The following is a 46361-nucleotide window of genomic DNA, read 5'->3' as shown; positions in this document are numbered from 1 at the left end:
CCGCGACCAGCTCGGCCCGGGACAGATCCCCCGCCTCCCCGGCGCCCGCCCATGCCGTGTCGAGGTGACTCATCGCCTCGTGCAACCCGGTCAAAATGGACATGCTTCATTCTAACCGAGTAACACGCTACCTTCGAAGCTATCTCCGCATCACATCCCAGAATTCCGCAGAAACCCGCGACAGCGCACCCGCGACCACTCCTCCACAGACACCACTCGCCTCGAAACTATCCACTAGTCCCTTCAACGCCCGGCGAGCAACTCCCCGAGCCGCGCGGCTTCACCCTCGGGCATCGCATACCCGTGCTCGGGCGCGGGATACACACCCGCGCGCACCTCCGCCGCATATGCCTCCACCCCGCCGATCGAGGCCGCGCGCAGGTCGGCGTACCGCTTGACGAACTTGGCCGCCGCACCGTCGTACAAACCGAGCAGGTCGTGGAACACGAGCACCTGCCCGTCGGCATCCGCTCCGGCCCCGATGCCGATCACGGGGATGTCGAGCAGCGGCACGAGCGCGGCGCTCACCTCGGACGGCACCGCCTCGATCACGAGCATCGAGCATCCGGCAGTCTGCAGGGCGAGGGCGTCGTCGATCACGGCGAGCGCAGCCTCGGCGGTGCGACCCTGGGCGCGGTAGCCGCCGAGGGCCGTGGCCGTCTGCGGGGTGAGTCCGACGTGACCGACCACGGGGATGCCGGCCTGCACGAGCGCCCGCGCGCGGTCGACGGTCGTGCCGCCGCGCTCGATCTTCACCAGGTCGCAGCCGGCCTCCTTGACGAAGCGCTGCGCGGTCGCGATGGCGAGTTCGTCCGATGCCTCGTACGACCCGAACGGCAGGTCGCCGACCAGCAGCGGAACGGTCAGCCCGCGGCGCACCGCCTTGGTGAGCATCAGCATCTCGTCGACCGTGACCGGCACGGTGCTGTCGTAGCCGAGCACGGTCATCGCCGCGGAATCCCCGACGAGCACGACGTCGACGCCGGCGGCTTCGACGATCTGCGCGCTCGGGTGGTCGTAGGCGGTGACCATCACGATCGGCTCGGAGGCATCCTTCTTCGCAGCCAGAGCGGCGAGCGTGACCCGCTTTCGCGGGGCGGCGTGCGCGCTCATGCGCGGGCCTCCGTCAGTAGACGGTCGACGGCGTCGTCGACCTGGATGATCGCGTTGTCCCGGTCGACGTGCACCACCACCGGCTCGTACTCCTCGAGGTCTTCGCGCGAATAGTCGGCGTAGGAGATGACGATGATCGTGTCGCCGGTGTGCACGAGGCGGGCAGCGGCACCGTTGACCTGGATGACGCCGGATCCGCGTTCCCCCACCAGCGTGTACGTCTCGAAGCGGGCGCCGTTGTCGACGTCGACGACGTGCACCTGCTCATGCGGCAGGATGTCGGCAGCCTCGAGCAGGAGGGGGTCGATCGTGATCGAGCCCACGTAGTGCAGATCACTGGCGGTGATGGTCGCGCGGTGGATCTTCGACTTCAGCATCGTGCGTCGCATCAGGCGTCGCCCTTCGGTTCGGTGGGCTTGGGGTCGGCGGCATCCGGATCGACAGCATCCGGATCGACAGCATCCCCATCGGTGGCGGATAGCAGGTCGGCAGCGACTGGGTTGGTGGTCGCGGAATCGGCGGCATCCGGGTCGACAGCTTCCGGATGTGCAGCATCCGAACCAGCAGCATCCGGATCGAAAGCGGACAGCACATGGTTGTCGATCAGCCCGGCGGCTCCGACGCGTGCGGCGACCGCGAGCAGCGCATCCCGCTCGACGCGGGTCACCGGCTCCAGGGTCTCGGCATCGCGAAGCTCCAGATACTCGGGCGAGATCCCGGCCGCATCGAGCACCCGATGTGCCGCCGACAGGATGCCGTCGGCCCCGCGCTCCCCTGCCGCGAACACCGAAGCCGCCGCATCCAGCGCCCGGTTCAGTGCGGTCGCCCGCCGACGGGAAGCATCGTCGAGGTAGACGTTGCGCGAGCTCATGGCGAGCCCGTCGGCCTCGCGCACGATCGGGCATGCGACGATCCGCACGTCGAGGTCGAGGTCGCGCACGACGCGGCGGACGACCAGCACCTGCTGCGCATCCTTCTGCCCGAAGTACGCCGCATCCGGCCGGACGATCCCGAACAGCTTCGTGACGACCGTGGCGACGCCGTCGAAGTGGTGCGCTCCGCGGCTCGCGCCGTCGAGCACATCCGTGAGCCCCGCGACGTGGATGTTCGTCGCGAACCCGTCAGGGTAGATCTCGGATGCCGCCGGTGCGAAGAGGATGTCGACGCCCTCGGCTTCGGCGAGCGCCGCGTCGCGGGCCTCATCGCGCGGGTAGCTACTGAGGTCTTCGTTCGCGCCGAACTGGGTCGGGTTGACGAAGAGCGAGACGACGACGAGGTCGGATGCCGCACGCGCGGCCCGCATGAGCGAGAGGTGCCCGTCGTGGAAGGCGCCCATCGTCGGGACGAGGCCGACCGTGCGGTGGGCGAGCCGAGCTTCGCGGACGGCCGCGCGCACCTCGGGGATCGTGCGGAGGATTCTCATGCGGAAGGCTCCTTCGGGGCGCCGGTCGTCTCGCCGGTCGGCTCGCGGGTCATCTCGCCGGCCGTCTCATTGGTCGTGTCGCTGGCTACCTCGCCGGCCGCTTCACCGGTCACTTGTCGGGAGAATGTACGGATGTCGGGCGGAACGGCCGCGTTTCCTCCTGCATCCGTACTTTCTCCCGACATCCGTACCGGTTCTTCAGCGCGGGAGACGATCGTCCGTGTGGCGGCGGCGAGGGCGTCGAACAGTTCCTGCAGGGCGAGTTCTTCGGCGGCAGACCTCTGGCGGGCAACCGTCTCCCCGTCGCCGCGGGCGATCGGTCCGGTGAGGGCGTCCTGCGCGCCGAGGCCCTTCCAGTTCTCGACCGTCTGCCCGACGAGCGGGGCGAGGAGTTCGCGAGCATCGTCGCTCGGGATGCCGGCGGCCGCGGCGAGCTGCTCCGCCGCATCGAGCACCGTCAGCACGAAGTTCGAGGCGAAGGATGCCGCCGCGTGATAGCTCGCGCGGTCAGCGACCGTGAACGGACGAGCCCCCAGAGCCCGGGCCAGCTGTTCGGCGACCGCGCGGGCGTCGTCGGTGCGGCCGGCCACCGCGGCACCGATGCCGTGGAACACGTCGGGCGTCTCCGCACCCGTGAAGGTCTGCAGCGGGTGGAGGCTGAAGTCGACGTCGTCGATCGGCGTGGCACCCGAGACGTGTCCGACAAGCCGCACATGCGGCCGAGCGACGAACGCGACCGCCGGGATCGCGGCGTCAGGGACGCAGAGCAGCGCGACGTCGGCGTTCGGCATCGACTGGTCACGGCGGAGCGGTCCGAGGACGTCGAATCCGGCCCCGCGCAGCGAGCGGGCGAGTACGCGTCCGAGACGACCGGCGCCGACGATGGCGATGGTCGTTCCTGGCGCAAGGGTGGTGGGGGTCTGCATGTCGATTCCCCGGCCGAGTGGGGGCGGTCCGGATGCCAGAAGTATCCGCCCATCGCGGCATTCGCTCCAAATCTGGGAGCAATGTGACAAGTGACTTACCTCCGTCATGTGCCATTACGGTTAATTTAATCACCAACGAGATGACATATCGCTCTCCCCGCAAAACCGACAGGCCCGTGGAGCACAGGAAGACGCACTCCGCGGGCCCGCGCATCCGGGACCTCAGTCGCGACGCCAGACCGCGACGATCCCCGCCCCGACGACCGCCAGTCCTGCTGCCCCGAGGAAGAGCCAGGAGAATCCGCCGGTGAGCGCCTCCGCAGACGACGAACCCTCTGCCGACAGCGCGGCGGTGCGCAGGCCGGCGACCGTGCCGAGCACGGCCAGCCCGATCGCGCCACCGATCTGCTGGCTGGTGTTGACGAGTCCGCCGGCGAGCCCGGCCTCTCCACCTTCGACGCCATCGACCGCCAGCTGAGTGGTCGCGACGACTGCGCCACCGAGTCCGACCCCGATCAGGAGGGTCGGGCCGAGCAGGTGTGTGACGAACACGGCATCCGCCGGGGATGCGGCGAGCCAGACGAGGCCAGCGGCCAGAACGAGCAACGCGCCGATCAGCACCGGCCGCGTGCCGACGCGGGCGATCAGGGCGGGCACGCCACCGGCGACGATCACGAGCACACCGGCGAGGGGCAGCTGGGTCAGGCCCGCAGTGAGGGCGTCGTAGCCGAGCACGGCCTGCATGTAGACCGAGAGGGCGAAGAAGAGCGCGACCATGGTGGCCCCGCCGAGCAGCATGACGATGTTGCCGAGCGCGAGATTGCGGTTGCGTAACACGCGGAGCGGGACGAGGGGCTCGGCGGCACGGCGCTCGATCGCCACGAAGACCACGCCGAGCACCAGGGCGAGGGCGAGCAGACCCAGCGGGAGCGGGTGCACGAAGCCGACCCGCTCGACTGCGCTGAGGGCGCCGACCAGCGCGACGAGTGCAGCGGTGACGGTCACAGCCCCGGCGGCATCCAGACGTCCGGGAGTGCGGATGCCGTCGCGGTTGATAAGCAGCGGGATCGCGATGAGCACGAGCGCTCCGACGGGCACGTTCACGAAGAACACCGATTGCCAGCCGAGTGTCGCCGTGAGCACCCCGCCCAGCAGCACCCCCGCGGCCGATCCGATGCCGGCGACGGCTCCCCACACGCCCAGCGCCTTGGTGCGCTCGGTGTCGTTCGGGAACAGCTGGGTCAGCAGCGCGAGGGCGGCGGGGGCGAGGAGTGCAGCCGAGACGCCCTGCAGGGCGCGGGCGGCGAGAAGCATCTCGCTCGAGACGGACAGGCCGGCGAGGGCGGACGCCGCGACGAATCCGGCCGTTCCGATCAGGAACACCCGGCGGTGCCCGTAGCGGTCGGCAAGGCGTCCGCCGAGGAGGAGCAGTCCGCCGAACGCGAGCACGTAGGCGGTGATGACCCAGGCGAGGGCGGCGGTGTCCATGCCGAGCTGGCGGCCGAGGACGGGGAGGGCGATGTTCACGATCGAGGCGTCGAGCACCACGAGGAACTGCGCGAGCGCGAGGACGCTGAGGGCGAGCCAGCGGCGCGTACTGCGCGGCGCGGCGGCAGTCGGGAGGGAGGTGAGAGTGGTCATGACGTGCTCCGTTTCTGATTTCTTGTCTGTGATGGCTCAGAGTCGATCTGATGAGTGATTACTCACTCACTCTTGCGGGCATGCAGAAAGGACGACGCCCCGGGCGGGTGCATCAGTCGGGGTGCGTGATCCCCCTGGTCAACAGAGCGACCCAGTCTCCCGGGCGCCCGTCGAGCTGCGTCGTGACGATCAGGTGGCAGAGCTGCCCGTAGGCGATGAAGCGCTGCACGTCGTCGTCGCTCGCCCGCGAACGCATCTTCGCGAAGGTGGTCACGCGCTCCAGCCCTTTGCGCAACGCCTCCCCGATCGCGGGGATCTCGGCGACCGACTGCGCGTGCACCTGCAGCATCAGCAGTTTCCGGTCGGCGATGAGGTGCGCGTAGGCGTCGCCCATCGCGTCGAGCACGCTTTCGGGCGAGGTGTCGGCCGCGGCATCCGCACCCTCTTCGAGGGCGGAGACGATCGCGTCGAAGCAGGCCTCGAGCGCCACGACGAACAGCGCCTCCTTGCCGGAGTACAGCTTGAAGACGTAGGCCGGGGAGATCTTGGCCTCGCGGGCCACGTCGGCGACGGTCGTGCCGTGGTAGCCACTGCGCGCGAACGCCGCCAACGCCGCCGCGGCCACGAGGGGCCGGCGGGCATCGGCCGTCGAGAGGATGGAACTGCGCGTCGTGAACATATGAGTGACTGTACACTCACTCGTCTTCGAGGCGCAAGATGCGGCGCACACCTGTCGGACCGATTCACACCTGTCGGACCAATGCACAGCGTGTCACCCGACATCCGTACATCCTCCCGACATCCGCACCGCACCCCCCACACCGTCGTCACGGCACGACGATGACCTTGCCGGCGATCGGCCCGGCAGCCGCCTCGGCGTGCAGGGCCGGGAGCTCAGCCAGCGGGATGCGCCGCGTGACCTCGAGGTGCAGATCACCCGAGTCGACGAGTCCGACGAGCTCCGCCAGCCGTGCGGCGTCGCTGCGGACGAACACGACCACCGAGCGCACGTCGCGGTCGGCGTCGTCGGGCGCCGGCATCCAGGCGGTCGTGCTCACGACGATGCCTCCGTCGCGGACCAGCGCGACCAGGGCGGCGAACTCGTCCGGCTCGATCGGGGCCAGGTTGAGGAGCATGTCGACCGGCTCGGAGACCGCCTCGAGCACGGGCGTGACCGTGTGGTCGATGATCTCGTGCGCACCGGCGGCGCGCACAGCATCCGCACTCCGCGGGCTCGCGGTCGCGATGACATGCGCCCCCGCCCTGGCCGCGAGCGCGATCGCATACTTCCCCACGACTCCTCCGGCGCCGACGATGAGCACGCGCTGGCCCGCCTGCAGGTCGCCGTCGTCGAAGAGCGCCTGCCGCGCGGTAAGCACGACCGAGGGGAATGCCGCGGCGCCGGCGAGCGGAACACTCGTCGGCGCCGACACCAGGGCATCCGCCGGCGCGACCACGTACTCTGCAGCGCCGCCGTCTTCACCCATCGGCAGGAAGCCGATCACGGGGTCGCCGATCGCGAAGCCCGTGACACCCTCGCCGACGGCATCCACCGTGCCCGAGACGTCGTAGCCGGGAATGTGCGGCAGCGTCAGCGGGATCGGCAGGAAGCCCGCCCGCATGCCGTTGTCCGCCGCGCTGAACGCCGAGGCTGCGACCCGCAGCCGCACCTGACCCGCGCCGGGATTCGGCTGCTCGATCTCGCCGTACTGCAGGACTTCAGGTCCGCCCACTTCGTGGAACCGTACTGCCTTCATGATTCTCTCCTTCGTCAGATGCTTCGAATTCGAAGCAATAACGCGACAGTAGCACTGCTTCGAATTCGAAGCAACACGTATACTGGACGGATGAGCCCCACTCCTCCCCGGCTGTCGCCGAAAGAGCTCTCGGCATACTTCGCGTTCACCGAGGTGAGCAGCCTGCTGCGGCACTCGGTCGAGAAGCAGCTGAAGGATGCCGGGCAGCTCAGCTATGTGCAGTTCCAGCTGCTCGCGCGGCTCGGCGACGCTCCGGGCGGGAGTCAGCGCATGACCGACCTCGCCGACGGAGTGGTCTACAGCCGCAGCGGGCTGACCTATCAGGCGCAGCTGCTGGAGCAGCGGGGCCTCGTCACCCGCACTCCGTCACCGGAGGACGAGCGGAGCACGAACGTCACGATCACCGAGGAGGGACGCGGCGTGCTCGCGGCGGTCTTCCCGGGGCACATCGAGACGGTCAAGAGCCTGTTGTTCGATTCGCTCACCGCCGACGATGTCGACGGACTCGAGCGCGTGCTCACGCAGGTCAGTGCGCATCTGCGGGCGAACCCGCCGCGGTCAGCGGGGAGCCGGAAGAAGAGCTGAGTCGCCGGATCGCATCCGTCAGCGGAGCACGGAGTCCAACAGCCCGGGGAAGAGCGCGTCGAGGTCGTCGCGCCGCAGCGTCAGCATCCGTCGGCGCCCGTTCGGCTCGTTGCGGATGACGCCGGACTCGCGCAGGACCTTCATGAAGTGCGACTTGGTCGACTTCGGCAGGTTCGGGTCGGTGGCGTGGCAGGACGCCATGTCGAGGGGGCCGTCGGCGAGCTGGCGCGTGATGGCGAGGCGCTCGGGGTCGCTGAGCGCGAAGAGCACGTCGGTGAGTCGGATCTCGGAGCGCTCCGGGTGCGGAAGATCGCCAGGCATGGTTCGAGAATAGTTGAACAATCGATGGATGGCGAGTACGCTCCGATAGTTCGATGATTCTCGAACCTTATGAGGAGTCGCCATGACCAGCACCGCGCCGATCATCCGCCCGTCGATCGCGGGCAGCGCCTCGTCGGGCGCCGTCCCCCGCACGCGGTTCGGGTTCGTGCTCGCGATCGTGGCGCAGATCCTGATGATGGTCGGAGCGAGTGCGCCGTCGCCCTTCTATCCGGTGCTCGCGCACGACATCGGGTTCCCGGCGGTCGTGATCAGCGCGGTGTTCGCCGTCTACGCGGTGGCACTGCTACTCACCCTCCTCACCGCCGGGTCGCTCTCGGACCACGTCGGCCGTCGTCCGGTCGTGATCGCGGGGTTCCTGCTGCTGGCGGGGAGCATGTTCCTGTTCTGGCACGCGGATGCCGTCGCGATGCTGTTCCTCGCGCGCATCCTGCAGGGGGTCGCGAGCGGTCTGCTGATCTCGGCGCTGTCGGCGACGGTGCTCGACTTCGCGCCGGGCGGGCGCGCGGGGGTTGCGGCGCTGTGGAACGCACTGAGCCCGGGGATCGGACTCGCGCTCGGGGCGCTCGTGTCGGCCGTGGTGCTCGATGTCAGCGGCGAGGCGCTGCTCGACGTGTTCGCACCGCTGAGCTCGGCGTACATCCTGCTCGCGGCGCTGTTCTTCCTCGTGCCCGAGACCGCGCCGCGCAAGCCGGGGGTGTGGGCGTCGCTGAGCTTCCGGCTGTCGATCCCGCCGGCGATCCGCGCGGACTTCTGGCGCGGGGCCCCGGCCGTGATCGCCGGGTGGGCGACGGGTGGACTCTTCCTGTCGCTGGGCGCGAACATCGTGCGCGGGGAGCTCGGCGGCGAGGCGCATGTGTGGCAGGGGCTCGGAGTCGTGCTGCTCGCCGGGGTCGGCGCCGTGACGGCGTTCGTGCTGCGGAAGATCGCCGCGCGGTCGATGGTGCTGTTCGGCACGTCGGCGCTCGCGGTCGGAACTCTGCTGTCGTTGATCGCGCTGGGCGTCGGGTCGCTGCCGTTCTACCTCGTCGCCGCCGCTGTCACCGGAATGGGCTTCGGCACCGCGTTCTCGGGAGTGGTCGCCTCGCTCGCCCCGCGGATCCCGGCGACGCAGCGCGCCGACACCTTCGCCGTGATCTACTTGCTGGCGTACCTGGCGTTCGGGGTACCGGCCGTGATCGCCGGAGCACTGGTCGGGGTGGTCGGGCTCGAGGCCGTGTGCGTCGGATACGGGGTCGTGGTGATCGCGCTGGCGGGGGTTGCGTTCGGGCTGCGGGTGCGGGCGGGGCGGTAGAGGAGAGAGCGATCAACCTGGGTTGATCGGCTGCCGCTGCACCTGCAAGTGGGTCGTCAGGACCCCGTCATCGGCTCGGTCACGACGTCGATGACCCCGAGCGGGAAGGGACTGAAGTAAGACCACGAGCCGGACGAGAAGTGCTCGAGCGGGGTCAGCTGGAACCACACGTGCGACACGACGAGTGCGATGGCGACGAGCAGGCCGGCTCCTTGGATGGCGCGCTCCAGGGTGCGCAGCGCCGCGCGCTCATCGGATGCCTTGGCGACGCGGCCGATCGCGATCAGGACGATCAGCGCGATGCCGACGTAGACGAACACGCTGGGGCGGAGCGTCAGTGAGACGCAGAGCGGAGCCTGGTCGACCGACCGGCCGTCGGCGTCGATGAATCCGCCGTTGGCGTCGACGCCGCCCGGGCAGAGGCCCTTGCTGCCGGTCATGAAGGTGGCGTAGACGAGTCCCGCGACGATCGTCCAGATGAGCGTTCGGCGGATGCCCGCGATCACCGCGGCGAAGGGGAGCCCGGAGACGGCGGTGTCGGCAGACGGGGCCTGTGCGGGAGGCGGGGTGAGTGACACGGAGTACTCCTTCGAGGTCGGTCCTCTTCATCATGTCGGAGGAACCGGCGGGGAGGAAGGGCGGAGGAGCCGAGCGCGCTGAGCGGTCCTCAGGTGAAGGTGAGGGTGAGGCTCGGCACGAATGACGCGCTGGGCGTCAGCGAAGCGACGAGCACCTCCGTTGTGGGCGGCGTGCGCGTGAAGTAGCCGAGGAACGGGGTGGTCAGCGATCCCTGCGCGGGAATGGTCGCCGTGCACACGACGGTGGTCGACGTGAGCGAGACCGCCCAGGAGCCGAACCCGTATCCGTAGAGTTCCGCCGACCCTTGCGCCCTCGGGGCGACGAAGACGACGTCGATGGGGTCGTCGCTGGAGTTCGTCGCGGTGAAGTAGGTCTCCGCCTGTCGGGACGTGACCATCTGGGCCGTCCACGTCCACGACAGGGCCTGCGTGCTCGCTGCGGCCAGCGGAGTCGCGGCGGTGACGGCGATGACGGGCGCGGCCCATACGGCCGCTCGCAGCACGGTGCGTCGATCCGGTGCGTTCGTCTCTTCCACGGATCTCCCTTTGCCGCGTCGCCGAGCCCCGCGCCCGATCGATTCTGAGACTAGTGGAGGTGACGCGCCGCTCCATGACGGATCTACGCTGGAACGTCTGCCTCATTTCGAGGCGCCTTCCCCTGGAGCATCCATGTCTGCAACGACGATCGACGATCGTGCCCGGTACCGGGCGAACCCCTCGGTGCTTCAAGCGCTGAAGAATCCGCGGATGCTGACCCGCGAGGTGCTGGCCGGACTCGTCGTCGGGCTCGCGCTGATCCCCGAGGCGATCGCGTTCTCGGTGATCGCCGGAGTCGACCCCAAGGTGGGGCTGTTCTCGTCGTTCATCATGGCGGTGTCGATCGCGTTCCTCGGCGGGCGTCCGGCGATGGTCACAGCGGCGACCGGAGCCGTGGCGCTCGTGATCGCTCCCGTAGCCCCGGCGTATGGGCTCGACTACTTCATCGCGACGGTCATCCTCGCCGGCATATTCCAGGTGATCCTCGGGGTGATCGGCGTCGCGAAGCTGATGCGCTTCATCCCCCGCAGCGTGATGGTCGGGTTCGTGAACGCGCTGGCGATCTTCGTGTTCAGCTCGCAGTTCCCGCAGCTGATCGACGTGCCATGGCTGGTGTATCCGCTGGTCGCTCTCGGGATCGTCGTGATGATCCTGATGCCGAAGATCACCAAGATCGTGCCGGCGCCGCTCGTGTCGGTCGTCATCGTGACGGGTGTCGTGCTCGCGTTCGGCATCACCGTGCCCACCGTCGGCGACCAGGGTGAGCTGCCGAAGAGTCTGCCGGAGCTGTTCATCCCGAACGTTCCGCTCACGTGGGAGACGTTCACGATCATCGCGCCGTTCGCGCTCGGGGTTGCGCTGGTCGGGCTGATGGAGTCGCTGCTCACCGCGAAGCTCGTCGACGAGATCACCGACACCCACTCGCGCAAGAGTCGTGAGGCGTGGGGGCAGGGCGTCTCGAACGTCCTGTCGGGGATCTTCGGCGGCATGGGCGGCTGCGCCGTGATCGGTCAGACCATGATCAACGTGAAGGCCTCGGGCGCGCGGACCCGCATCTCGACGTTCTGCGCCGGGATCTTCCTGTTCTTGTTGGTGGTCGTGTTCGGCGACTTCGTCGGGACGATCCCGATGGCGGCGCTCGTGGCCGTGATGATCATGGTCGCGATCGGGGCGTTCGACTGGCACAGCGTGCGCCCGTCGACGTTGAAGCGGATGCCGAAGAGCGAGACCTTCGTGATGGTGGCGACGGTTGTTCTTGTCTTGCTGACGCACAACCTGGCGGTCGGGGTGGTCGGTGGGGTGCTGGTCGCGTCGGTGCTGTTCGTGCGGCGGGTGGCGCACTTCGTGTCGGTGACGCGCGTTCTCGGAGAGGCGGGTGACGTGGTGACGTACGTCGTGGAGGGGGAGCTGTTTTTCGCGTCGAGCAACGACCTGACGACGTTGTTCTCGTACTCATCGGATCCTGAGCGCGTTGTGGTGGATCTGTCGGGGTCGCATGTGTGGGATGCGTCGACCGTCGCCGCGTTGGATGCGATCGAGACGAAGTATCAGGCGTTGGGGAAGACCGTGGAGATCGTCGGGATGAATGAGAGTAGTTCGCGGATGCGCGGGCGGTTGACGGGTGGGTTCGAGTAGGCGGGCAAGACAGGTCTCCGCCCGGGCGCTCAGGGCGGGAAGGGCCTCACGGAGGTTGTTCCAAGAGGCCAATCAGGACCGCGGATAGACCCGAGTCAGGCTAAGAACCTTGCTTTAGACCGGCGTTTCCATATGCGATCTCATCCCACTCGAGTGGACGCCAGGTTGGGACGACAACCATGCCTTCGTAGCACAAGGTCGCACGCCGGCATGCGTTGCCATCGACACATACAGCCAATCGTCTGCAATGTACTTCTCGCCCGGGAGAGAAATCAGATCAGCGCGGATGCTGTCGTCTACATATCGAATGGGGGCCGATTCGTCAGAAAAGCGGGCGATGGCTTCACGCCAGCTGGCGGCGCCGAAGGCGTCTGCGGTAGTGCGCCGCTCACTTGAATGCCCCAGTCTTCGCCGGAAACCACGAAGGTACGCCTCGGCCATCGGAATCCTGGGGATTGATGATCCAGCAGCCCGGCTCAGCATAAGGGATGCGAACTCCTGGCCGTGCGCGAGATACTCAATCGTGTCGGCGACAGACGCTTGCAGTGCGGGAGCCGCCGGAAGTGAAGGATACCGTTGCATTGCGGGAGCAACAGCGAGCGGTCAGCTCGCAGACGCATTCATCGCCACAAGTCAGAGCGCCGCCCGGTTTCGTGGTTCGATGAGAGCCCCGCATACTTGTCGCGTCCGCACAGCGGCTGACCTCCGTTGGGCGCCGCGTTGGTCGAGTTGAGGCACTCAGCTCCGCCGCGTCTGCGTGATAGGCCATCATCTTTTATTAGGCCTATACGTGGGTCGCCGGCGAAGGGCATCGGGCATGGAAGACGTAAACTCCTCGGAGATTGAGCTGATCACCGATGGTGACGGACTGGCGCTGATCGGACCGTCTTCCGCGGTGAGACAGTTCTTGACTTCCAACCGCCTCGAGTCGCGAGATCTCGAACTACAGCGGCTCCGCAAGGCATTCGGTGGCGGGTCAGCTGCACTCAAAGCGGGTGCGGAAATGACGGAGAACTCCGGCCGGTGGATGAAGCTGACTGAGGAGTCGTGGGCCGCTGCCCAGAAGCTTCCGAAGGTAACCAACTCCTCAAGCGAGAACCTGCACGCGACGCTTCGGGCGCCGAACGGTCAGTTCGCCAAGAGTTTGCAGTTCCTCAAGACGCCGGGGGCGATGCTCACAAACCCCGCCATGCTCGCTGGAGTCGCAGGGATCATGGCTCAGGTTGCGATGCAACAGACCATGGACGAGATCATCGACTACCTCGCCGTCATCGACGAGAAGGTCGATGACGTGCTCCGAGCGCAGAAGGATGCTGTGCTCGCCGACATGATCGGCGTAGACATGATGCTCGAAGAGGCTCTAACCATCCGCAAGGAAGTCGGCGTCGTCTCAGATGTGACTTGGTCGAAGGTACAAGGATCGTCGATGACAATTGCACGCACGCAGGCGTACGCCTTGCGCCAGATCGACGCACTTGCCGAGAAGCTCGAGAGCAAGGCAGTGAACGAGCTCGCTGACCTGTCGAAGAAGGTCGATCGTCAAGTGCAGGATTGGCTCGCTGTGCTCGCACACTGCTTCTACCTGCAGGAGGCGACGGGGGTCATCGAACTCGACCGCGTCCTCCAGGCATCCCCGGAAGAACTCGACCGCCACCGAATCGCGCTCCGCACAGCTCGCACGAACCGCGCCGAACTAATCACGCGAACCACGCGACGGCTCCTCGACCGGATGGACGCAGCGGCGGCTCTTGCGAACTCGAAGGTGCTCCTCAATCCGATCGAGTCGCCGGCCATCGTCCGTGCAAGAAACACGGTCAGCGATTCAGTGAGAACGTTTCATGGACGCCTCGGCATCGAAACATCCGGGGAAGCACTGGAGTCCCGTCGTTGGACTGCGGCAGTCTCCGACACTCGCGACGACTTGATCAAAGTCGGCGGTAACGGTGTTGACACCGCGCGCCGCATCGGCGCGGACGGCGTCGAGGCCGCTGCACGTATCGGTGCCGAAGGCGTGGACAAGGCGAAGGAAATCACCGGATCGTTAGCCCACTTCGCCGGACGCGCCTTCCGACGCCGTGCACCGAAGGGCGAGGCTGACGAGTGAGCAGCAGCGCCGAGATCGACGACGGCAGTAGTGTCGCGAGGACCTACCTCGCACTCTTCGCCATGCCGAAACCGGTCCGCATCACAGGCCGCAGTTCGAGTATCACCAACTCGTTCGTGAATGGAGTCATCCCGGTCGTCGTTCCGAGTGAGTCAGAGGTGCGGGAGGCGCTTCACACCCTTCGCATGCTTGAACAGATCTCGTGCGCATACTGCGGAGACTCGAGCACCGAATGGGACCACCTTCGGCCCCTCGTCGAGGGTCAGCGCCCTACCGGGTATATCTCCGAGATTCGTAATCTCGTACCCGCCTGCGGCAAGTGCAATCAGAGCAAGGGCAACAAGCACTGGCTAGCTTGGATGCGCAGCACAGCGCGCTTGTCGCCCACGAGTCGCCGCATCGCCGACATCGAAGAGCGGATCGCCCGACTCCAGGAGTACGAGAGCGACGGCGTGCCGACGAAGATCGACTTCGAGACGGTCGCCGGCGGCGACCTCTGGGAACGCCACTGGTCGCATCACAAGCGACTGCTGGAGCTCATGCGCGAAGCCGAAGCGCATGCGGAGCAAATCCGGATCCGCGTTCGCGAGGCCTACGCGAAACAAAGGAATATGACCGGCTAAGCGACTGCGACCGGCTCCCCCGCTACGCTGTCAATTCGCGCGAGCGCGGTGTTACTCAGGAAGACTACTAGTCGCGCCCGAACGTGGACTACCGAGGGAATCCCTTCGCTCAGCGATTGCCGCGGCTATCGCCACCGCGACGCTCGTGGCCGGCTCATGCTCCCAGAACCTCAGAACCTGCCACCCGGCAGCTCGCAGTAAGACATCGGTCTCGCGGTCGCGTTCGACGTTGCGACGGAGTTTTGGCTCCCAATAGTCTCGGTTGCGCTTCGGCGGCACCGAATGCATCGGACAAGAGTGCCAGAAGCACCCATCAACGAAAACCGCGATACGGAGGCGTGTGAAGACCACGTCCGCCCTGCGCCGCCCACCGAGCGGTGGGAAGTCCACTCGATAACGATGCCCTTGGGAATGAAGGAGACGACGTACTGCTAGTTCGGGCTGAGTGTCCCGCCGACGATTCGCTTGCATGGTCCTTCGCGCGCTCTCGCTGGAGGCCCAGGACATAGCTACAGGTTAGGTGACGTTTGTAAGCATGCAACAGGGCGGAAGCGTGCCCGTCCGTTCTCCTCGCCCCTCATGCGATCGGCACGGGCAAGAGAGCGGAACAAGTTCGATAGAGTCGCGCGGGAAGGCAAACACGAGGAGGACTCGCCGTGGCGAGAATAGATCACTGGTTCGTCACTCGCCCCCACCGAAAGCTGATTCGGGTACCTAAGTCCATCGCCGCGTTCTCCAGCGTGGCCGCGGGTAAGCGCTGGAATGGCGACCGGGATCTTCAGATCGCGTACGAAGATCGGCTAGAGACGATTGGCTTGAAAACTGCTGGTGAGCATACCGAGCGGGCACGAGGACGCGGCGGTAGCGGTGGACGCACCCACGCGCAGATGCTCTACGCCCTCGGATTGTTCTTCGTGCACCGAGACTCTGCGACGGCAGACGAAGAAGTGCATCTGACGCTCGCAGGCAAGGCTCTGGTGAAGCAGGAGGATGCCCTCCCAGTCCTACGCAAGCAAGTCCTAGCATTCCAATACCCCTCGGCTTACAGCATCGCGCCAAGCGTCGATGTTGACCGCCGCTTCCGGTTGAGGCCGTTCGTCCTCTTGCTTCGCATTCTCGTGAATCCCCGCCTAGGCGGCTACATCACCGACGTAGAGATGGCTGCTTGCGTTCTCGGCTACGCTTCCCGTCACACCGCCGCTGAAGCCACTGCGATCATTGATCGCGTTCTCGACTTCCGCGCTCGCGGGGTGGCCTCTTTGGACGAAGACTTCGCAGAGCGCTTCGGCTCTGGCGGCAAGACTGCCGAAAGACTCATCACCACCACACTCAAGGACGTGGCTAACACGTTCGCCCAGTGGTTGCGGTACACGGGCTACGCCACGGCAGGAAGCGGTGCGGACTACGGTCGGACTGACGTGCGGACCGTGACAGCCGTAAACCCAACGCTTGTTCAAGAGATCAACGACGTCATCGCTGAGTTCTCGGCAAAACCCTTGGTGACGATGAACGAGGCTACTGATTCGACCTACGAATCGACGCGTGCGGCGGAGGCGTTTCAGCGAACCTATGGCGTGAAGCCGGGTGGGGAGAAGGATCAACGAAGGATCGGGTCCATCCGTGCGGCCAGCACTCAGGATCGAACCTCCGGGCTGATCTCAGCAGCCTTGTCGCATCTATATGCGACGGAGATCGTGACGGCTCCGAGCGAAGAGGTCGTTCGAGCGGTTGTAAACCATACCGGGCTCGACACCTCATCCGTTCGAGCGGGCGTGGCCCGGCTGATCCCCAGTCCTCGACAGGGACTTAGTCAATTCCTCGACCGCTACCATCAGATGGCGTTCTCGGGGGTCGATGAGGCTATTGCTTTCGAAAAGGCGACGGCGGAGGTGATGCGTGAAGTCTTCAAACTCGACGCCTCCCATGTGGGCCAGCAGGGACGTGTTCCTGATGTTGTGGTCCAGACCTCGAGCTGGATCGGCCTCATTGATACGAAGGCATACGCAGCGTACCGTCTCGAGTCGGACCATCAGTTGCGTATGCGGACTAGCTATATCCCCGCCTACCAGGACCGAGGTGTACCTCTCGCGTTCTTCCTCTACATCGCGGGCGGGTTCGCCCCCAGCTTCACGCCGAACCTCCGCAGGATCGTTGAAGATAAGGGCGTACCGGGCGCAGGCATCGCGATCCAGCCCTGGCTGGACCTCATCGCGGTCTATCCCAATAGCGACTTGACACACGACGACCTGTTGCGCCTGTGGAGCCTCAATCGCGAGATCACGACAGCAGATGTGGCAGAACTTGTAGGCGACATCCCGTAGGGACTTCGTTCGGGCTTGCGATACCAAACGACCCCGAGGCGGCCGCCCATCGATCGGCGCCCCAAGCCACGATCAGCCCCCGACGCCGCCCTGCGCTCGTCGAGATGAGAGAATCGACGACGAGTGTTGCCTCCGCCGGCGCTGCGAGCTGCGAATGTAGGAGCTATGGCGTAGGCTGCTGCTGAGGCACGACAGGACGAGCACACGATTGCCCGCCCTGAGCCCCGGAACACAGCCAAGTTCGAGCACAGGAGTGCCACACATGTCCGACTCACCCCAAGTCCACTTCCGCATCGGAGAACTTTTCTGCGGCGCAGGAGGGATCGCGGCCGGCATCGACATCGCCGCGACGGGCCTCCGGAGTCAAGGGCTCGAGGTATCGGTCGACCACGCGTGGGCGAATGACTTCGACAAGCACGCCGCCGAGACTTACCGGCGAAACTTCCCATCCGCTCGTGTTATTCATAAGGATGTGCGCGACCTCGATGTGCGCGAAGAGCTGGACCCGATAGACGGCTTCGCATTTGGATTTCCATGTAATGACTTCTCGCTCGTCGGCGAGCAGAAAGGTTTGAACGGAGACTGGGGAGGGCTCTACGAATACGGAGCCCACGTCATCGACGAGTTCAGCCCGTCTTGGTTTGTCGCGGAAAACGTCGGTGGTCTTCGTAGCTCGAATGATGGACAGGCGTTTCAGATCATCATGAGCCGGTTGCAAGATGCAGGGGATCCGAAGTACGGGGGGTACACTTTGTACCCCCATCTTTACAAGTTCGAGGAATACGGACTACCCCAGAGACGCCACCGAATCCTCATAGTTGGAATTCGCAACGATCTGCCTGTGGAATTCCGGGTGCCCTCACCCGAGCCTTACAAGCACATCGACAACTCTGTCGCATCGGCGCTCTCTGGAATACCCGACGATGCCACTCACCATGAGATGCCCGTGCACAGCCCGGACGTGGTAGAAAGACTAAAGCTCATCAAGCCCGGGCAGAACGCGTGGACGGCAGACTTGCCTCCACGCTTGCAGATCAATGCGCAGGGCGCGAAGATTAGCGCCATCTACCGTCGCCTCGAGGGCGAGAAGCCGTCGATGACGATCACCGCGGCTGGAGGCGGAGGGAGCATGGGATTCCACCACGTCGAACCGCGCGCGCTTACGAACCGCGAGCGAGCGCGCATTCAGACGTTCCCCGACGACTTTAACTTCAGCGGCGGCCGTTCAGCGGTTCGCAAGCAGATCGGCATGGCGGTGCCGCCCGCCGGCGCCGCCGTTGTCTTCAGCGCCCTCTTCAAGAGTTTCTCAGGAATGCGGTACGCCAGCGTGGAGCCGAATCTCCTGGGTAGAATCCCTGCTCGCGCAGCACGGCCGGCCTAACTGCAGTGAGCCGGATCATTGTTGACGGGGAGATTCCTTTGCTTTTTGAGCTGGATTTGCTAATTTCCCCGCTCGCACCCACGAAGGTCTCCCACCTCTCACGCTAATGCCCTGTTGGCTTCGGCCGGCAGATTGATCATGATTTTTCGTATCCAGTCGAGGCGTGCGGTCCGTTCATGTCGCCGCGGAGACAGATCACCCGTACGACGGCATGGCGGTGGCGGTCATCATTCCCGATTGGAAGGGGCATTCGGGCTCATTGATCAATCCAGCGTCGCCCGGACATACCCGCGGCCGACGGTGGCGTGCGTGGAGGCCCGGGTGCGGATCATGCGGCATCTGACACCACGGCCCAGCGTCCACCGCCCGCAAGCTCAGCATGCATTTCCCGACCGTGGGACTTGTTCCGAGGCGCCGTCAGTCGTCATTGCAACGCGAGCTCGACCTGGTGACCGGAATGGTGATTCGCGCGTCCCGGGGTCGGCTCGAGTGCCGAGCTCGCAACAACCTTGCCCACATGGCTCGACGAATACATCCTAAACTGAGCCCGACTCGGCACCGGAGGCAACACCCAATCGACCAAAGCAACAACGGTCGAGCTCGCCTAGCCGGATTGAACGTCACTACATCGGAGCGAGCCCGTAGAACGCGGTTCCCTGTGCTTCGACCGCCGGCGAGTACTCCATCACGTATGAGTCGTCGTCCAACAAGGAAAACTTGACGAACCTTGAACCGAAGGCTCGAAGGTGGCCGAGCGTAACGACGGAGCCGTCCGCCACTCCGAGACGACGCCGAAAGTAAAGCCCCAGGAGGTCGTTCGTGGGCACAGAGTGGAGAGCCTTGTCGTTCTGTTCCACGACGGTCATGTCCATCGAGGCACCGTCATCGGTAAATACACGGAACTGCACTCGATTGCCGCTCGTTCCGCGCGGAAAGAAATCAGGGGAAGCACGCCACGCAGCCTGAGGAATGGCTATCGCTGCCTCGTTCTTGTTGCGCATGTTGCGTCCGACGCCCCAATTCAGACCCCATACCATGTGCGGTTCACCCCGCACCGTTCCCGTTTCCGACCGGCTACTCAGAGCCACCAGAGGCAGGATGATGCTCGGTGCATTAGTTTGAGCCATGCCTCTTTCTACTACGCGGGACGTCTCGTGTTCAACTTCACTCCCGTTCAGCCAGCGGTTGCGCCGCCGTACCGGAGACACGCGCCTAGATCACATCATCAAAGCCGAGATCTACGACGCCCACATCGAACGGCACTCCACCGTCATCGGCGTGGTCGACGACCGCCGCAGCGTGGTCGAGATGTGGCGGTCGCGCGGGCTGACCTGCGTCCACGTCGCCGAGGGCGACTTTTAGCCCACACGACCCGCCCTTTTGACCTTGTCCCGACGTCAATGTCTACAGTCGATCGACATGACCATCTCCCTGATCGACAGCGCGTCCGCGATGACGCACATCCTGAATGCAACCCCCGAGGCGCGCCCCGACCTGGCGCGAGATGTGGGCTCCGATGGCCAGGATGTACCCCTTCATCCCCGGGGGGCTCCACAGGGCCACCACCACCAGTTCGCCAGTCGAAACCCGGTCATGCCGTTTTCCGGCCGAGCCCTTTCCCCAGATCGGCCGAACGTCAGGTTCAAGAGATGGCCCGAATCCGTCAGTTCATCGAAGGCGACCGTGAAGTCAAAGCGCCGCAATCAGAAGTGGATGCGTACGTACAGCGAGTCCAGGACACTGGCCGGGCGCTCCTCGTCTATTTGTACAATTACAAGCAAGGCGGCCCCGATCTGGGGGACAGCCCGACGCAGAGCATGCACTTCGACATCGCTGCCGCGCGAGCATTCAGGAGCATATTGGAGGCAGCCTTCGGCCCGCTCTAGCCCCACAGCTACAGGCCCGACGCGTCCCCAAACCTCTCCCCCGAACTAACCTGCTGCGCCACCCGCCGCAGCGCCAACAACAACGGCTCCACCAGCACCGACCCCAGCACCACGTACCGCACCGCGGCTTCCGCAGACTCCCCCGGCACCCCCGCGATCTCCGCATCCGCAATCCGCCGCATGCTCGCGAGGTACTCCTTCATCGCCGCATCCGGAACGGTGAACCCGACACGCTCCAGCCCCTGCAACGCCCGCGCGACCGCGTGCAGCACGGCCTCGTCGCACATCCCCGGCTTCCACCCGAGCCCCGCGACCAGCTGCTCGGCCTCTGTCAGATCCAAAGAATCGTCCACCGGCGGAGTGATCGCCGCATGCGCCATCCCGAGCAGGTTGTGCGCGTTCTCCGGCGGCTCATCGAGCGCGGCCAGCACCCGCCGCGTCTCCGCGATGCTCACCCCCGCGTCGAGCAGCGCCCGGATCACCCGCAGCCTCTCCACGTGCTTCTCGCCATACGCGGCCTGAGTCGGCGCACTGCGCTCACCCTCGGGCAGCAGCCCCTCGCGCAGGTAGTACTTGATCGTCGGCACGGTCACGCCGGTCTGGGCTGACAGTTCGGAAATTCTCATGACCACCTCTTGACTTCGATAGTAGCGCTATCCATTATGGATAGTGAAACTATCCAACCAAGGAGTCATCATGTCGAAAGTCATCACGGGCCGCATGACCCACCGCCACGAGGGCGAGCTCGTCGTTTTCCACATCGGGATGCAGATCAACCGCTGGTGGCGCCCCGACCTGTGGATGCCGGCCTTCTTCGCCATGCCGGGGATGCTGCGCGAACTCAGCACCGACCCCGACTCGGGCATGCTCGGCTACCACCTGCTCTTCGGATCAGGCGGACCCTACGTCGTGCAGTACTGGTCATCCGTCGACAAGCTCTACGCCTACGCGTCCAGCCCGAACCAGCAGCACCGCCCCGCCTGGACCGCCTTCAACCGCTCAGCCCGCAAGGCACCGGGAGCGGTGGGCGTCTGGCACGAGACCTTCCGCGTCGACACCGCCGAGAGCGTGTACGTCTCGACGAAGCCGATGGGTCTGCCGAAGGCGACGGAGCTCGTCGAGGTGGGGAGGCGTCAGGACCGGGCGCAGGCGCGGTTCGCGGAGGGGCGGACGGCCAGATCGCAAAGATGATCAGCCGTGAGAGGTGTGCGCCGAACCCAAGGACTGTGGCTCAGGCCGGAGATACTCGCTGACGCGAGTGAGAGCGCCGCGGGCGGCTTCCTCTAGATGAGGCTTCACCGTGCGTCCCCGCGCATCTAGCAAACCGTCTTTGCCCTTAAACACGTTCGATGGCTTGTCCCGTATATCGCTCGCGGGTTGTTCCACGATGAGGTACTCCTCGAACGAAGCCGTCAACCGAGCGGCTACCTCAGGTACGTCGTTGTCCAGAACAGCGGCAACGCGTGAGAACCCGAGTTCCCGGAGCAGTGTCAGAACGCGCTCCACGTTGTTCGCCCCTCCTGATCCCCACCCGAAGATTGTGCCGTTGAACGCCACCCCCAGCTTCTCGAATACCCTCGGCAGAAGCGCGGCATCCTCTTGACCTTCAACGACAATTACCCCGTCGTCAAGAAACAGGGCAGCGTTCGCGTCCAGACCGAGCGCATGCGGGTTCGTCCATCCACCACGCGCCTTGGATATTTCTGCGATCGCCTCGCGACTAGCCTGAGCGATCCTGGATTCGCGGTCGCGCCGATACACCCGCGCGACTTCGCCCCCGGCAGCTATGTCATCCCATGAAATCAGCGCTGGCGCATGGGTAAAGATGACGATCTGACGGTCCGCCGCCAATCGCGAGATCACTCTTCCAAGTCGCCGCACAAGTTGCGGGTGGAGCGAGAGTTCTGGCTCATCAATGGTGAGCAGGGTGCTGGGTTCGGAGTCATAGAGAGCGTTGATGATGAACATCAAGCTGATGATGCCGTCTCCGAGGCCGTCGCTCGTGTGACTACCTCCGCCGTTGATGACCTTCAGGTAGTACGACTGCCCGTATTGACCGTCGGAGAGTTCGATGCTCCATTCGAGCTCCGACCCAATCACCTCAGCCATTAGCTGATCGAAACGCGCCTTTTTCACGTCATCGTTGTGGAGATCAAAGAGGCGGCCCGTGAATTGCATGAACTGGTCCGCTTGCCGAGCGCGCGAAAACTCAGCTTGCGAGATCATCCAGTCGCGTTCGACTGTTCCTCCCTTGCTGAAACTCGGCTGGAACTGACGGCGCGCCGGAACTGAAACTAACTCGAACGCAGGGGCCTCGGCAGAACCAGACGCTTCCCACGACCCGTGGGTCTCACTGGTCTCTGAGTGCTTGCTCTCGAGGAGGTACGAAGAACCGTCCTCTCGGTCAAGACGAATTCGGACGCCGCCTTCGGTCTGTTGATTGCGTCGACCTTCAGAGAAGGAGACATCCGACCGCATTTTTCGCGCCAGGGAGTCGAACGCCTCCCAAACGGTCGATTTTCCGGCGTTGTTCTCACCCACGACGATCGTGAGCCCGCTACCCACAGATCCGTTGGGTTGCGCAAGCCTGAGTTTCGCATCGCTCCTGAACCCGCGTAGCCCACGGAATTCAAGTTGACTAACGCGTACGAGAGACAGTTGTTCCCCGTTCACTGGCTTACCCCTTCGCTCGCTGTTTCGGCGCCGCTTGTCCGAACGGGACATCGGCCTCACCCTGGTGAACCCGTGTGTATAGGCTCTCGGGATGGTCGCGTCGGACCTCGCCGGGTCGTCGAAGAGCCTCTCGATCTCGTCGGCATCGACTGCGATCGGCGCCCGCCCTTCGGCCCTGTCCAAGGCGGTCCAGAGGACACCGATGCTACCGATCGCGTCCGCTCGAGTCGCAGCACCCCAAAACGCGATGATCAAGATGTCGTCGTCAGCCTCAAGCGGCCTGTCGATTCCTTCTTGGAGCAAGTAGAGACTCTGCTTGGAGCCGCTGGCTACGTTGAGCAGGATGTCGATCGAGGATCCGCCTACAAGTGTGCGAGAGCGATGGGTTATTGGGTCACCCCAACGTGCCCCCCAGGGCTTGCCTAGGCCAGCGATCTCCACGGAGACGTCTCGAACCTCGAGACCGCGGTCCGCGCAAATACTGAGCACCTGAGACGGTCGCATATGTTGACTGACACGGACCCCCAACTTTGCGGATTTCGGCCCTCGTGCGAACGCTCGCGCTCGAAATAACGCGCCCATCCGTCCCCCATTCAGTGGGCAACACATGGCCCTTCGTCAGCACCCCTCACGCTAGATCGAACGTAGCGCACGCGGTCCTGCCGAAGAGAGAAATGCCTCGAACCACTTGCGCCGATCTTGTGGCGCAACTCCCAGCGAACGCAGATTGACCGAATTGTGGGCTAGCCAACATCCGCCTCCTCGATCGAAGTCCGCCTTGCACCCGCTCTCGTACGAAACCCGCCAGCGGCGTCGAGAGTGAGTCCGATTACGCGTCCAGCCCGAACCAGGAGCACCGCCCCGCGTGGACCGCCTTCAACCGCGCAGCCCGCAAGGCACCGGGAGCGGTGGGCGTCTGGCACGAGACCTTCCGCGTCGACACCGCCGAGAGCGTGTACGTCTCGACGAAGCCGATGGGACTGCCGAAGGCGACGGAGCTCGTCGAGGTCGGGAGGCGTCAGGACCGGGCGCAGGCACGGTTCGCGGAGGGGCGGACGGAGGCCGCGCAGTAGGGACGAGCCGCTGCGTCGCAGGGTGTGGCACGCAAGACACGGGGTTGTCTGGCTGAGAATGTAGCTCGCCGCGCTGACTCGATAGCGCCCTCCTGGGTTACGGTCCCCTTTACGCGCTAACTTGACTAGGTCCCTATTCAAGTTTGGGTGGTCCCACATGCCCTTCCCTCTCGATGACCTCCTCGTTGTCGGCATAGCGTCGAGCGCGCTGTTCGACCTCGAGGAATCAGACGCGGTCTTCCGGCAACATGGCGAAGAGTCTTATCGCCAGTATCAGCAGGAGAGACTCGATGACGAGTTTTCACCTGGCGTTGCGTTCCCCTTCATCCGTCGACTGCTTTCACTCAACGAATTGAGCGAAGACGGCAGACAGCTAGTTGAAGTCATCGTCCTGTCTCGAAACGATCCTGATACCGGCCTGCGGGTGATGAGGTCGATCGCATCGCATGGTTTGAACATCACGCGAGCCGTGTTCATGCAAGGTCGGTCACCCTACGTGTATATGGGTGCGCTGAACATGTCGCTCTTGCTCTCCGCAAGCGCGGAGGATGTTCGCACCGCGCTGGACGCGGGATACGCAGCCGGGCAGGTGCTTGGATCCCCTGCAGCCGACCCGGACGGTGTCGATCTTCGCGTAGCTTTCGACTTCGATGGAGTTCTGGCCGACGATTCTTCTGAGCAAGTAATGCAGTCGGAGGATCTCGCCGCATTCCATGCGAATGAGGTCGAGAACGTAGATGTACCGATGCCAGAGGGGCGTCTTCTCCCGTTCCTACGGGGCATCAATCGAATCCAGGAGATTGAAGAACGTCTTCTGGCGAACGACCCGGACTATAACCGGCGCGTACATGTCGCGATCGTGACAGCTCGCAACGCGCCGTCCCACGAACGGGTAGTGAAGACGCTCAAGTCTTGGGATGTCCGCGTTAACGACGCGTTCTTCCTAGGCGGCATCGAGAAGGCTCGTGTACTACGGGTACTGCGCCCGCACATTTTCTTTGACGACCAACTCGGTCATCTTGCATCAGCGGCGGACGAGGTCCCGAGCGTTCACGTGCCATTCGGCATCGTGAACATTCCTGCGGAAGAGTCAACCCGCGGTGACGGCCTAGTCAACGTGTAGTTGCTGAGTCGCAAGGCAATCAAGTCGTCTCGGGCCGTGACGAGACCGCCCGCCGCACCACCGAAGCCTAGCCGACCTTCAACGAGATCCCGTTCGACCGACTGCTCCTCCGACGCACCGGCGACCAGCGCGCAGACAACATCGTCAAGGCCGAGATCTACGACTCCAACATCGAGCCGTACTTCACGGTCATCGGCGTGGTCGATGACCGTCGCAGCGTGGTCGAGATGTGGCGGTCGCGCGGATTGATCTGCTTCCAGGTCGCCGAGGGGGACTTCTAGTCATCTGAGCGTCAGCCAGTTGCGACCGAGTCGGCGTTGGTCCTCCCGCGTCCCCCTAACGGAGGACAGACAGGCGCCTTTGACCAGAGTAACGTTTTACACGTTAGAGCGGGGTTGATCAGCGAAGGAGCAATGATGAAAATCGCCGAAACCAACAGTCGATCGTTGACGAGCGAGGGAAGGGAACGCCGCCTGACACATATCTTGCTGGCGGCAGTTGCCTGCCTTGTCGCAGTGGCAATCGCGTTGACGGTCGCCATGAGCGGCCGCACAGGGCCAGGGGCCGCAGCGGCACCGTCTCCGACAAGGGCCACAAGTCAACCTCAAACAGCATCGTTCGAGTCGCCTATCGCGTCGTCCACCGAAAACGTGGGAGACAAGCTCGTCGAGTACGCACAAAACACGGAGCCGGCGTCGCCGTCGACGACCAAGCGTCTTCTGAAGGATGCTGGAATCAACGCCCGCACGGTTACGCAGAGCGGGCTGGAGCTCGATACGTCCCAGGCTTTCACGAGGGAGACGGAGAACGGGTCACGCATTCTCCGCGTCCCGTATGTCGCCACACTGAACCTGCTCGACATCTCGGGGTACACGGTCATGTTCAATCCCGATGGGAGCATCGCCTCACGAGCGGAGGTCGTCTATCAGGCGCAGACGGAGCACTCGGGAAGGGTGGCCCTATGGCAGGACGACCAATTGAAGCTCGACCAGCTCGTGTCGGATGGCGCTGAGCCCGCGGCGGCTGGGACTGCGCAGTCGGCCTTCAACTGGGACACCTTGAACAAGTGCCTAACGAGCGCAGGCATTGCGCAGTGGGCACTCGTCGCCATCGGAGTAGCGTGTGGCGTCATCTGCGGTGCGACGCTCGGTATCGGATGCGCGGCTTGCGTCGCCGCTGCTGGCGGCATCATCGGATCCACTGCTGGGGAATGTGTAGCGAAGGCGATGGTCTCGTGACGACTGAACGTGTCCACGGCACTTCACGTGAGCGTGCCGCCGTCGCGGCAATGGTCCTTATCGGCGTTGCTCTTCCGGTGGTCGCGAAACTGGACCTGTTCCAGAACGCCGTGTGGACCTTCTGGCTCGCAGGCTTCGCCCTCATCATCGGCGCGTTGGTTCTGACCATTTGCGTCGCCCGGAGGGAGCGACGCTCCCGCGATTCCTGAGCTCGGCCGCCGACCGCCTCGCTACTCAGTCGGTAGCGGGGCGGTTCGCCGTTCGCCTCTGCCCGCACGTATCGCCACGGACTCTACGCTGTGCAGTACGGCCCTTAGTCGACAGGCTCTACGCGTATGCATCCAGCCCGACGCAGGAGTACCGCCCCGCCTGGACCACCTTCAACCGCACAGCGCGCAAGGCTCCGGGTGGGTCGGCATCTAGCACGAGACCTTCCGCGTCGACACCGCTGAGAGCGGGTACGTGTCGACGAAGCCGACGGGGGCTGCCGAAGGCGACCGAACTCATCCCCCTCCAAGAGCCGCGCCTGCGCCCGGTCCTGACGGCGTCCGACCTCGTACAGAGGTGGGGCAAGCCGACCTAGACCAATAGCATCGAAGGCGCGCCGACCGAACAACTAGGTCAACTAGTCTTCTCCCCGGGGTGGACAGCTAACTGATCCAGCAGGTGCCCCATCTTTGCTCGCTTGGTACTGAGGTAGGGCAACGAATCTGGCGTAGGTGGAATCTGCAGGGGGACTCTCTCAACCTTGAGCCCCTTGGCAATCAGGCCATCGATCTTTCTTGGGTTGTTTGTGAGAAGACGCAGCCCCTTCACCCCGCGATCAAGCAGCACTTGAGCGACCCTCGCGTACTCACGCGGATCCGTCTCCACGCCCAAGCGCTCATAGGCGTCGTGTGTATCGAGTTGCTCCGTGTCCCCGAGAGCGAGCCCGCGAATCTTGGTCAGCAGGCCTGCACCGCGACCGTCACAGATCATATAGATCAGCAGGCCGCCATCAGCAAAAATCCGCTCAAGGCTCTCGTGCAGCTGCTCATGGCAATCGCAATCGGTGCTTCGGAAGATCTCAGCCGTGTAGCAAGCACTTTGGACCCGCACCAGAGGATCGGCAGCACCGCCTGAGGGCACTTCGAAGCAAAGAAGGTTATCTTCCTCGTGCTCTCCGAAGGAGTACACATGTAATCGCGCGTCTCCGTAATGACTCTTGAACGCGCAAGACGCATGCTCAAAACTCTCGGACGCCGACATCTACTTCACAGTCCCTGCGGAAGAAATCTCGCTGCGCTTCGGTATGAGCCCTTCCCATTCTGCTTGAAGGTCGATTTCCAAGTTCGCGATCCTCTCCCCTAGCCGTCGGTCCCTATTGATTCCTGCATACGGCTTCACTCGGAAGCGGTAGTTCTTCGCTTCCGCAGCAAAAAGTCGATGATAGCGGCGATACAGCACCCAACGTTCGTGAGGACGCTCCAGGTTATTGATCGCGACTAGCAGAGCGGACGCGGCTGCAAGGGCGGCTGGAACAACCTTCCCCCAGAAGGCATCCTCTCCCGACGCGATAATCACGACTGGAATCGCAGCCGTGGATATGGTCATCGACCAGACCAAGAACCTAGCGCGGAACTTGTTCTTGTCCGCCTTCTCCTTTACGGATGCGATGATCGTCTCGCACTCTTGAACCGGCGTACGCGCCGGTTTTGATTCCTCTGTGGTCACGATCTAGATCTTGGCATCCGATGACGTTGCGGCCGAACATCGGCGCGTTGCGAAAGTCATCACGGTCGCGGACGCTAACCCGCAGCAATCCCCCGCAGCAACCGCACCACCGTCTCCTCCACCCGCTCCGCACTCAACGGCTGCCCGATCAGCGCGGAGTACGACGCCATCGCGATGAACTGATCCGCGATCGCGGCAGCATCCACATCCGCCCGCACGTCCCCGTCGGCACGCCCGCGCGACACCCGCTCGGCCACCCACTCGCGGATCGGTGCCGCCAGCCGCTCGTTCAACACCAACCCGAGCTCGGGATCGGCCGCCGTCACCTCGATGAGCGCCCGCGCCAGCGCCACGCCCTCGGGCCGAGCCAACCCGGCGGACATCGCCGACAACCACGCCCGTAGATCCGCCCCGAGGTCGGCGGTCATCGGTACCGCGACATCCGCCCCGGGCAACCCGCCCTCGAGCAGCGCCTCACCGAGGATCGCGGCCTTCGACGGCCACCACCGATAGATCGTCTGCTTCGAGACCTCCGCCGACTCGGCGAGACCCTCGATCGTCACGGCCTCGTACCCGTCTGCGGCGAGCGCGCGCCGCATCGCCTCCAGCACGGATTGGCGGGCTTTTTCACTACGAGGACGGGGCACCTTTCGAGCGTACTCAGGCGTACACTGGAATATAAGTAGACGCACCGTTGCGAAACTCGAACAAGGAGAAAGAGCATGGCCCTCACCGCACACTCCACCATCGGCGACTGGATGAACGACCCGACCGGCGGGCCCCTCATCCGCGCACTCTTCGAGCAAACCGGTGCCGACCCCGAACTCCTTACCCCCGTGCTGGGCCTGCCCCTGCAGCAGCTCGTCGCGATGAGCCAGGGCCAGCTCCCCCAGTCGGTCGTCGACGACCTCGTGCGCGCGGCCAACGGCGGCGAGATCCCCGAAGACGACGCCTCCGAGGGCTGGACGGAGAAGGTCACCGCCGGCCGCTTCGCCGGCAAGACCGTCATCGTCACGGGCGCCGCCTCGGGCATCGGCAAGGCCACCGCCTCGCGCATCGCCCGCGAAGGCGGACGCGTGATCGCCAGCGACATCGCCGCCGAGAAGCTCGACGCCCTCAAGGCCGAGCTCCCGGATGCCGACATCGTCACGGTCGCCGGCGACCTCACCAAGCAGGACGCGATCGACGCCGTCGTCGCCGCCGCGGGCGACCGCATCGACGGCCTCGCCAATGTCGCCGGCATCAACGACGACTTCTCCCCCGCCGGCGAGACCCCGGACGCCGTCTGGGACCGCGTCATCGCGATCAACCTCACCGCTCCGTTCAAGCTCATGCGCGCGGTCATCCCCGTGATGGAAGCAGCCGGTCGCGGCGCGATCCTCAACGTCTCAAGCGAGGCCGGTCTGCGCGGCAACGCCTCGGGCAACGCCTACACGGCCAGCAAGCACGGCATCATCGGCGTCACGAAGTCCGCAGCCTTCATGTACGGGCCGAAGGGCATCCGCGTGAACTCCGTCGCCCCGGGCGGCGTCGCCACCGGCATCCCGATGCCCCCGAACATGTCGGAGTACGGCTCCGGCCGCCTCGCCCCGTTCCAGCAGGCGATCCCGACCGTCGCCACGGCCGAGCACCTGGCGGCATCCATCACGTTCCTGCTGTCGGACGACGCCGTGAACATCAACGGCGCCATCCTCGCCTCCGACGGCGGATGGTCGGTGCAGTAACCCGCACCCGCGAAACCAACGCCCCCGCCGACCCGAACGGCGGGGGCGTTTCGCGTTCCTGGGCCAGAGCTCAGCGCCTGGCCGTGAGGACCACGCAGGCCGCTTCGGGAGAGCGGCCCGGACTCCAGCCGTCGCGAAACGCTCGACTGGATTACCAGCCGAGCGTTTCGCGAGGTTAGCCACTCGAGTGCAGATGTCGCCGGAGAAGAGACATCATGTCCGCGGAGAGTGGCTAGGCGACGTGGAACGTCGCTCCTGCGACCACGTTGGAGACTTCGACGCGACTGTCCCGATGGCAATCCAGATGACGACCGCCACGAACGCCATGATGCCGACATAGGCCGGAATCAATTCGAAGATGATTAGCGGCGTCAAAGCGATCGCTACGAGGGAAATCGCAAGCGAAATCCATCGGTAAGTTGTTCGCGTCAATCGGTTGAACATGAAATCTCCCTCGATCGAACCGTCCTCAGTCTATTCAGCGGCAATGACTCGTACCGCGGGGCTCGACGAAGGGGTTGTTCCCGATCGGCGTGAAGAACCAGCCAAGGCAATTACCCGCGGCGTACGCCCCCTGCGCAATCGCAGCAGAGATTCCGAACCCCACCGCGCACAAGCCACCGATGATGATGTTGATTGCTGCGCATCCAGCCGCGATAGCGGTGGCGCCCGTAGGTCCACGTCCCCCCACCCCGCCCTACACTCGACCGCATGCTGAAGCTCGCATCGATCGTGATCCGCGTGAACGATCTCCCCGCGCAGGCCCGCTTCTGGAAAGCGGCCCTCGACTACGTCGAACGCGACCCGGCGGAAGACGACTGGGTCGTACTGAAACCCCGCGACGCCGACGCCCCCTGCATCTCCCTCGACGCCCACCACTCCGAACGCGTGCTGCCGCCGCGCATCCACCTCGACATCTACGCCGAAGACCAGGCCACCGAAGTACGCCGACTGGCCGAGCTGGGCGCCCGCGAGGTGCACTGGGACGGACGCCCCGCCGACGCGGACTACGTGATCATGGAAGACCCCGAGGGCAACCGGTTCTGCATCGTCGACCGCCCCGACTGGTCGGGATGGGAACGCGCGGGCGACTGACGACGGTTCAGACCGCAGCGTCGGGCGCGCCGTGGTCCACGACCGCCGGCGTCCGATCCCGCTCGACCACCATCCGCACCACCGTGCCGACGACGCCGATCACGAGCGCGACGACCACCGGGAGCCACACCTCGGCGAGCACCATCGGGAACACCTGCACCGCCGCCTGCGCCATCTCAGGCAGGTTGCCGTCGAGCACCCGCATGCCGAGCCCGTACTGGATCGCCGTGAACAGCGCGGGCAGGATCCACAGCGCGAGCAACCCTGCGACCCAGACCACGATCCGCCACGCCGGCCGCACCCCGCACCACACCAGCGCCGCACCCACGACGACCGCGGGCAGCCAGCGCAGCAGGTCCGGGAGGAACAGCGGCGGGGACACCTCGCCCGTGACGGCCACGAAAAACCGGCTGATCCAGTTGCCGAACGGCACCGCCGCGAGCACGACACCGAGCGCGACCACGCCGACCGAACGCCGCGACGTCATCCAGAACCCCAGCTGCGAGAGGAGAATCGCCGCGACCACACCGCCGAGGAGCCCGGCGAAGTAGAGCATCGCCCGACTGTCGCCGCCGCGACCGAGCCCGAGCCCTCCTGCCAGCACAGCGAAGCTCTGCATCACCGCGATCACGTGCACGAGCAGCACCCCGAGGGCCGCGGGCCACACGGCGACCGCGCGACGGCGCGCCACGAAATGCAGCGCGAACCCGGCGAAGACTCCGCCCAGAAGCAGCACCGAGAAGAGCAACGTGGCGAAGTACTGGCTCAGCGGCAGCAGCACGAACGGCATGTCCTCGGGCATCGTCGCCGCCGCCCACAGGTTCTGCAGCGGAAGCATCCCACCGCCGACCAGCCAGGGCAGAATCCCCAGCACACCCCCGCCGACCCCGATCGCGAAGGGCAGAGCGCGAGCGCGCGCGGGCTGATCGGCAGCGGGCGATATTTCGGTCATGGGGAGACGTTGGCATACGGATGCCGACACCGCGGGAAGGCGCGACCGTATTCACTGGCAGACGACGACACCCGTCGCCCGCCTATCCGCCCGCTGCTCAGACCTGACCGGGACGCCCATCCCTCGCCATCGCCTGCCGGTGAGACGTGAGAGCCGCACGCACGGCCGAGTAGATCACCAGCCACGTGATGAGGACGCCGATGAGGATCACGGCCGACCAGAACAGGATGATGAGGAGGATGCTGTCGCCGAACATGGCTTCAGGATGCCGCAGACCCACGGCACCTCGCGTCAGACTCCCCGCATCCGCTCCACTGCCGCGCGCACCAGGGCCGCATTCCCCGGCGCCGTGCTCCCATCGGGAAGCAGCAGAGTGTCTTCCAAGCCGATGCGCGCATCCAAGCCGAGCTCGACCGCGAGGTCGAACAACGGCCACGTCGACCCCTCCTCGCCGTGCAACAGCACCGGCAGCTCAGGCTCCTCGAGCGCCACGTGCGCGATCATCCCCTCGGCGTGCTCGCGAACGGTCTCGGCCGGCTCATCCGGCAGCTCGATCAGAACTCGCAGGCACTGTGCACGCACGGGCGAGCGCTTCCACACCTCGAAGCCCGCCGCATCCCACAGCCCCGCTTCGACCGCCACACCACGGCGCAGCAGCAGGGCCGCCACCTCGTCGGCACCGGACTCATGCCAGTTGACGGATGCGTGATCGGGCAGCTCGGTCCACGACTCGATCGCCGCCAGGCGACGCTCGACGTCGGGCTCGGCCCACTCGCCGGTCGTCACCCCGACCGGAACACCCGGCGCCGCTCGACGCACCGCCGCGACCCATCGCGCGACATCGTCGGCCGCCAGGCTGTCGCGCCCGGCCGCATCCTTCGGATGCACGTGCACCTCGCGGGCACCGGCGGCCACGGCCCGGGCGGCATCGTCGGCGACCACGCCCTCATCCAGGCTCAGCCACGGATGCTCCGCCGGATCCCTGGCACCGTTGACACATGCCTGCAACAGCATCCGCCGCTCGGCCCCGGCAGCGTGTGTGGATTCGGGCGGCACGCTCATCCGATCAGGTCTCGCGGGTGACGCTCGTACGCGCTCTCATCCTTGGAGGGGCCCTCTTCGGTGCGCACCGTGTGCGCGACCTGGCGCGCCATCGCCGCACCACGAGCGGCCTTCACCGCCTCGGCCTCGGTCTCGAAGCTCGCGCCCAACGTCTGCGATTCACCCTCGATGCGGTTGAACCAGATGCCATTGCGTTGGAACGTCTCGATATCACCTGCGGCCATGCGGGATCCCTTCTCTCGCCTCCCTTTCTACGACAGAAGACCGACAACCGCAGAGCCCCTTGACACCCTCCGCGGAGGTGTCCGACCCGGTCACCTCAGCGCGTGGAACCGGCCCGCCGCACCGCATCGCCCATCGCCGCGAACGCCTCTTCGAGGATCGGGCGCGGAGTCGCGAACACGACCCGGACGAAGCCCTCCGCACCCCGCCCGAGCAGCCGACCCTCGGTGAGCACGACCCCGGCCTGCTCGCGGAAGAACTCCGCCGGCGGCCCCGGGATCCCGAGCGCACGAGTGTCGATCCAGCCGATGTAGGTCGCCTCGGGCACCCGGTACACGGCGCCGGGGAGATGCTCCGCGACCAGCGCGGCGAGCTCCCGCCGCGACCCGTCGAGGTAGTCGAGCACGTCCGACAGCCAGGGCTTGCCCGCGCGATACGCCGCCGTCGAGGCGACGACGCCGAGGGTCGAAGCCCCATGCTGCACCGCGAACCCGAACCGCTTGTACAGCTGCTGATCCGTTTCGTTCGAGGTGATGAGCTGCGCGGTCTTCAGCCCCGGGATGTTCCACGCCTTCGACGCGCTCGTGCCCGTCACCGTGTGCGCGGCCGTCGCCTCCGACACCGACGCGTACGGCACGAACGGCGCGCCGTCGTATCGCAGCGGCGCGTGGATCTCGTCGGCGAACACCCGGCCACCGTGCCGCTCGACGATCTCGGCGATGGCCTCGAGCTCTTCGCGCCCGACGATCGTGCCGGTCGGGTTGTGCGGGTTGCAGAGCACGAGCGTCCGGGCGCCGGCGGTGAACGCCTCATCGATGCGCTGCAGGTCGTGCTGCCAGTGTCCGTCGACCTCCACACCGGGAACCTCGATCACCGGATGCCCGATCGCCGGCAGATATGTCAAAAACGGCATATAGGCCGGAGTCGGCACGATCACTGGCGAACCTGCGGGCGCATACTCCTGCACCGCGACACCGAGAGCCGCCATCACATCGGAGACCGGATGCACGCGCTCCGGGTCGACCGCCCAGCCGTACTCCCCCTGCATCCACTCGGCGGTGGCCTCACCCAGCTCTGCGGCCTGCGGCGGAGAGAGGTATCCGAGGTTCTCGTCGTCGACCGCCCGGTGCAGCGCCTCGGCGATCTCGGGCGCGACCCCGAAGTCCATCTCCGCCACCCACGCCCCGATGCGACCGGGGTGCAGACTCCACTTGCGGCTCTGCGGCCTGTCGAGGAAGAGGCGGGTGCGTTCGTCGAACGGATGCGGTGAGGTGTGCGCGGTCATCGTCGTGGTTTCCGGTGGCTCAGCCGACGGCGTTCGTACAGGACGGGCGCAGGGCGCGGATTCCGGGCACGGGAGACTCCATTCACAGCGGGGTCCATCCAATCTACGGACGGTCCGGCGCGGTCGCACCTCGCGTTTCCGTGCGTGACGGGTTGGCATGCTGGGCCCGCGTGCACAACTCCTCAGCAACGGTCGGGTTGCGCCCGGAACCGGCACCGGGAGCCCTTTCCGGCCGAGATTCGGAGGAGTTGTGCACGCGCCGCCGGGGAGAGCGCCGCCGACACGGTTCATAACTCAGGAAGTTCGTGCCGACTCCGGCCCGAACCCTCAACAAAGCGGCCTCGCCGGCAGGTTCTTCCTGAGTTGTGCGCACGCACCGCGGCGGACGAACCGGGCAGCACCCCGGAAGGACGACCCCGCTGGTAACGTTCCCTAGATCGCAGGCACGACACTCCGGAGGGCAGGATGAGCGAACGCACGCGCCGCCCGACCGTCAAAGAGGTCGCCATCCGAGCGGGCGTCAGCCCCATGACTGTCTCGCGCACGCTCTCAGGCGGACTCAACGTCAAACCCGACGTGCAGCAGCGCGTCATGGAAGCCGTCGCCGAACTCGGCTACCACCGCAATGAGAACGCCCGCAGCATCCGCCCCGGCCACAGCAGCGGACTGATCGGCGTCGCGATCACCAACATCGCCAACCCGTACTACAGCACCTTCGCGCTCGGCGTCGAAGAGGAGGCCGCACTCACCGGCCGCCGCATCCTGCTCGGCAACACCTCGGAGGATGCCGTGCGCGAGGCCGACCTCGTCGGCGACTTCCTCGGCCGCCGCGTCGACGGACTCATCGTCGTGCCCGCCGGCCCCACCTCGGCCCACCTCGCACACTCGCAGAACCAGGGCGTGCCCGTCGTGCTCGCCTCGCGCCGCATCGACGGACTCGCGGTCGACAGCGTCGTGCTCGCCGACGACGACGGCGCCTACCGCGGCACGATCGCGCTCATCGACCGCGGCCACACCCGCATCGGCTACCTCGGCAACGCCCTGTCGATCTTCACCGGTGAACGCCGATACGCCGGCTACGTGCGGGCACTCGAGGAACGCGGGCTCGCCGTCGACCCGCACATCGTCGCCGCCAACCAGCAGACCGTCGATCAGGCCCGTGAAGCCACGCGCGCACTGCTCGGCGCCGAGCATCCGCCCACCGCCATCTTCTGCGCCAACAACCGCAACGCCATCGGCGCGCTCAAAGAGATCAGCACCCAGCTCGACGCCGGACCGCGGACGCCCGCCGACTTCCCGGAGATCATGAGCTTCGACGACTTCGAGCTCGCCGAACTCTCGCCGGTGCCGATCAGTGTGATCGACCACGACCCCCGCGAGCTCGGCCGCACCGCCACGCGCCTGCTGCTCGACCGCCTCGACGGAGGGGACCGGGACACCGCGCCGCGCGAGGTCGAGCTGCCGGTCTCGCTCCGCAGCGTGCGCTGACTCGCCGCGGGGGTGTGGGTGGGGCGACGACCCGCGGCGTGGTCGGACGATTCGCCGAGGGTCGGACGATTCCCGGACGATTCGTGTCGAAAAGTCGGCGAATCGTCATCATCTCGGCGAATCGTCACCGCGAGGGGTTCGGAAGGCCCGTCGGGAGTTCGGACACCCGTCGGGAGTTCGGACACCTGTCGGGATCACGTACACCCGTCGGGAGTTCGGACACCTGTCGGGAAAATCCCCGCCAGGAGGCCGTGCACTCGGCAGAACTTCCCGACATCCGGTCGAGTCTTGACACCCCCACCCCTCGTTGATAACGTTACCAATCACCGACGAGGCAGTCGGATGAGGCGACGAGGAGGCCGGATGGAGCTGTGCATCGATTTCGGGGGCACCGAGATCAAGCTCGCCGTGACCGACGGCAGCCGTGTCGTCGCAACGGGCAGCATTCCCGTCCTCGGCAGCCCCGCCGACCTGCCCGCCGCCGCCGCCGAAGCACGCCGACTCCTCGCCGAGACCGACCTCGCCGAGACCGACCTCGCCGAGACCGGCCGAACCTCGACCGGCCGAACCGAGACCGGCCGAACCTCGCCCGACCCCGCTGAGACCGACCCCGCCGAGACCGGCCGAACCGCGGATGCAGTCGCCATCGCCGTCCCGGGCGTCGTCGACCCCCGCACCGGACGGATGCTGCACGCCAACGCCAAGTACGACTTCCTCGAGGACTTCGACCTGAACGCCTGGGCGCTCACCGAGTTCGGCCTCCCCGCCGTGGTCGAGAACGACGCCAGGGCGGCCCTGATCGGCGAGACCTCGACCGGCAGCGCGGCCGGCGAGCGCGATGCGGTGCTCGTCACCCTCGGCACCGGCATCGGCACCGCGGCCCTGATCGACGGCACACCCCTGCGCGGACGCACCGGGCACGCCGGCATCCTCGGCGGACACCTCACGGTCGACCTCGACGGACCGGTCTGCCCGTGTGGGAACGTCGGATGCGGAGAAGCCCTCGCGAGCACGTGGGCGCTCCCCGCCGGCACCACCATGACCGAGGTCTTCACGACCGACGCGCACCCCGCGATCCGCGACCGCTTCCTGCACGTGTGGGGCGCGGTCGTCACCTCGCTCGTGCACTCGTACGACCCGGCGGTGGTGATCCTGTCCGGCGGGATCCTGCGCGCGGGCGACGCTGTGCGCACCCCGATCGAAGCCCACGTCCGCGCACACCTCTGGCCCTCGATGACGCCGCCGCGCTTCGTCGTCCCGCCCGAGCCCGAACTCTCCGTCGCCCGCGGACTCAGCGTCCTCGCCCGCGCCACGACCACACACACCGCCACACCGCAGGAGGCACAGTGACCACCCCGATCAGCGACATGCACGAAGGGCACACCACCCGAGGTCGCTACGACACCCAGCCGACCGTGGCGCTCCCCGCGGGCGAGCGCATCCTCCGCGGCGCCGAGGGCTGGACCGCCGCCGCCGAACTCGCCGAGGCCTGCGCCCGCGTGACCGGCACCGCCCCCGTGCTGCTGGTGGACACCTACCCGGGAGTCGACGTCCCCGCCCTCACGGCCGCCGTGCGCGCGGCCCTGCCGGACTGGACCGTGGTCGACGCCGAGACCGCCGCCCGCCCGGTCGCCGAGGTCGAGCAGCTGATCGCCCCGAACCTCACCGACGACCGCGTCTTCGGTGTGATGAGCCACTTCACCCTGACCGACTTCTACGACGCCGCGAAGCTCGATGCCCTCGCGGGCAGCATCGCGCAGAACCCGACCGTCGTGATCGGCTGGGGATCCGAGCTCCTCCGCCCCCGGCTCGACGGCGCCGCAGCGACCGTGCTCGTCGACATGGCCCGCTGGGAGATCCAGCTGCGCCAGCGCAAGGGCGCCACGAACTGGCGCGCGGACAACGCCGCGGAAGACAATCTGCGTAAGTACAAGCGCGGGTTCTTCGTCGAATGGCGCGTCGCCGACCGCCACAAGCGCAGCCTGTTCGACACGGTCGACTTCGTGCTCGACGGCAACGCGATCGCCCCGGCCGAGCGGCATCCGGACTCCCCCGAAGCCGGCATGATCACCGGCACTGCGTTCCGCCAGGCGTTGAAGGATGCCGCGCACCGGCCGTTCCGCGTCGTGCCGTTCTTCGACCCCGGAGTGTGGGGCGGGCAGTGGATGAAGAACCTCATCGGCCTCGACCCCTCGAAGGACAACTACGCGTGGTGCTTCGACTGCGTGCCCGAGGAGAACTCGCTGCTGCTGGAGGGAGAGGGCGGCGTGATCGAGATCCCCGCGCTCGACCTGGTCTTCCGCCGCCCGGTCGACCTGCTGGGCGCCAAGACGTTCTCCCGCTTCGGGGCCGAGTTCCCGATCCGCTTCGACTTCCTCGACACGATGGACGGCGGCAACCTCAGCCTGCAGGTGCACCCGCTGACCGACTACATCCAGAACACGTTCGGCATGCACTACACGCAGGACGAGAGCTACTACATGCTCGACGTCGGCGACGATGCCGTGGTCTACCTCGGCACCAAAGAGGGCATCGACCGCACCGAGATGCTGCAGGATCTGGCGACGGCGCAGGACGGCGAGCATCCGTTCCCCGCCGACAAGTACGTCAACTCGTTCCCGGCCCGCAAGCACGACCACTTCGCCATCCCGGCCGGCACCGTGCACTGCTCGGGCGCGAACTCGATGGTGCTGGAGATCTCGGCGACGCCGTTCATCTTCACCTTCAAGCTCTGGGACTGGGGCCGCGTCGGCCTCGACGGCATCCCCCGCCCGGTGCACCTCGACCACGGTGCCCGCAACATCCAGTGGGACCGCGACACCACCTGGGTCGGCGACAACCTCCTCGGCCAGGTGAAGACCATCCGCACCGAGGGCGACGTGACCGAGGAGAGCACGGGCCTGCACGAGCTCGAGTTCATCGAGGTGCGCCGGCACTGGTTCGCAGACGGCGCCGACCACGACACCGAAGGCACGGTCAACGTGATCAACCTGGTCGAGGGGGATGAGGTGCAGGTCGTCAGCCCGTCCGGCACCTTCGAGCCCTTCGTCATTCACTACGCCGAGACGTTCATCGTTCCGGCCGCGGTGGGCGCGTACCGGATCGAGCGCACCGAGAACTCGCGCAGCGCCCGCTTCGCGACCGTCAAGGCGTACGTGCGCGGCTCGCGCACGAGCGACAACTGAACACGCAACCGAACACAGCAACCCGAAGCAGCACCCGCAATGACGCAGCACCCGCGAGGATCCCGCGAGGGAATCCCTTGCACCGCACTCATCACCTTGGTAGCGTGAAACCAGATTTCTGGTAACGATACCAAACGAACAAGGGAGTTCTGAATGATTTCGCGACGCACAATCGCCGCTGCCGCGGCCGGTCTCCTCCTCGGCACCCTGGCTCTGGCCGGGTGCTCCGGCGACTCCGGATCCGGAGACGCCGGAGAGGTGACCGGCACGCTCAACTTCTACACCGACAAGGCGGCGTGGAAGCCCGACTTCGAGTCGCTCAACGAGGTCAGCGGCGAGGCCGTCGACATCACCCTCAAGACCACCGGCTACTCGGACGCGAACCAGTACGACGCCTTCATCAAGCAGTCGTTCCGCACCGACAAGTCGCCGGGCCTGTTCACCTGGCACACCGGCGACTCGCTCAAGCAGCTGGTCGACGAGGGTCTGGTCGCCGAGACCACCGACATCTGGACCAAGGCCGTCGACGAGGGCTGGGTGAGCGAAGAGCTGCGCGACAGCTACACGTTCGACGACAAGCAGTACTGCGTGCCGATGAACATCGCCTACTGGATCATGTTCTACAACAAGGCCGCCTTCGCCGACAACGGCATCGAGGTGCCCACCACCTGGGACGAGCTGAACGACGCCGCCGAGACGCTGAAGGATGCCGGGGTCACCCCGTACTACCAGACCAGCGTGCTCTTCACCTTCCAGTGGTTCCAGCACCTGGTCGCCTCGACCGACCCCGACCTGTACGCCGGGCTCACCACGGGCGACGTGAAGTACACCGACCCCGAGATCGTCGACGTCATGAACCTGTGGCTCGAAGAGCAGCAGGCCGGCTGGTTCAGCGACGCGGGCAGCACCACCGATCCCGCGGTCGGCCTCAAGCAGGGCGACTACGCCATGATCAACTTCGGCACGTTCTTCGCGGGCAACCTCGAAGGCGCGGGCATGACCACCGACGACTACGGGATGTTCGCGATCCCCGCCGTCAGCGACGACCTCGACGCCACCCCGGTCGCCGTCGAGTCGGGCCCGATCTGCACGGCCGAGAACTCGAAGCAGCGCGACCTCGGACTCGCCTACGCCGAATGGTGGATGTCGCCCGACGCGCAGACCGCCTGGAACGACGCCCACGGCGACGTGGCGTTCAACCCGAAGGCGAAGGTCGCAGACCCCGCGCTCGCCGAGCTCGGCACCGAGATCGCCGGCGACGACTACATGCTGTACGACCGGTTCTTCGAGGCCATGCCGACCGAGATCGTGACCACCGCGATCGAGCAGTTCGGCGCCTTCAACGCCAACCCCGGCGACCCGATGCCGTTCCTGGAGAAGATCCAGGCCACGGCAGACAAGTACTGGGCAGAGCAGGAGTAAGCACCGGATGGCGCATCAGAAGTCGCCGTACCAGTGGTCCGCCCGGGGCTTCATCGCCCCGGGCGTGATCCTGGTCGCGGTCCTGCTCTACCTCCCCCTGCTGTGGACGGTGTTCCTGAGCTTCACGCAGTACAACGGCCTCGGCAGCCCCGACTGGATCGGGCTCGACAACTACGTCGAGATGTTCACCGACGGCGACTTCGTGGGCTCCGCGATGAACACCGTGCTCTGGGTGATCGGCACCCTGATCATCCCGGTCGGCATCGGCCTGGCGATCGCGCTGCTCACCTGGAACCTCGGCGGCGGCATCTGGCTGCGCCTCCCCTTCCTCATCCCCTACGCCCTCTCCGGCATCGGCGTCGGCGTGGTGTGGTCGTTCATCCTCTCCTCGGGCGGAGCGCTCGACCAGGCCCTCGCCGCGTTCGGCGTGACCGACCCGCCGCGGTGGCTGCTGGATGCCCCGCTCAACACGATCGTCATGATCATCGCCTCGTCGTGGCAGGGCGTCGGCGTGAACGCGCTGCTGTTCACCATCGGCCTGCAGGCCATCCCGAAGGAGCCGCTCGAGGCCGCCCGCATCGACGGCGCCGGCGGCGTGCGCCTGTTCACCAGCATCCTCTGGCCGATGCTCCGCCCGCTCACAGCCGTGGTCGTCGGACTCTCGATCGTCGCGAGCCTGAAGACCTTCGACATCGTCTGGGGCATGACCAAGGGCGGACCGGGCACCGTCTCCGAGACCCTCGCGCTGACCATGTACAAGGAGACGTTCGTGAACAGCGACTACGGACTCGGCTCGGCGATCGCGGTGTTCCTCACCGTCATCACCCTGGTCGCGTCGGTGCTGTACCTGCGTCAGCAGCTCTCCCCGAAGAAGGAGATGTGATGTCGAAGATCATCCGCACCGCCGTGCTCGTCATCCTCGGACTCGTGTGGCTGCTGCCCGCGTACCTCCTCGTCGTGAACGCGATGAAGGACCCGATGACCTTCACCTCGAAAGAGTCGTGGATCCCCACCGACTTCCACCTGTTCCAGAACTTCGCCGACGCGTTCGAGCTGTCGGGCCTCGGCGACAGCATCCTCAGCACCCTGATCTACTCGATCGTCTCGCCGACCATCGCCGTGCTCGTGGGCGCCGCGGCCGGTTACGCGATCGTGGCCCTGCGGCTCAAGCGCGGCTTCCTGTGGTTCGTGGTGATCTTCGGCGGCACGGTGTTCCCGCTGCAGATGGTGCTGCTGCCGCTGTTCGACGCCTACTCGCGCATCGGCCTGTTCGACACCCGCGTCGGCATGGTGATCATCTACACGGTGATCTCGATCCCGTTCTCGGCCTTCGTGATGCGCAACTTCTTCACCGGCGTCGCACACAACGTGTTCGAGGCCGCGGTGCTCGACGGCGCCACCACCTGGCGCATCTTCGTGCGGCTGTACCTGCCGATGGCGTCGAGCGCGCTGGTCGCGATCTTCATCCTGCAGGCGACGTTCGTGTGGAACGACCTGCTGCTCGGCCTCACGCTCAGCCAGTCCGACGACATCCGCCCCATCATCACGACCCTGTCCGGCATGCAGAGCACCTACGGCGGCGCGCAGATGTCGGTCGTGCTCGCCGCGGCCGTGCTCGTCTCGCTCCCCACCGTGGTGCTGTTCCTCTGCACCCAGCGGTTCTTCGCCAAGGGCCTCGCGCTCGGCCAGTACTGACCCTCTCTCCCGCCCCTCGAAAGGCATCATGCATCTGCTCATCCCCACCGTCGAGGACCTCGCCGCCGACGCCGTCACCCACCATTACGACGACATGATCGCGCCCACCGGCCTGACCAACATGTTCGGGACCGTGCGCGTCGATCACGACCTGACCGCGATCAGCGCGGTGCAGTTCCCGCCCGTGTCGCAGGGACTCACGCAGACCGCGGTGCTGTTCGTCGACGGACGGCTGTTCGCCTCGTACGGGGCGCCCGTGACACACGAGTGGCGGGCGGATCGGGTGGTGCGGCGCGCCACCGTCGGCGACCTGGAGATCGAGACCACGACGGTGTGCGTGCCGGGGAAGACGGCGGTGGCGATCGACATCGCGGTGCGGAACACCGGATCGCAGGATCGGGAGGTGCGGATCGGGCTCTCGGCCGCGGCACGGGTCACGCGCTCGCAGGAGGCCTGGCTCGACGCGGAGTCGCCCTCGGAGCGCGACACCGCGACCGTCGACGGCGAGCGCCTGGTGTTCTCGTCGGCGGATGCCGCGGCCTGGAGCGTGCAGGGGCTGGCGGGCGGATCGGCGGCGCTGAGCGGAGTGGCCTCGCTGCCCGAGGAATTCGACACGGGTATCGGCGGGAACGGGCGCGGCGGCGAGTTGGCCGTGGTGCTCGCCGTGCCGGACGGGGGCGTCGCGCGCACGGCCTACGTGCAGGCGGTCGGGATCTCCGAGGACGATGCGGCGCGCGCGTACGACGCCGTCGCCGCGGATGTGCCCGGTGCCGTCGCCGCGGCCGAGGAGTTCTGGAACCGACAGCTGCACGCCGCCTTCGACCCCGACGACGGGGAGTTCTCCGGCGCGCTGCCGGTGCTGGAGACGGCATCCGCGCCGCTCCGCCGCCTGTACTGGTGGGCGGTGCTGGGCGTGATCTGGTTCCGCCGCGACTTCGCCGGGAACGTGCTCGGCCGCTCGTACGACACCCTCATGCCGAACTACTGGGGCACCACCACGTTCATCTGGGACTACAGCCTGAGCTCCGTCAGCCACGCGCTGCTCGACCCCGCCGAGATGCGGAACCAGGTGCGGCACTGGATCTCGCTCGACATCCACTCGCACTTCGGCACCTCCTCGCTCACCGGCGGGCCCGTCGGCCGCTGGTACTCGGTGAACGACTACGCCATGACCCGGCTCGTGCACGACTACGTGCGCTTCACCGGCGACACCGCGTTCCTCGACGAGATCGTCGGCGATCAAACGGTCGCCGCGTCGGTGCGGCAGTGGGCGATGGCGTGGAAGGAGTTACGCCGAGACACCGCCCTGGCCGATTACGGAGAGATCGACAACCTGCTCGAGTGCGTGAGCTCGTACACACACGAGGTCGCGAGCCTGAACGCCGCGAACGTGTGGAGCATGCGCACGGCCGCCTCCCTCGCCGACCTGCAGGGCGACGCGCCGGGCGGTGCGGAGCTGCGCGCCGAGGCCGACGCCCTGCTCCCGGCCGTGATCGAGCGCTACCTCCCGGGTGAGGGCATCTTCGCCGCCGGGCAGCCCGACGGCACGATGCTGCCGGTGCGGCACTGCTACGACTTCAGCGTGGTCGGCACGACCGTGGCCGACGACCTCGCGCCGAGCATCCGCGACGAGATGGTCTCGTTCTTCCAGCGCGAACTGCAGACCGACAACTGGATGCGCGCTCTCTCCCCATGGGACCCCGACGCCAGCTACAGCCCCCGCCCGGACCATCAGTGGAACGGCGCGTACCCCGCCTGGCCCGCGGATGCCGGACGCGCCCTGGCCGCTCTCGGCGCCCCCGAGGTGCTCACGTCGTGGGTCGAGGGATTGTCGCGCACGGCGAATCAGGGCCCGATGGGGCAGGCGCACTTCGTCGAGGAGGCCGTGCCCGGGATCAACGGCGGCGCGCGAAAGGCCCCGCCGCAGCTGCCGTACATCATCGACTGGTCGTGCTCCTCGTCGGGCTCCTGGATCGAGCTCGTTATCGAGGCCCTGTTCGGCGTCTCGGTCGGGACCGACGGCACGGTGCGCGCGGCCGGCTGCGTCGCCGCGCTCGACCCGCATGCGGTGCTGCGCGGCCTGCGCGTGGGCGAGAAGACCTACGACATCGACGCCTCGGGAGGGATCTCCGAGACCCCCGGGCGCTGAGCAGGACCGCCCGAGCACTGCACGACCCGCAGGACCACGCTGTACCCACACGAACACGAAGGAGTGATCGAGATGAGAAGACGCATGATCGCGGCGGGTCTCGCCGCCGCATCCCTGTGTGCCGGAGCGCTGTTCGCCGCCCCGGCGAGCGCGACGGTTCCGGCCGGCGGCGGACATGGCGGCGGACACGGCGACGGCCAGTGCTCGCTGGTGGACAAGACGCTCACGGCGACATCGAGCGTGAACCAGAACCTGACCGAGACCTTCACGACCTACGGGAACACCGGCGGGGAGTGGACCGGCGGCGACAGCACCTACTCGATGCCGCTCGGCAAGGGGAAGACCGGCTGGTTCTTCTCGGACACCTTCCTCGGCACCGTGAACCCCGACGGGTCGCGTCCGACCGACTCGCCCTTCGTGAACAACTCCGTCGTGGTGCAAGACCGCCGCGGCGACCTCACCACCATCACCGGCGGCACCCCCGAGGACCCGGCCGGCATCATCCCGCCCGAACCCGACGGCAAGTGGTACTGGATCGGCGACCCGACGCCCGGCCGTCACGGCACCGTGCAGGTGCCGCTGCTGCAGTTCGCGCGCACCGGCACCGGGCAGTGGGACTTCGCGTGGACCGCGAACCGCCTCGCCACGCTCGACGGGCAGACCCTGCAGCTCGAGGGCATCGTGGATCTGCCCTCGGCCACCGGCATCAACTGGGGTTCGTGGACGCTGGAAGAGCGCGGCACGACCTACATCTACGGCATCGCCGACCCCGGTGGCGTGCGCTCGGCGTACGTCGCGAAGGTGCAGGGCAAGGACGGGCTGAAGGGCACGTGGACCTACTGGAACGGCACGAGCTGGGTGGCGGACGAGGCGGATGCCGTGCCCGTGGTGCCCTACGTCGCCAACGAGTTCAGCGTCGCCCCCTTCCGCGACGGCTACCTGCTGGTGACGCAGGACACGTCCGAGCTGTTCAGCACCCGCATCGTCGCGCGCACCTCGTGCTCGCCCACCGGACCCTTCACCGACCCGGTCGAGCTGTACCGCACGCCCGAGACCGGGGCGCTCGGCAGCTACGGAGACCCCGACGTGTTCACCTACAACGCGCACGAGCATCCGAACCTGCGTCAGGGCAACCGCATCCTCGTCTCCTACAACGTGAACACGTTCGACAACGTGGGTGACGTGTACGACGACGCCTCGATCTACCGGCCGCGGTTCATCGACGTGCAGCTGAAGGTCACCGGATGACGGATGATCGCGCGGCGCTCCGGGGGCTGCTCGCCTCCGGAGCGCCGGTCACCTGGGTGTTCGCGGGCGACTCGATCACGCACGGCCTCATCCACACCCGCGGTGCCCGCAACTACGTCGACCACCTGCACGAGCTGATCCGCGGCGATGCCGGGCGGGTGCAGGATGCCGTGATCAACACCGCGATCACGGGGTGGCGGGCCGACCTGATCCTCGGGGACTTCGACCGTCGCGTGGCGCACTGGCGGCCCGACGTGGTGACGCTCATGATCGGCACGAACGACTGCACGACGGAGTGGCTCGACCCTGTGATCGAGATGTCGGCGTTCGCGGAGTCGATCGCGGAGTTCGTGCGGCGGGTGCGGGCGCTCGGTGCGGTGCCCGTGCTGCAGACGCCGCCGACCGTCGACCTGCTGCACGCGCCCGACCGCGCCCGCATCGGCGAGTTCGCCCAAGCGGTCCGGGATGTGGCCGCGCGGGACGTGGTGGTCCTGGTGGATCAGCACGCCGCGTTCGCGGAGTTCTCGGCGGGGACGGGGCCGGGCAACGAAGGCATGCCGTGGGGCCTGCTCGACGACGCGTTCCACCCGAGCGCGGCGGGGCACGCCCTGCTCGCGCTCCGGTGGGCCGAGGCGGTCGGGGTCGGCGGCGCCGGGTCGCCCGTGCGCGCGGATCTCACCGCGCGGGTCGCTGTGGCACGGCATCCGCAGTGGCCTCCCGCGTGACGGTCCTCGCGCGGCCGCGTGCGTGATGCCGACCCGGCCCTCTGCGTCCGACCCGGCCCCGTGGGGGGGCACGGCAGGGGGCCGGGCGGACGGAAGGGGGGGGGTGGGGCGTGGGGGGAGCCGGCCCGCACGGCCAGCCCCCCCGG

The 46361-nt window shown here is 66.4% G+C and carries 48 protein-coding genes; 26 read left to right on the top strand and 22 right to left on the bottom strand.

The features are described 5' to 3' along the window. Positions 1 to 243: 243 nt before the first annotated feature. The 7 genes from panB to ACWGO6_RS16335 form a co-directional block, all read right to left on the bottom strand. Positions 244 to 1113 carry a 3-methyl-2-oxobutanoate hydroxymethyltransferase gene (gene panB, locus ACWGO6_RS16365; protein WP_452327297.1) on the bottom strand — a complete coding sequence of 290 codons (870 nt, stop codon included), beginning with the start codon at positions 1111 to 1113 and terminating at the stop codon, positions 244 to 246. Further along, a complete protein-coding gene (gene panD / locus ACWGO6_RS16360; RefSeq protein ID WP_452327296.1) occupies positions 1110 to 1502 on the bottom strand; it encodes an aspartate 1-decarboxylase in 393 nt (130 codons plus the stop codon). The genes panB and panD overlap by 4 nt, the downstream gene beginning before the upstream one ends. After that, positions 1502 to 2536, bottom strand: a complete 1035-nt coding sequence (panC, locus tag ACWGO6_RS16355) for a pantoate--beta-alanine ligase (RefSeq protein WP_452327295.1) — start codon at positions 2534 to 2536, stop codon at positions 1502 to 1504. Before panC ends, panD begins: the two co-directional genes overlap by 1 nt. Beyond that, positions 2533 to 3462 (bottom strand): DUF2520 domain-containing protein, encoded by a 930-nt coding sequence (locus ACWGO6_RS16350; protein ID WP_452327294.1) that lies wholly within the window; start codon positions 3460 to 3462, stop codon positions 2533 to 2535. The genes panC and ACWGO6_RS16350 overlap by 4 nt, the downstream gene beginning before the upstream one ends. A gap of 222 nt (positions 3463 to 3684) precedes the next feature. Then, complete coding sequence (locus tag ACWGO6_RS16345) at positions 3685 to 5103, bottom strand: MFS transporter (protein WP_452327293.1); 1419 nt, start codon at positions 5101 to 5103, stop codon at positions 3685 to 3687. 112 nt (positions 5104 to 5215) lie between these two features. After that, entirely contained in the window at positions 5216 to 5782 is a 567-nt protein-coding gene (locus ACWGO6_RS16340; protein WP_136041850.1) for a TetR/AcrR family transcriptional regulator, read from the bottom strand. Positions 5783 to 5930: 148 nt separating this feature from the next. Continuing rightward, positions 5931 to 6860, bottom strand: a complete 930-nt coding sequence (locus ACWGO6_RS16335; RefSeq protein ID WP_452327292.1) for an NADP-dependent oxidoreductase — start codon at positions 6858 to 6860, stop codon at positions 5931 to 5933. A 90-nt stretch (positions 6861 to 6950) separates the two neighbouring features. Between ACWGO6_RS16335 and ACWGO6_RS16330 the strand changes: the two genes are divergently transcribed. After that, entirely contained in the window at positions 6951 to 7445 is a 495-nt protein-coding gene (locus ACWGO6_RS16330) for a MarR family winged helix-turn-helix transcriptional regulator (RefSeq protein ID WP_452327291.1), read from the top strand. Between the two features lie 18 nt (positions 7446 to 7463). Here the strand turns inward: ACWGO6_RS16330 and ACWGO6_RS16325 are convergent, their stop codons facing one another. Then, a complete protein-coding gene (locus tag ACWGO6_RS16325) occupies positions 7464 to 7766 on the bottom strand; it encodes an ArsR/SmtB family transcription factor (protein WP_452327290.1) in 303 nt (100 codons plus the stop codon). A gap of 82 nt (positions 7767 to 7848) precedes the next feature. Between ACWGO6_RS16325 and ACWGO6_RS16320 the strand changes: the two genes are divergently transcribed. Beyond that, positions 7849 to 9078 carry an MFS transporter gene (locus ACWGO6_RS16320; RefSeq protein WP_452327289.1) on the top strand — a complete coding sequence of 410 codons (1230 nt, stop codon included), beginning with the start codon at positions 7849 to 7851 and terminating at the stop codon, positions 9076 to 9078. Between the two features lie 56 nt (positions 9079 to 9134). Here ACWGO6_RS16320 and ACWGO6_RS16315 read toward each other — a convergent pair whose 3' ends face one another. Both ACWGO6_RS16315 and ACWGO6_RS16310 read right to left on the bottom strand, forming a co-directional pair. Continuing rightward, on the bottom strand, positions 9135 to 9656 hold the full coding sequence (locus tag ACWGO6_RS16315) for a hypothetical protein (RefSeq protein WP_452327288.1): 522 nt from the start codon (positions 9654 to 9656) through the stop codon (positions 9135 to 9137). Between the two features lie 89 nt (positions 9657 to 9745). After that, a complete protein-coding gene (locus ACWGO6_RS16310; protein ID WP_452327287.1) occupies positions 9746 to 10192 on the bottom strand; it encodes a hypothetical protein in 447 nt (148 codons plus the stop codon). Positions 10193 to 10325: 133 nt separating this feature from the next. Here ACWGO6_RS16310 and ACWGO6_RS16305 point away from each other — a divergent pair, with 133 nt between their 5' ends. The 3 genes from ACWGO6_RS16305 (at position 10326) to ACWGO6_RS16295 (ending at position 14555) form a co-directional block, all read left to right on the top strand. Further along, a complete protein-coding gene (locus ACWGO6_RS16305) occupies positions 10326 to 11828 on the top strand; it encodes a SulP family inorganic anion transporter (RefSeq protein ID WP_452327286.1) in 1503 nt (500 codons plus the stop codon). Between the two features lie 817 nt (positions 11829 to 12645). Beyond that, complete coding sequence (locus ACWGO6_RS16300; RefSeq protein WP_452327285.1) at positions 12646 to 13932, top strand: hypothetical protein; 1287 nt, start codon at positions 12646 to 12648, stop codon at positions 13930 to 13932. Continuing rightward, positions 13929 to 14555, top strand: a complete 627-nt coding sequence (locus ACWGO6_RS16295) for an HNH endonuclease (RefSeq protein ID WP_452327284.1) — start codon at positions 13929 to 13931, stop codon at positions 14553 to 14555. Before ACWGO6_RS16300 ends, ACWGO6_RS16295 begins: the two co-directional genes overlap by 4 nt. A gap of 51 nt (positions 14556 to 14606) precedes the next feature. Here ACWGO6_RS16295 and ACWGO6_RS16290 read toward each other — a convergent pair whose 3' ends face one another. After that, complete coding sequence (locus ACWGO6_RS16290; protein ID WP_452327283.1) at positions 14607 to 15062, bottom strand: very short patch repair endonuclease; 456 nt, start codon at positions 15060 to 15062, stop codon at positions 14607 to 14609. A 149-nt stretch (positions 15063 to 15211) separates the two neighbouring features. Here ACWGO6_RS16290 and ACWGO6_RS16285 point away from each other — a divergent pair, with 149 nt between their 5' ends. Then, positions 15212 to 16876 (top strand): restriction endonuclease FokI C-terminal domain-containing protein, encoded by a 1665-nt coding sequence (locus ACWGO6_RS16285; RefSeq protein WP_452327282.1) that lies wholly within the window; start codon positions 15212 to 15214, stop codon positions 16874 to 16876. Between the two features lie 262 nt (positions 16877 to 17138). Further along, complete coding sequence (locus ACWGO6_RS16280; RefSeq protein ID WP_452327281.1) at positions 17139 to 18257, top strand: DNA cytosine methyltransferase; 1119 nt, start codon at positions 17139 to 17141, stop codon at positions 18255 to 18257. A gap of 623 nt (positions 18258 to 18880) precedes the next feature. Here the strand turns inward: ACWGO6_RS16280 and ACWGO6_RS16275 are convergent. Then, positions 18881 to 19294, bottom strand: a complete 414-nt coding sequence (locus tag ACWGO6_RS16275; protein WP_452327300.1) for a hypothetical protein — start codon at positions 19292 to 19294, stop codon at positions 18881 to 18883. 88 nt (positions 19295 to 19382) lie between these two features. Between ACWGO6_RS16275 and ACWGO6_RS16270 the strand changes: the two genes are divergently transcribed. Further along, positions 19383 to 19619, top strand: coding sequence for a phosphatase domain-containing protein (locus ACWGO6_RS16270; protein WP_452327280.1), 237 nt, complete (start codon positions 19383 to 19385; stop codon positions 19617 to 19619). A gap of 287 nt (positions 19620 to 19906) precedes the next feature. Beyond that, entirely contained in the window at positions 19907 to 20143 is a 237-nt protein-coding gene (locus ACWGO6_RS16265; RefSeq protein ID WP_452327279.1) for a hypothetical protein, read from the top strand. 8 nt (positions 20144 to 20151) lie between these two features. Here ACWGO6_RS16265 and ACWGO6_RS16260 read toward each other — a convergent pair whose 3' ends face one another. Next, positions 20152 to 20769 (bottom strand): MerR family transcriptional regulator, encoded by a 618-nt coding sequence (locus tag ACWGO6_RS16260; protein WP_452327278.1) that lies wholly within the window; start codon positions 20767 to 20769, stop codon positions 20152 to 20154. Positions 20770 to 20839: 70 nt separating this feature from the next. Here ACWGO6_RS16260 and ACWGO6_RS16255 point away from each other — a divergent pair, with 70 nt between their 5' ends. Continuing rightward, on the top strand, positions 20840 to 21334 hold the full coding sequence (locus ACWGO6_RS16255) for a DUF4188 domain-containing protein (RefSeq protein WP_452327277.1): 495 nt from the start codon (positions 20840 to 20842) through the stop codon (positions 21332 to 21334). On the opposite strand, the gene ACWGO6_RS16250 is transcribed toward ACWGO6_RS16255, so the two are convergent. Continuing rightward, positions 21335 to 23257 carry an ATP-dependent nuclease gene (locus tag ACWGO6_RS16250; protein WP_452327276.1) on the bottom strand — a complete coding sequence of 641 codons (1923 nt, stop codon included), beginning with the start codon at positions 23255 to 23257 and terminating at the stop codon, positions 21335 to 21337. A gap of 311 nt (positions 23258 to 23568) precedes the next feature. Between ACWGO6_RS16250 and ACWGO6_RS16245 the strand changes: the two genes are divergently transcribed. From ACWGO6_RS16245 to ACWGO6_RS16225, 5 genes are all read left to right on the top strand, one after another. Next, positions 23569 to 23889: a monooxygenase family protein gene (locus ACWGO6_RS16245; RefSeq protein ID WP_452327299.1), complete on the top strand. Its 321-nt coding sequence runs from the start codon at positions 23569 to 23571 to the stop codon at positions 23887 to 23889. 157 nt (positions 23890 to 24046) lie between these two features. After that, on the top strand, positions 24047 to 25012 hold the full coding sequence (locus tag ACWGO6_RS16240; protein ID WP_452327275.1) for a 5'-nucleotidase: 966 nt from the start codon (positions 24047 to 24049) through the stop codon (positions 25010 to 25012). Positions 25013 to 25098: 86 nt separating this feature from the next. Further along, a complete protein-coding gene (locus ACWGO6_RS16235) occupies positions 25099 to 25293 on the top strand; it encodes a phosphatase domain-containing protein (RefSeq protein ID WP_452327298.1) in 195 nt (64 codons plus the stop codon). A gap of 132 nt (positions 25294 to 25425) precedes the next feature. Then, positions 25426 to 26250 (top strand): hypothetical protein, encoded by an 825-nt coding sequence (locus ACWGO6_RS16230; protein WP_452327274.1) that lies wholly within the window; start codon positions 25426 to 25428, stop codon positions 26248 to 26250. Continuing rightward, positions 26247 to 26459 (top strand): hypothetical protein, encoded by a 213-nt coding sequence (locus ACWGO6_RS16225; RefSeq protein ID WP_452327273.1) that lies wholly within the window; start codon positions 26247 to 26249, stop codon positions 26457 to 26459. The genes ACWGO6_RS16230 and ACWGO6_RS16225 overlap by 4 nt, the downstream gene beginning before the upstream one ends. A gap of 412 nt (positions 26460 to 26871) precedes the next feature. On the opposite strand, the gene ACWGO6_RS16220 is transcribed toward ACWGO6_RS16225, so the two are convergent. From ACWGO6_RS16220 to ACWGO6_RS16210, 3 genes are all read right to left on the bottom strand, one after another. Continuing rightward, a complete protein-coding gene (locus tag ACWGO6_RS16220; protein ID WP_452327272.1) occupies positions 26872 to 27498 on the bottom strand; it encodes a GTP cyclohydrolase II in 627 nt (208 codons plus the stop codon). Continuing rightward, entirely contained in the window at positions 27499 to 27963 is a 465-nt protein-coding gene (locus ACWGO6_RS16215) for a DUF4231 domain-containing protein (protein ID WP_452327271.1), read from the bottom strand. Between the two features lie 74 nt (positions 27964 to 28037). Continuing rightward, positions 28038 to 28610: a TetR/AcrR family transcriptional regulator gene (locus ACWGO6_RS16210; protein WP_452327270.1), complete on the bottom strand. Its 573-nt coding sequence runs from the start codon at positions 28608 to 28610 to the stop codon at positions 28038 to 28040. A gap of 75 nt (positions 28611 to 28685) precedes the next feature. Between ACWGO6_RS16210 and ACWGO6_RS16205 the strand changes: the two genes are divergently transcribed. Together ACWGO6_RS16205 and ACWGO6_RS16200 are read left to right on the top strand one after the other, a co-directional pair. Beyond that, positions 28686 to 29687 carry an SDR family NAD(P)-dependent oxidoreductase gene (locus ACWGO6_RS16205; protein ID WP_136041828.1) on the top strand — a complete coding sequence of 334 codons (1002 nt, stop codon included), beginning with the start codon at positions 28686 to 28688 and terminating at the stop codon, positions 29685 to 29687. A gap of 711 nt (positions 29688 to 30398) precedes the next feature. Next, positions 30399 to 30782, top strand: coding sequence for a VOC family protein (locus ACWGO6_RS16200; RefSeq protein ID WP_452327269.1), 384 nt, complete (start codon positions 30399 to 30401; stop codon positions 30780 to 30782). Positions 30783 to 30789: 7 nt separating this feature from the next. Here the strand turns inward: ACWGO6_RS16200 and ACWGO6_RS16195 are convergent, their stop codons facing one another. From ACWGO6_RS16195 to ACWGO6_RS16175, 5 genes are all read right to left on the bottom strand, one after another. After that, a complete protein-coding gene (locus ACWGO6_RS16195; RefSeq protein WP_452327268.1) occupies positions 30790 to 31734 on the bottom strand; it encodes a hypothetical protein in 945 nt (314 codons plus the stop codon). Between the two features lie 97 nt (positions 31735 to 31831). Further along, positions 31832 to 31990 carry a hypothetical protein gene (locus ACWGO6_RS16190; protein WP_156027153.1) on the bottom strand — a complete coding sequence of 53 codons (159 nt, stop codon included), beginning with the start codon at positions 31988 to 31990 and terminating at the stop codon, positions 31832 to 31834. A 35-nt stretch (positions 31991 to 32025) separates the two neighbouring features. Beyond that, a complete protein-coding gene (locus tag ACWGO6_RS16185; protein WP_452327267.1) occupies positions 32026 to 32796 on the bottom strand; it encodes a 3-keto-5-aminohexanoate cleavage protein in 771 nt (256 codons plus the stop codon). Further along, positions 32793 to 33020: a DUF2188 domain-containing protein gene (locus ACWGO6_RS16180; protein WP_136041823.1), complete on the bottom strand. Its 228-nt coding sequence runs from the start codon at positions 33018 to 33020 to the stop codon at positions 32793 to 32795. Before ACWGO6_RS16180 ends, ACWGO6_RS16185 begins: the two co-directional genes overlap by 4 nt. A 95-nt stretch (positions 33021 to 33115) precedes the next feature. Further along, a complete protein-coding gene (locus tag ACWGO6_RS16175) occupies positions 33116 to 34303 on the bottom strand; it encodes a MalY/PatB family protein (protein ID WP_452327266.1) in 1188 nt (395 codons plus the stop codon). Between the two features lie 465 nt (positions 34304 to 34768). Between ACWGO6_RS16175 and ACWGO6_RS16170 the strand changes: the two genes are divergently transcribed. The 9 genes from ACWGO6_RS16170 (at position 34769) to ACWGO6_RS16130 (ending at position 46215) form a co-directional block, all read left to right on the top strand. Further along, positions 34769 to 35791: a LacI family DNA-binding transcriptional regulator gene (locus tag ACWGO6_RS16170; protein ID WP_452327265.1), complete on the top strand. Its 1023-nt coding sequence runs from the start codon at positions 34769 to 34771 to the stop codon at positions 35789 to 35791. A gap of 363 nt (positions 35792 to 36154) precedes the next feature. Continuing rightward, on the top strand, positions 36155 to 37141 hold the full coding sequence (locus ACWGO6_RS16165) for an ROK family protein (protein ID WP_452327264.1): 987 nt from the start codon (positions 36155 to 36157) through the stop codon (positions 37139 to 37141). Beyond that, positions 37138 to 38976, top strand: coding sequence for a class I mannose-6-phosphate isomerase (locus ACWGO6_RS16160; protein ID WP_452327263.1), 1839 nt, complete (start codon positions 37138 to 37140; stop codon positions 38974 to 38976). The genes ACWGO6_RS16165 and ACWGO6_RS16160 overlap by 4 nt, the downstream gene beginning before the upstream one ends. 153 nt (positions 38977 to 39129) lie before the next feature. Further along, positions 39130 to 40398: an ABC transporter substrate-binding protein gene (locus ACWGO6_RS16155; protein WP_452327262.1), complete on the top strand. Its 1269-nt coding sequence runs from the start codon at positions 39130 to 39132 to the stop codon at positions 40396 to 40398. Between the two features lie 7 nt (positions 40399 to 40405). Beyond that, positions 40406 to 41281 carry a carbohydrate ABC transporter permease gene (locus ACWGO6_RS16150; protein ID WP_376102188.1) on the top strand — a complete coding sequence of 292 codons (876 nt, stop codon included), beginning with the start codon at positions 40406 to 40408 and terminating at the stop codon, positions 41279 to 41281. Further along, positions 41281 to 42093, top strand: a complete 813-nt coding sequence (locus ACWGO6_RS16145; RefSeq protein ID WP_136041817.1) for a carbohydrate ABC transporter permease — start codon at positions 41281 to 41283, stop codon at positions 42091 to 42093. The genes ACWGO6_RS16150 and ACWGO6_RS16145 overlap by 1 nt, the downstream gene beginning before the upstream one ends. Before the next feature lie 28 nt (positions 42094 to 42121). Beyond that, the gene (locus ACWGO6_RS16140; RefSeq protein WP_452327261.1) at positions 42122 to 44242 is read left to right on the top strand and encodes a hypothetical protein; all 2121 of its coding nucleotides are present in this window, start codon (positions 42122 to 42124) and stop codon (positions 44240 to 44242) included. 72 nt (positions 44243 to 44314) lie between these two features. Beyond that, positions 44315 to 45490, top strand: coding sequence for a DUF4185 domain-containing protein (locus tag ACWGO6_RS16135; protein ID WP_452327260.1), 1176 nt, complete (start codon positions 44315 to 44317; stop codon positions 45488 to 45490). After that, on the top strand, positions 45487 to 46215 hold the full coding sequence (locus ACWGO6_RS16130) for an SGNH/GDSL hydrolase family protein (RefSeq protein ID WP_452327259.1): 729 nt from the start codon (positions 45487 to 45489) through the stop codon (positions 46213 to 46215). Before ACWGO6_RS16135 ends, ACWGO6_RS16130 begins: the two co-directional genes overlap by 4 nt. Positions 46216 to 46361 lie beyond the last annotated feature (146 nt).

It is taken from the genome of Microbacterium sp. NPDC055665 (assembly GCF_053618035.1).
The sequence above is the reverse complement of the archived record's forward strand: the minus strand, read 5'-3'. Positions and strand labels throughout refer to the sequence as shown.

Bases quoted from the DNA above. Each gene is read 5' to 3' on its own strand.
- ACWGO6_RS16300 (WP_452327285.1), top strand. From the start codon at position 12,646: ATGGAAGACGTAAACTCCTCGGAGATTGAGCTGATCACCGATGGTGAC.
- ACWGO6_RS16200 (WP_452327269.1), top strand. From the start codon at position 30,399: ATGCTGAAGCTCGCATCGATCGTGATCCGCGTGAACGATCTCCCCGCG.
- ACWGO6_RS16130 (WP_452327259.1), top strand. From the start codon at position 45,487: ATGACGGATGATCGCGCGGCGCTCCGGGGGCTGCTCGCCTCCGGAGCG.
- ACWGO6_RS16340 (WP_136041850.1), bottom strand. From the start codon at position 5,782: ATGTTCACGACGCGCAGTTCCATCCTCTCGACGGCCGATGCCCGCCGG.
- ACWGO6_RS16255 (WP_452327277.1), top strand. From the start codon at position 20,840: ATGTCGAAAGTCATCACGGGCCGCATGACCCACCGCCACGAGGGCGAG.
- ACWGO6_RS16180 (WP_136041823.1), bottom strand. From the start codon at position 33,020: ATGGCCGCAGGTGATATCGAGACGTTCCAACGCAATGGCATCTGGTTC.
- ACWGO6_RS16320 (WP_452327289.1), top strand. From the start codon at position 7,849: ATGACCAGCACCGCGCCGATCATCCGCCCGTCGATCGCGGGCAGCGCC.
- ACWGO6_RS16195 (WP_452327268.1), bottom strand. From the start codon at position 31,734: ATGACCGAAATATCGCCCGCTGCCGATCAGCCCGCGCGCGCTCGCGCT.
- ACWGO6_RS16305 (WP_452327286.1), top strand. From the start codon at position 10,326: ATGTCTGCAACGACGATCGACGATCGTGCCCGGTACCGGGCGAACCCC.
- ACWGO6_RS16240 (WP_452327275.1), top strand. From the start codon at position 24,047: ATGCCCTTCCCTCTCGATGACCTCCTCGTTGTCGGCATAGCGTCGAGC.
- ACWGO6_RS16150 (WP_376102188.1), top strand. From the start codon at position 40,406: ATGGCGCATCAGAAGTCGCCGTACCAGTGGTCCGCCCGGGGCTTCATC.
- ACWGO6_RS16170 (WP_452327265.1), top strand. From the start codon at position 34,769: ATGAGCGAACGCACGCGCCGCCCGACCGTCAAAGAGGTCGCCATCCGA.
- ACWGO6_RS16140 (WP_452327261.1), top strand. From the start codon at position 42,122: ATGCATCTGCTCATCCCCACCGTCGAGGACCTCGCCGCCGACGCCGTC.
- panD (WP_452327296.1), bottom strand. From the start codon at position 1,502: ATGCGACGCACGATGCTGAAGTCGAAGATCCACCGCGCGACCATCACC.
- ACWGO6_RS16345 (WP_452327293.1), bottom strand. From the start codon at position 5,103: ATGACCACTCTCACCTCCCTCCCGACTGCCGCCGCGCCGCGCAGTACG.
- ACWGO6_RS16350 (WP_452327294.1), bottom strand. From the start codon at position 3,462: ATGCAGACCCCCACCACCCTTGCGCCAGGAACGACCATCGCCATCGTC.
- ACWGO6_RS16145 (WP_136041817.1), top strand. From the start codon at position 41,281: ATGTCGAAGATCATCCGCACCGCCGTGCTCGTCATCCTCGGACTCGTG.
- ACWGO6_RS16270 (WP_452327280.1), top strand. From the start codon at position 19,383: ATGCCTCTTTCTACTACGCGGGACGTCTCGTGTTCAACTTCACTCCCG.
- ACWGO6_RS16220 (WP_452327272.1), bottom strand. From the start codon at position 27,498: ATGTCGGCGTCCGAGAGTTTTGAGCATGCGTCTTGCGCGTTCAAGAGT.
- ACWGO6_RS16165 (WP_452327264.1), top strand. From the start codon at position 36,155: ATGGAGCTGTGCATCGATTTCGGGGGCACCGAGATCAAGCTCGCCGTG.
- ACWGO6_RS16275 (WP_452327300.1), bottom strand. From the start codon at position 19,294: ATGGTATGGGGTCTGAATTGGGGCGTCGGACGCAACATGCGCAACAAG.
- ACWGO6_RS16260 (WP_452327278.1), bottom strand. From the start codon at position 20,769: ATGAGAATTTCCGAACTGTCAGCCCAGACCGGCGTGACCGTGCCGACG.
- ACWGO6_RS16185 (WP_452327267.1), bottom strand. From the start codon at position 32,796: ATGAGCGTGCCGCCCGAATCCACACACGCTGCCGGGGCCGAGCGGCGG.
- panB (WP_452327297.1), bottom strand. From the start codon at position 1,113: ATGAGCGCGCACGCCGCCCCGCGAAAGCGGGTCACGCTCGCCGCTCTG.
- ACWGO6_RS16175 (WP_452327266.1), bottom strand. From the start codon at position 34,303: ATGACCGCGCACACCTCACCGCATCCGTTCGACGAACGCACCCGCCTC.
- ACWGO6_RS16230 (WP_452327274.1), top strand. From the start codon at position 25,426: ATGATGAAAATCGCCGAAACCAACAGTCGATCGTTGACGAGCGAGGGA.
- ACWGO6_RS16190 (WP_156027153.1), bottom strand. From the start codon at position 31,990: ATGTTCGGCGACAGCATCCTCCTCATCATCCTGTTCTGGTCGGCCGTG.
- ACWGO6_RS16280 (WP_452327281.1), top strand. From the start codon at position 17,139: ATGTCCGACTCACCCCAAGTCCACTTCCGCATCGGAGAACTTTTCTGC.
- ACWGO6_RS16205 (WP_136041828.1), top strand. From the start codon at position 28,686: ATGGCCCTCACCGCACACTCCACCATCGGCGACTGGATGAACGACCCG.
- ACWGO6_RS16290 (WP_452327283.1), bottom strand. From the start codon at position 15,062: ATGTCCTGGGCCTCCAGCGAGAGCGCGCGAAGGACCATGCAAGCGAAT.
- ACWGO6_RS16135 (WP_452327260.1), top strand. From the start codon at position 44,315: ATGAGAAGACGCATGATCGCGGCGGGTCTCGCCGCCGCATCCCTGTGT.
- panC (WP_452327295.1), bottom strand. From the start codon at position 2,536: ATGAGAATCCTCCGCACGATCCCCGAGGTGCGCGCGGCCGTCCGCGAA.
- ACWGO6_RS16330 (WP_452327291.1), top strand. From the start codon at position 6,951: ATGAGCCCCACTCCTCCCCGGCTGTCGCCGAAAGAGCTCTCGGCATAC.
- ACWGO6_RS16265 (WP_452327279.1), top strand. From the start codon at position 19,907: ATGGCCCGAATCCGTCAGTTCATCGAAGGCGACCGTGAAGTCAAAGCG.
- ACWGO6_RS16155 (WP_452327262.1), top strand. From the start codon at position 39,130: ATGATTTCGCGACGCACAATCGCCGCTGCCGCGGCCGGTCTCCTCCTC.
- ACWGO6_RS16335 (WP_452327292.1), bottom strand. From the start codon at position 6,860: ATGAAGGCAGTACGGTTCCACGAAGTGGGCGGACCTGAAGTCCTGCAG.
- ACWGO6_RS16325 (WP_452327290.1), bottom strand. From the start codon at position 7,766: ATGCCTGGCGATCTTCCGCACCCGGAGCGCTCCGAGATCCGACTCACC.